Source organism: Streptomyces sp. NPDC056296, assembly GCF_042268605.1.
GTDB lineage: Bacteria > Actinomycetota > Actinomycetes > Streptomycetales > Streptomycetaceae > Streptomyces.
The window spans coordinates 58,759-115,298 of the sequence record NZ_JBHJRX010000027.1 but is presented as its reverse complement, the minus strand read 5'-3'; the positions used below and the strand labels follow the sequence as shown (position 1 = coordinate 115,298).

The following is a 56,540-nucleotide window of genomic DNA, read 5'->3' as shown; positions in this document are numbered from 1 at the left end:
CAACGTGGAACTGAGCGGTGCCCGTGTCCTTGTGGCTGGTGCCACTGGAGTGCTGGGTGGTGCGATCACCGCCGAACTGGCCGACCGTGGTGCCCGGGTGGCCCTCGCCGGACGCGACCCGAGCCGCCTGGCGCACGCCGCACGGCCGTATCCGGGCGCCCCGACCGCTCGCTTCGACGCCTACGATCCAGAGTCGTGCGCTCGGGCCGTGCGCGACACGTCGGCTGTCCTCGAAGGGCTGGACGCCGTCGTCATCGCATTCGGATCGGTGGCCTTCGGCGCGGCGCAGGAGGTCGGTGACGAAGTCGCGGAGCACCTGATGGCGGTCAACTGCCTCGCTCCCGCGGCGTTCTTCCGCGCCGCGCTCGGCATCTTGCGACCCGGTTCCGCGATCGCCGCCGTAACCGGCGTGGTGGCCGAGCGACCGCAACCCCGGATGGCCGACTACAGCGCATCCAAAGCCGCGTTGAGCGCCTGGCTGGACGCCGTACGCCGTGAAGCGAGAAGCGCCGGTATCGGGGTACTGGACGTCCGGCCGGGACATCTCGACACCGGCTTCGCCCAACGTCCGGTGGCGGGCACGGCGCCGCCGCTGCCCGGGGGCGGAGACCCGCGTCAGGTGGCCGGTGCCGTCGCGGACGCGCTGGCGGCGGACGCCGAGCTGCTGCGCACGCGCCCGGACGGAACGCCCGTCGTCGAACGGCGAGCACGATGACCCCCCGCTCCGCCGAAGCGTCCGACATCGTCGTCGTCGGCGGTGGCGCCGCCGGCCTCAGCCTCGCGCACCGGCTGACGGAGACCGGCGCCGCCACCGTGACCGTGATCGAGCCGCCGGACGGTCCACCGCGCCCCGCGGAACGGACCTGGTGTTACTGGGACGCGGGCGTCGACGATCTCGAAGAGGCCGTCAGCGCGTCCTGGCCCCTGCTGCGTGTGCACGGCGCCGACGGCCGCCCGGTCACCGTCGAACCGGCCCCGTTCACCTACCGCATGGTGCGCTCCACCGACTTGGAACGCATGGTCCATGGCCGTCTGGCCCGTTCGGACGGCGGACGTGTTCTGCGTGCGACGGTGGAATCGGTGCGCGACGTGCCCCAGGGAGCGGAGGTCCGGTGCACGCTGCCGGGGGGCTGGTCCCTGACACTGCGCGCCCGGCGTGTGTTCGACTCGCGGCCGCTGCCCGCCCTGCCGCCGGCGCGCACGCGGTTGCTGCAGCACTTCCGCGGCTGGTTCGTGCGCACCGACACCGACCGATTCGATCCCGCCGTCGCGGACCTGATGGACTTCCGGGTCCCCCAGCCGGCACACGGGCTCGCCTTCGGCTACGTCCTGCCGCTGGCCCGGGACCGGGCGCTCGTGGAGTACACCGAGTTCTCCGGCAGCGCGCTGACCACCGAGGCGTACGAGTCGGCACTCGGTGACTACTGCCGCGACATCCTCGGGCTCGGCGCGCTCACGGTGGAGCGGACGGAGCAAGGGATCATCCCCATGACCGACGCCCGCTTCGCGCGACGGGCCGGGTCCGCCGTGTTCCGTATCGGGACCGCGGGCGGCGCCACTCGCCCGGCCACCGGATACACCTTCGCCGCGGTGCAACGACAGAGCAGAGCCATCGCCGCCGCCCTGCGTGACGGGCACGGGACCGTCCCGCCCGCACCCCACGGACGGCGGGCGCTGGCCATGGACGCGATACTGCTGCGTGCTCTGGACACCGGGCGGATCGACGGCTCGGCCTTCTTCACCGACCTGTTCCGCCGTGTCCCGACCGAGCGCCTGCTGCGCTTCCTCGACGGCGCGACCTCGGTCCGGGAGGAGTGGAGCATCGGGCTGCGCACCCCCGTCCGGCCGATGCTCGCCACAGCGGTCGAACTTCCTTTCCTGCCCCGCCGCTCCCGCCCCACAGCGAGAATCGGAGAGAACCACCGATGAGCCTCCTGCGCGACCACGACCTGGCCCGCGCCTTCGACCACGCCTCCCACACCTACGACAACCTCATCGCCCTCAATCCCGGCTACCGCACCGACCTCCTGCGCTCGGCCCGCCGTCTAGGGCTCCCCGACGACGGTGCCGGACTGCACCTTCTCGACCTCGGATGCGGCACCGGCGTCTCCACCCGGGCCCTGCTCAAGGCCGCCCCCCGCGCCCGGATCACGGCCGTGGACGCGTCGGCGGGCATGCTGCGCCGCGCACTGGCCAAGCCGTGGCCCGCACGCGTGCGCTTCCTCCACCTGACCGCCGAGGAGCTCGTGACGGCCGGTGAAGGCCCCTTCGACGCGGTCTTCGCCGCTTACTTGTTCCGGAACGTCACCGACCCGGACGCGGTCCTGGAGACCGTTCGGACTCTGCTGCGGCCGGACGGGCGTTTCGCCGCCCACGAGTACAGCCTCAGCGGCTCGCGGGTGCACCGGGCGCTGTGGACGGCTGTGTGCCACGGGCTCGTCATTCCCGCCGGCACGTTCACCGGCGACCGTGTCCTGTACCGCCATCTCTGGCACAGTGTCATCGCCTTCGACACCGCCCCCGCGTTCGCCGCCCGGCTGGCGCGAGCCGGCCTGACCTCGGTACGGGTCGCACCCGTCGCCGGATGGCAGACGGGCATCGTGCACACCTTCCTCGCGCGCAACGGCGGCTCGCTCACGACCAGGGAGCCCGCACGGTGACCGCCCACCGCACTCCCACAGCCCGACGGGGCCGCGACCGCAGGGCCGAGACCCTGCTCCCCGCAGCCGGCGCGGAGCGCTTCCGGCGCGGCGACGAGCCGTCCGTCGCGGTGATCGGCGGCGGAATCGCCGGCCTGGCCGCGGCCACCCTGCTGGCCGAACGCGGCGCCCGCGTGACCCTGTACGAGAAGGAAGGCTCCCTGGGCGGTCGGCTGGCCGGCCGGCGCACCACGCTGGTGGACGGTTCTCCGGTGACCATGACCCGCGGGTTCCACGCCTTCTTCCGCCAGTACTACAACCTTCGCGGCCTGCTCCGTCGCACCGACCCCGCCCTGGAGCGGCTCACTCCACTGCCCGACTACCCCCTGCGGCACAGTGGCGGCCTGACCGACAGCTTCGCCCGCGTCCCGCGGACCCCACCCTTCAGCGCCCTCGGATTCGTCGCCCTCAGCCCCACCTTCGGCTGGCGGGACCTGGCCGCCATGGACGCCCGGGCCGCGCTCCCGCTCCTCGACGTGCGCGTGCCCGAGGTGTACGAACGCTTCGACGACGTCACCGCCACCGCCTTCCTGGACAGCGTGCGCTTCCCGGAAGCCGCCCACCACCTGGCCTTCGAGGTGTTCTCGCGCAGCTTCTTCGCAGACCCGCGCGAACTGTCCGCCGCCGAACTCCTGCTGATGTTCCACATCTACTTCCTCGGATCGGCCGAGGGCCTGCTCTTCGACGTACCGAGCGAGCCCTTCCCCCAGGCGCTGTGGGATCCGCTCGGCGACTACCTACAGCGCCTCGGGGCGGACGTGCGCACCGACACCTCCGTGCACGCCGTCCGCCCCCACCACGGCGGAGGAGCGGACGTGCACACCGACGCCGGCACCGACCGCCACCAGGCCGTGGTGCTCGCTCTCGACACCGGGGGACTGCGACAGACCGTCGTCGCGTCATCCGGCCTGGGCACCTCCGGCTGGCGTGACCGCATCGCCGCACTGCGCACCGCGCCGCCGTTCCTCGTCTCCCGGCTCTGGCTCGACCGTCCGGTCCGCGCCGACCGGCCCGGATTCCTCGGCACCAGCGGCTACGGCGGGCTGGACAACATCAGCACCCTGGAGCGGTACGAAGGCGAGGCCGCCCGCTGGGCCGCGCGAACCGGGGGCTCGGTCGTGGAACTGCACGCCTACGCCGTCGATCCCGCGGCGGAACCGAAAAAGGTGCAGGACATGCTCGTCGACCGGCTGCACCAGGTGTACCCGGAGACCCGCGACGCCCGCGTCGTCGACGCCCGGCACGAGTGGCGCTCGGACTGCCCGTTCTTCGAGGTCGGTTCCCACCACCTGCGTCCGACTGTGCGCACCCCCCACTCGTGGCTGACCCTGGCCGGTGACGCGATCCGCTGCGACCTGCCCGTCGCCCTCATGGAACGAGCCGCCACCACCGGCTTCCTGGCCGCGAACGCCCTGCTCGCCGACTGGGGTGTACGGGGACAAGTGCTGTGGACAGTCCCTCGGTCGGGCCGTTCACCGTTGCTGAGGGCGCTCGGGGCAGTCGCGGGACGCCGCCCGTCCCGCTGACCGGTGGCCTCCCGCGCGCCGGGCGGGGAGGCCACCGGAGCCCGGTCAACCGGGGAACCGCCCGGTGCTGCGCAGCGTCCAGCGCCGTTCGGCGTAGGCCAGGTCGTCGCGCCACAGGCGCCCGGCCGTACGCCGCATCAGCGGGCGCAGCACGGGGGCGGCCGCCCGGACGAGGGCGAATCCGGGCCGGTCCGACGCGGCGACGATCGCCTCGACCACGGCGGTGCGCGGACGATCGTGGTTCAGCCCGGTCAGCGGCGTCGCGTGTGTCTCCACCACAGAGGTGGCGCCCTCACCGTCGGTGATGCGCATGACGACCGTGCGCGGCTCCGGCGCGGTGAACTCGGCCCGCACCGGGACCACCAGGCGCCCGGCCACCCGGAAGGAGACGTCGACGACGAAGGCGTCGTCCTCGTCGCCCTGCGGCTCCCGCACGACCGACAGGTCGACGAAGGAGTACGGGTGGAACCACGAGCCGTGCCACGGATCGAGGCGGTTGGCCACCACGTCCTGCGGTTCGCACCCTCCCACCGCCGTGAAGACCGCGTCCACCCCGCTGCCCGCCGTGGGCCGCACGGGCACCACAGGTCGCTCAGTGGGCTCCTCGTCACCCACCTGGTCCAGCCGTACCCAGACCAGCACGCCGTCGTCGTGCACGGGGAACGGCTGCCAGCCGGCGGACGGAGAACCGTCCAGGGCGAGGCCGTGCCAATGGCACACCAGCGTGCCGCACACCACCCGGCTGTCGCGCAGCGGAGCGCCGAGGTGCGGACAGACGCCGGGCCCCGCACGCAGCTCACCACCGTCCGAGCGCCAGAGCACGACTTCCACACCACCGACCGTCCTTCCACAGGGGCGGTCGCCCGCGCGCACGTCCCGGGAAGCCCCGACCACGAACCAGTTGCCGGACGGTCGGGCGGACGCCCGCCCCAGCGCGTCGGCGATGAGTGCCGCCCGGGCCTGACGCCAGGTCGGTGTCTGCGCCGCCCAGTCCGGGCCGGAATCCCGACGCCGCAACGGTGGCGACCAGCGCTTCCCGCCCATTCGCCCACTCATCGCACAGGTCCCTCCCACTCGACTGCCGAACCGCCCGCCGCAGCCGCTGGGAGCGGGGGACGAGCGCGCCACCGGGCACCGGCCACCCGCAGCACACCGGCCGCGGCGGTGGCCGCACGACGCCGACGTGACACCACCGCACGACGATGCAGCACGGTGTAGTCCTGCTCCGCGATCGCGTCGAGAATCCCGCCGTAGAGGGTGAACGCGGCGCGGATACAGGGACGCACCCGCGGATCGAGCATGGCGATGCCCGGCTCCGCCGTCCGATAGACGTCCCGCGTCATGGCCTCCGCTGCGACGAGAGCGGCACGGATCCGCGCGTCGCGACGCCCGGTGCGCCGGCTCCACTCCAGGAGCGGCCTGTCCACACCGTGGGCGGCCAGCAGGTCACCGGGCAGGTAGACACGGCCCCGGTCGAGATCCTCGCCCACGTCCCGCAGGAAGTTGGTGAGTTGGAACGCCACCCCGAGCGCTGCCGCGTGCGGGGCCGCCTCCTGGCGGGGCGTAACCGTACCGAGGACCGGCAGCATCTGCAGGCCGATCACCGCGGCGGAACCATGCACGTACGCCTGAAGGTCGGCATAGGTCGGGTAGTCGGTGACGGTCAGGTCGGCGCGCATCGAGGACAGGAAGTCGGCGAAGAGCACATGCCCGATGTCGTACCGGTCGGCGGTGTCGGCGACGGCTCGGACCACCGGTTCGTCGCCGGCCCCCGTGCGCAGCCCGCTCGCGAGGTCGCTCTCCAGGAGGCGCAGCAGCCGGTCGCGCTCCTCGGGCGTCTGGTGCCGGTCGAGGTCGTCCACGATGTCGTCGGCCCAGCGGGCGAAGCCGTACAGGGCGTGCACGGCCGAGCGGCGTTCGACCGGCAGCAGACGGGTGGCCAGGAAATAGGTCTTGCCGTGGCGGGCGTTGAGCCGTCGGCACTGGGTGTAGGCGGCGCGCAGCGCGGGATCGGTGATCCCGGCCGCGTCCAGTTCACGACGGCTCATCAGCACCTGCCGGGGCCGGTACGGGAGAGGGGTCGGCTGCGGTCAGGGGCGGGCGCGCCCGTGCGGGCCGGGGGCCGGTGCCGCCGGTGACGCGCGCGGCGGCGAGTTTGCCGCTGATCAGGACGGTCGGTACGCCGACGCCCGGCGTCGTCCCGCACCCCGCGAGTACGACGTTGTCCAGTCCCCGTACGAGGTTGCGCGGGCGGAACGGTCCGGTCTGCGCGAACGTGTGGGAGACGGAGAAGGGGCTGCCGGCGGCATGGCCCTGCGCCGCCCAGTCGAGGGGGGTCACCAGGAGCTCTTCCTGGACGCTGTCCGCGAACCCGTCCATCCCTCTGCGTTCGAGTTCGCCGACCAGACGGTCGCGGTAGCGCGGGCCGAGCTCTCGCCACGTGGCGGCTGCGGGACCGACGGCGGTGTTGGGACAGGGGGCGAGGACGTAGTGGAGGTGGCGTCCCGGTGGCGCCAGGGCGGGATCGTGTGCGGTGGGGCGGGTGATCAGCAGCGAGGGGTCGCTCATCAGCTCGCCCGTACGGGTCAGCTCGTCGAACGTGCGCTCCCACGCGGCGCCGAAGGAGATCGTGTGGTGCGCGAGGTGCGGCCAGGTGCGGTCGGTCCCCGCGTGCAGGATCACTGCGGACGGTGAGTGGCGCAGCCGTGCCGGCCGCCGCGGCCGGCGTCCCAGCAGCTCGTAGGCAGCGGGCAGCTCGCATGTCAGCACCACCGCGTCGCAGGGGATGCGCTCGCCGGAGGCCAGGCGAACGGCACGGACGCGGCCTGCCGAGCGCTCCAGTGCGCTCACTTCGGCGGTCCAGCGCAGATCGGCACCGGCTTCCGCCGCCGCGTCGGCCATGGCACGGGGGAGTGCGTGCATGCCGCCCTTCGGGAACCAGACGCCGGCCACGGTGTCCATGTACGCGATCACCGCATAGGCCGCGAGCGCGCGGGCCGGTGCGACGCCGGCGTACAACGCCTGGAAGGAGAACACGCGGCGCAAACGGTCGTCGGCGATGAAGCGGCCGATGCGGCCGTCCAGCCGTCCGAACCCGCCCAGCGCCGCCAGCCTCGCCAGATCCGGGTGCAGGAGCTGGAAGGGGGAGTCGAAGTTCGTGTCGATGAAGCGGCGCATCTGCGCCCGGTACAGGCGCTCCAGCCACTGCCGCAGCTCGCGGTAGCCGGCCGCCGCCGCCGGTCCGGCGAAGCGCCGTACTTCCGCCTCCATCGCCTCGCCGTCGGTGTGTACGTCGAGCGAGGACCCGTCCGCGAAGCATGCCCGGTAGGCCGGATCCAGAGCCGTCAGCTCGACGCGGCGGTGGAGGCTGTCCCCGACGGCGGCGAACGCCTCGTCGGCCAGATGCGGCATGGTCAGCACCGTGGGACCGGTGTCCATCTCGTAGCCGCCCAGGCGCACGCGGCCGGCCCGGCCGCCGGGACCGGTGTCCCGTTCGACCACGGTGACCCGTCGGCCCGCGCCCAGCAGGTGCAGGGCACAGGCCAGTCCGGACAGCCCGGCACCCACCACGACGACATGGTCGGTCGGCCCCGACACCCTCTTCACGCGACCTCCTCCGTCCGGTGCGGGGCCACGCCCGTCGCACGCGAGACCAGCACGGCGAACTCGTGCCGTACGGCCGGATGCGCGCCGGCGCGCTCGAAGTGCCCCAGGCTCAGGTCCGTCAGCTCCGCGATCTTCTCCTCCACCAGATCCCGGGCGCCGGTGCGCTCCAAGGCCGCCCGCACCCGCTGCACGGCGTACTCGGACCCCGGGTCCGCGTCCGGAGCCAGCGCCTCGGCGGCCTGGTGATCGTCGGCGGCGTCGGCGAGTTGGAGGGCGACGGCGAGCAGGTAGGTGAGTTTGCGGGACCGCAGGTCGTCGCCTGCCGGCTTGCCGGTCAGTGCCGGGTCGCCGAAGGCGCCGAGGAGGTCGTCACGGAGCTGGAAGGCCAGCCCGGCACATCGGCCGGCAGCGCGCAGCGCCTCCAGCACCCGCTCGTCGGCTCCGGCCAGCGACGCGCCCAGCGCGAGGGGCCGGGCGACGGTGTACAGGGCACTCTTCAGGGTGGCGATGGCCAGCGCTTCGTCGACGGCGGACGACCGAGCGGCCTGGGCGTGCAGGTCGCGGTATTGTCCGGCGACCATCTCGGTCCGCATCGCCCGCCACTCCTCGTGCAGGCGCGCGCCGTGCGGCGTACCGAGTGCCGTCTCCGTCAGCAGGTCGTCCGCCCAGGCCAGCGCCAGGTCGCCGGCGAGCACGGCGGCCGATGTCCCGAACGCTTCCGAGGAGCCGTGCATGCCCGCGGCCCAGTGCCTGCGGGCGAGTTGTACATGCAGGGCGGGGGCGCCTCTGCGCTGCAGTGAATCGTCCATCACGTCGTCGTGTACGAGGGCGCACGCCTGGAGCAGTTCGAGGGCGGCCCCTGTCCGCAGCACCGCGGTGGTGTCGCCCGACCCGCCCGCGGCGCGCCAGCCGCAGTGCGTGAACGCCGTGCGCAGCCGTTTGCCGCCCCGCTCGACCAGGGCGGCCAGGCGGTCGGCCAGCTCCCGGGCGAAGACGGGGTCGACGGTACGGGAGTGACGTAGTCGCTCGTCGAGCACGTGCTCGAGAACGGTGCCGACAGCGTCCGTCGCGTCGGGCGCGGTGAGGGGATCGCCGACGAGTTCGGCCGGTGGGGCCACCATCGATGGCAGTCCAGGCATACGCAACCTCTTCTCACTCTCGGTCAACCGCACGTCAATGCTTCCGCCGAGTGCCCTGATACGGATGCGCCAATTCCTGCCCGGTGCGGCGCCGGTGCCGGGCGGACTCACCTCAGTGGCCCATCGGCGCGGAGTTCATGGCGGTGTGTCACCCCGCGCGTGCTCCTGCTCGCGCACCTCCGTGAGGTCGCTGAGCCGGTCGAGTTGCCGCAACGGCTGGGCGACGCGCTGGTTGCGGGCCAGCCGCTTCCGGTGCCGGTCGAGGAAGGCCCAGTAGCCGGCGGTGTACGGGCACGCAAGCTCGCCGGTCCGGTCGCCCGGCCGGTAGGCGCAGGGGCCGCACAGGTCGCTCATGCGGCTCACGTAGGCGCCGCCCGACGTGTAGGGCTTGGTCGTCATCCGGCCGCCGTCGGCGTACTGGGACATGCCGACGACGTTGGGGAGCATCACCCAGTCGTAGCCGTCCACGAAGCAGCGGTGGAACCAGTCCGTGACCGCGGCGGGATCCCAGCCGCGCTGAAGGGCGTGACTTCCGAGGATCATCAGCCGGGGGATGTGGTGCGTCCACCCCGTGTCGCGTACCTGCGCCAGAACGGTGTGCAGGCAGTTCGCCCGGACGGCGTCCGCGTCCAGGTCGTTCCACCAGCCGGGAAGCGGGGCGGTGTGCCGAAGCTCGTTGGAGCGCCGGTAGTCCTCACCGAAGTACCAGTACAGCTGCCAGACGTACTCGCGCCAGCCCGCGATCTGCCGCACGAAGCCCTCCACGCTGTTCAGCGGCGCCCGGCCCGCACGCCACGCCTTCTCGGCCTGCTCGACGCACTCGGCGGGGTCGAGCAGGCCGAGGTTCAGGGAGGAGGAGAGCAGGCTGTGGCTCATGACCGGGTCGGCGGCGAGCATGGCGTCCTCGTACGGTCCGAACGTGGCGAGCCGGTGCTCGACGAAGCGTCGCAGCGCCCGTCGCGCCTCCGCGCGGGTCGCGGGGAACAGGCGCGGCCCGTCCCGTCCGACGAAGGAGACGTCCCCGTCGCGCTCCCAGCGGTCGAGGTCGTGGCGGACCTCTTCGTCGATGTCGTCCTCGCGGGGCCGGTAAGGGCGGCCGACCTGGAGGGAGGTGCTGTCGCGGGGCGGGGGCTCGCGGTTGTCGTGGTCGAGGTTCCACCGGCCTGCCGCGGGCTGATCGCCGTCCATGAGCAGGTCGTGTCCGCGACGGACCCAGTGGTAGAAGTCCTCCTGCCGCAGGCGCTTCCCCCCGTGCCCGTCCGCCCAGGTGGCGAAGTCGGCCTTCGGTACGAGGAACCCGCGCGCGGGGCCCACCGTCACCTGGGGGAGGGCCCGCACCAGGCGGAGGGCCGCGTGCGAGGTGGGGTGGTGGACGCCGACCGGGCGCCCACGTGTCGCTCGGTCCAGTCCCTGCCGATAGGTGTCGGCGCGTACGTACGTGAGGCGGTCGCCGAGTTCGGCCGCGCGGTGGCGCATCGCGGACAGTACGAGGTGGGCCTTGGCACGGTGGAACCGGCGCCGCCGGAAGACGGAGCGTGCCTCGATCATGAGGAGGGGCGTGTCGCTCCCGGGTCCCTCTTCGCCCGGGGTGAGGAAGTGGGGACCGAGTTGGTCGCCGAAGAGCCAGTGCACGACGGGTGTCTCCTCAGTCGCGGCCGCGGGCGTGCTTGAAACGTGCGAGCCCGTCGGCGAGGTCGATGAGTGGGGCCGGGTAGTCGAGTCCCTTGCGCTGTTCCGCCGGAAGCCGCCAGGGTTCGTGCACCCTGTTGCCGTCCACATCCGTGAGCTCGGGGACCCAGCGGCGTACGTAGGTGCCGTCCGGGTCGAACCGCTTGGCCTGGATGAGCGGGTTGAGGACGCGGTGGGGGCGTGTATCGGTGCCGGTGCCGGCGACCCACTGCCAGTTGAGCTGGTTGTTGACGATGTCGCCGTCCACGAGGAGGTCCAGGAAGTGCCGGGCGCCGATCCGCCAGTCGACGTACAGCGTCTTGGTCAGGAAGCTCGCCACCAGCAGCCGCGCGCGGTTGTGCATCCAGCCCTCGTGGCGCAGCTGACGCATGGCCGCGTCGACGATCGGATATCCCGTCCGCCCGTCCCGCCATGCGGCGATGTCCTCGGCGGCGTCATCCTCGTCACGCCACTGGTCGTGTCGGGTGCGGTAGTCCTTCGCGGATGCCTCGGGCCGTGCCGCCAGCACCTGGTGGTGGAAGTCCCGCCAGCACACCTGGCGTACGAACGCGTCCGCGCCGGGCCCGCCGTGCCCCCGAGCCCGGTGGACGAGCTCCACCGGGGAGAGCGCACCGAAGTGGAGATAGGGCGACAGCCTGGACGTGGCGTCACCCGCGAGGTCGTCGTGGCGGTCCTCGTACCGGGACAGTCCGGACCGCGACCACCGCGAGAACCGGTCACGGCCGGCTGTCTCCCCTCCGGACGGAAGACCGGGCGAGGTGCCGGGGACCTCCGCGCGGTCGGGCAGCGGCTCGCCACGTACTTCGTCGGGTACGCGCACTGTACGCGGGGCAGGGAGGGGCTTCCGCTGTGACTCCTGGGACCAGCGGCGGAAGTAGGGGGTGAAAACGGCGAAGTGGTCGGAGCCGGAAGGCGTCACCGCTCCCGGAGCGAGGGCCGTGACCACCGTCTCGTGCACGCGCAGTGCCACACCACTGTCGCCGAGTCCGTCGCGCAGCCGCTCCTCACGGCGGTGGGCGTACGCGGTGACGCCCGCGGCCATGTGCACCTCGGTGGCCCCGCACTCGGCGGCGACCGCGCAGACCTCCCGGACCACCGGTCCCGCGCGGACCACGAGCCGGCCACCGCGGCGGCGCAGCGAGGCGTCGAGGTCGCCCAGGCAGTCGGCGAGGAAGGCCCGCCGGTTGGGCGCGTCGAAGCCCGTCGCGTGAATCCCGGTGTCCAGCACGAACAGCGGCACCACCTCGTCCGCCGCCTTCAGCGCCGCGTGCAGCGGCGGATGGTCGTGCAGACGCAGGTCCGAGGTGAACAGGACGACCGCGACGGTCATGGCGTCACTCCTGGCGCAGTGGTGCGTGAACGGGTGCCTAGTGGTCCACACTTCGTCGGGGACGGCGGCGCCGGATGCGCGGGAAGCGCTGATCACTCCTGCGAGCGCTCAGACCCTTGGCGGCGGCCTGCGTGATGTTGCGGGCCATGCCGCCGAAGACGATGGCGTGGAAGGGGGAGACGGACCACCAGTAGGCGTGGCCGAGCAGCCCTCGCGGATGGAACAGAGCGCGCTGCCGATAGCGGGTACGGCCTCCCTCGTCCGTCTCGACGTACATCTCCAGCCATGCCAGTCCCGGCAGCCGCATCTCCGCCCGCAGCCGCAGCAGTCGCACCGGCTCGATCTCCTCCACGCGCCAGAAATCGAGTGAGTCGCCGACCCGCAGGCGCTGCGCGTCGCGTCGCCCTCGGCGCAGGCCGACACCACCGACGAACCGGTCAAGCCAGCCGCGGACGGCCCAGGCCAATGGGAAGGAGTACCAGCCGTTGTCACCGCCGATTCCCTCCACCACCTTCCACAGCGCCTGCGCAGACGCGTCGACGGGCAGCTGCCGCTCGTCCTGGTACAGACTGCCGCCGGCCCAGTCGGGGTCGGTGGGCAGGGGATCGCTGGGAGCTCCCGGTACGGAGGCCGACGACCAGCGAGTGGCGACCTGTGCCTCTCGGACCCGCCGCAAGGCCAGGGCCAGAGCTTCGTCGAACGGTAGGGGACGGCCCGGAGGATCGGAGACGTACTGCGCGATGTCGTGCTCCTGGCAGACGACCTCGTGACGCAACGACTCCGTCAGGGGCCGCGCGATGGAGGCAGGGACGGGCGTCACAAGGCCGACCCAGTGGCTGGACAACCGTGGGGTGAGCACCGGTACCGGGACGATGAGCCGCCGGCGGAGTCCGCTGACGGTCGCGTAGCGGCGCATCATCTCGCGGTAGGTGAGCACGTCGGGCCCGCCGATGTCGAAGGCCCGGTTCACCTCGTCCGGCATGGTGGCGGAGCCGACCAGGTAGCGCAGCACGTCGCGGACCCCGATGGGCTGTGTGCGGGTGTGCACCCAACTGGGGGTCACCATGACGGGCAGCCGCTCGGTCAGATAGCGCAACATCTCGAACGACGCCGAGCCCGAGCCGATGACGACCGCGGCCCGCAGCACGGTGGCGGGTACCGGGGAGTCGAGGAAGACGCGGCCGACCTCCGCGCGTGAACGCAGGTGTGGGGAGAGTGTCCGTTCCGGGATGCCCGGCGGAGTGAGACCACCGAGGTAGACGATCCGTCGGATGCCTGCCGCGTGCGCCTGCTGGGCGAAGACGCGTGCCGCGCGGCGGTCGGTGTCCTCGAAGTCCGCGCCCGACCCGAGGGCGTGCACCAGGTAGTAGGCGACGTCGACACCACGCATGGCCTCGGCGACGGAATCCGGGTCGGTGACGTCTCCCTGGACGCTCTCGACATCGGCCGCCCACGGCTGGTCACGGAGTTTGGCCGGTGTGCGGACCAGACACCGCACTCGATGACCGGCCTCCAGCAGCTCCGGCACCAGGCGTCCGCCGATGTACCCGGACGCGCCGGTCACCAGACAGTGCAGCCGCTCAACGTCCCGCCGCCCGTTCGTCGTCACGGTCCCTTCCTCCCGACTCGTTCCACAGAAGCGTGCCCTCTCGACCGATCATGGGCCCCACAGTGTGACCGCGCCTGTCGCGGCGAGACGGCCCACGACAGCGACGAGGAACCGGGAACCGCCCGGATCCGCCCTGGCCTCGACGAGGGCACCGCGTGATGGCACCGGTGCACGCACGTCCGTCCGCAGCCAGAGCACCGCGGCCGCCGTCATGCCGCTGCTCAGCAAGACCGCCCGCCGTCCGGCCTGCAGGACCGCCGAGAGGGTGCATACACGCCGGTCGGCCTGCCAGGGGCACCGGATGCCCGGGGTGGCCGGGGCGGCGCGGGGTGGCCGGGGTGGCGCGGGGCAACCACCAGCCGTCCTCGCGGCGCTCGCGCCGGCATCATGTCGCTGTCGGCGGCGGTGCCGACCACCGCGGCCGACGGATGGAGCAGGCCCGCCCCGTTCCGTCGGTTCCACGGGAAGTGCCGCCGTACCCGCCGAGCGGGTGAGCCGGATGGTGAGCGACCCGAAAAGCTCGCCCCCGCGCAGGTTCTGCGCCGTGACGCGGTGCGCGGTCGGCGGACGCGGTCACGAGGTCGCTCACGCTCACCCGTACGGACACGTCGGTGGCGCTGCCGCGTTTCACGGGCCGCGCCCGCAGACGCAGACCCGAACTCACCGAGACGCGCCTGTGTCCCCGGGCTCCCGTGCTCGCCGGACGTCCTTGCCATGATCGTGTCGCCGGCCGCACGCGTCGAACGTCTGATCGGTCGCCGCATCGTGCATGAGCGTCTCCTGTCGGAAGACGGTGCGGTTGCGGGCCGCCCGTACCTGGTTGTCACCGACCACTTCACGCTCTCCACGTGCGGCGGATGCACAACCAACGGGAGTCGACCCTCAGTAGGCCGGATCATCGGTGCCGGCTCCCTGGTCGGCGCGACCGCCGGCGCCGAGCAGCCCCGTCGCCGAGAACGGCTCCGCAGCGGTGAGCCGTGGCAGTTCACGCCGCGACAGCCAGGTGACGACGGGCGGCATCGCGGCGCGCACCAGCTGGGTCGAGCGGAGCCAACGGGGCACATACACGGACGCGCGGCGACGCTCGACGGCCGATACCAGGCGCTCCGCCACGTAGGCGGCCGGGAACACCTTGCGCGCCGGTGACGGCATGTGCCCGCGCAGCTCCCGGAGTACCGCGTGCTCGTCCGCGTCGCGCACCATGTCGGTGTCCGTCCAGTTGATGTAGGCGATCCCCACGCCCACCCGCCGGTGGGCGACCTCGGCCCGCAGCGCGTGCGCGAACGACTCCGCTCCCGCCTTCGACGCGCAGTAGGCGCTCATCATCGGTGCCGCACCGATGGACGCGAGTGAGGCCACCTGCAGGAAGTACCCGCGCGTGTCGAACAGGTCGGGCAGGAACGTGCGCGCGGTGACCGCGCTGCCAATGAGGTTCACCTCGATCACGCGGCGCCAGACGGCGGGATCCGACTCGGCGAACGGACCGCCCTCCGCCACTCCGGCGTTGGCGATCACCACCGACGGAGAACCGAGCCGGGCACGGATTTCGGCGCCGACCCGGCTCATGGCGCGGTCGTCGGTGACATCGGCTTCCCAGCATGCGGCGCTCCCCGCCGGCAGCGAATCCTTCACCCGGGCCAGCGTGGTCTCCTCGCGACCCAGCAGCGCCACCGTCGCGCCTCGCTCGACCAGGACCCGTGTCATCGCGGCCCCGAGACCGCGAGCGGCTCCCGTCACGACCGCGACGCGACCACGCAGAGGTTTCCGGGCGACCGGCATGGAAGGTTCCTTTCCGCGGTGGCGCCTGTCCGGCCCACGCTAGACGTCTCCCGGTCGGCGGGCACGCCGGCCGCAGCCCGGCGGTCAGCCGCGCTTCGGCACCGACCGGCACGCAACACGCGAAAACCCGTGCGCATCCATTCCGGGCGCACAGGTCGAAAGGTGGGCATGAAGCTAAGAGACGAACTTCCCGTCGATCATCACCTGGCCACTGTCTACCGCTACGGTGCCGGCTTCTGCGGTCTCGTCCTGCTGGTCTTCGCAGGACTCGGCTTCGCCGACGCGCTGAGCCCGTTCGACACGGCGGGCGACACGATCGCCGGCATGACCACCAACGTCGCGCTCAGCACCATCTCCACCGTCGTCGGTCTGGCGCTGCTCGCCGGAGCGGTGATCGGCGGCAACTTCGCCTCCGTTCTCAACATGACGGTTGGCGCCCTCTTCGTCCTGAGCGGCTTCGCCCACATCTTCGTCCTCGACCGTCCCGCCAACGTCCTCGACTTCGGCATGACCAACGTGATCTTCAGTTTCGTCATGGGACTGATCATCGCCACATTCGGCATGTACGGCCGCGTCTCCAGCAGGCTCTCCCACGACAATCCCTACTGGCAGCGCAGGCATGCCGAGCAGGTGGCGCGGGAGCGTGAGTCGGCCACCGCCCTGCCGGGTGCGGGGCATCAGGCAAAGGCGCTGGCCGCCACGCAGAGTACCGAACGTGCCGATGGGCAGCGAGCGCCGAAGCGACGCTCGCACACAACGGGAAGGCGGTGAGCAGCATGACCGAACCACTTCGTCGGCCCACGGAGACCCCTCCGGTGGAGGGCTCGACGGCGGAGGCCCATGAGGAGCGTCCGGACGGCGGCGTCTGGGAGCACCCGTACATCTGGCTCAGCCTGATCGTCGTCGGATCCGTGATCATCGCCGCGTTCTTCCTGCTGCGCTTCGTCAGTCTGTAGACGCCGACGTCGTGAGCGTTCGGGCCGTACTCTTTGGCCGGGAGAAGACCCTGCGTCAGAGCCGGGTCGGTAGGCTGAGCGCAAGACAGTCAAGGCGGTGGTGACGATGGAGTGGCGCGATTACGCCGCTCAGATGGCCGAGCTCGCGCGGCATCTCTTGGCGCAGGGCTCGACGCAGGAGACGCTGGACGCGATTGCCGCGTCGGCGGTGGATGTGATCGAGGGCTGCGACGCGGCGGGGATCCTCGCGGTGCGCAAGGGCCGGGCGGTGACCTTGGCGGCGTGCGGAGACATGGTCGAGGAATCCGACCGGCTGCAGGGTGAACTGGGTGAGGGGCCGTGCTTCGACCTCGCCCGCCAGGGCAACGACGCCCGCACCTACCGGATCACCGACATGACCGAGCCGCAGCCCGGCTGGCCACGGTACGCGAAGGCGGCGCGCGCGCTCGGATTGGGAAGTATGACCGGCGTGCTCCTCTACACCGACAGGGAGGACTTCGGTGCCCTCAACCTGTACTCCACCCGCCCGAACACCTTCACCGAGGACATGGAGACCGCCGGCTGGTTCCTGGCCTCGCACGCCGCCGTCGCCCTGTCCAGCGCCCGTACCATCGACCAGCTCGAGCACGCGATGGAGACCCGCCACGCCATCGGTGAGGCCATGGGCATCCTCCGGGAACGCCACCAACTCACCGAGGACGACGCCTTCAACGTCCTGCGCAGACTCTCGCAGCACCACAATGTGAAACTGCGCGATGTCGCGCGGCAGATTCGCTCCACACGCCCCGGCGCGAACTGAACGGTTCTCTCATTGGGGTCGCAAAGGGCCTTGAGATCGCATCAGTTGGAAGTGACAGACACTCCCGAGGCCCAGATGCGGCGGATGTTCCGTGTCGCTCGAATGTCCGCGAGTGGGTCGCCGTCGACCAGGATCGCGTCGGCACGCAGCCCTGGGGTCAGGGCGCCACGGTCGGTCAGATTGAACTGCTGGGCTACCAGGTCCGTGGCTGACCGCAACGCGGCAGCCTCGCTGAGCCCGGCTTCGACCAGTAGTTCGAGCTCGCGGTGGATGCTGGAGCCATGGCTGACAGGATTCGGAAGGGGAGCAGGGCCCGAGAACGCGTCGGTGCCGGCCAGGATCGGCACGCCGGCGGCGTGGAGTGCGGTGACGCTGTCCCTGCTGAAGGCGTAGTCCTGTCCGGCTGGAGCAAGGCCCTTGATCACAGCCTCCATCATGGCCAGTGTGGGAACCACGACCTGCTGCTGCTGGACCATCTGCGCGACGATGTCCGTGTCGAGCACGCCGTCGCGTGGTGCATGGGTGATCACGTCGGCGTTGGCCTGGACCGCTCTGCGGTAGGCGTCGACGGAGGACGCGTGTGCCACGGTGAGTCTGCCGCGCGCCTTTCCCGCGGTGACCACGGCGTCGATGGTGGCCTGGCTGAGAAGATCACCCTCGATGACCACCTTGATGTAGTCGGCTCCCTCTGCCACACGCTGGGCGACGAAGTGCTCGGCCTGGCCCGGATTCGACAGGATCGCGTCGTGCGGCATGCCCGGCATGCGGGCATGGTTGCCACCCCCACCGATGGCCGGGGTGCCGGCGCTGCGGATGTCCGGCGTATGTCCGCGGAAGGAGTCGACGCGCTCGGGCGGCCAGCAGGCCATGTCCAGGGCGGTGGTGACGCCGTGGGCGGCGAGCTTGACCAGATCGTCGGGGAAGAGCAGGTGGACGTGTGCGTCGAAGAGCCCCGGGAGCAGGGTGGCGCCGCCACAATCGACGGTCTCCGTGCCGGGCAGGGCGTCGGGAGGAACGATGACGCCACCGTTGAACGCGATGCTCGTGGGCTCAGTCAGCTGGGAGCCGTCGAAGATCCGGACGTTGGTCAGAACGATGTTGCTGGACGGCATGTGCGCTCCGATCTGAGGGGCTGGAAGAAGCGGTGAAAGCGGCGGGCGCTTGGCCGACCGGGTCAGTAGGCGACATCGTCGAGCCCTTTCAGCCCGAGCAGGGTGCGGGCCTCGTCGGGAGTGGCGATCTCGCGCCCGAGTTCGGTGAGGAGCTTCGCCGCCTTGGCGACCTGCTGCGCGTTCGACGTGGCAAGCTCGCCACGGCCTATGTAGAGGCTGTCCTCGAGTCCGACGCGGACGTGGCCGCCGAGCAGAGCGGACTGGGTGGCGAAGGGTATCTGGTGACGTCCCGCGGCGAAGGCGGACAGGTAGTAGTCGTCGCCGAAGAGCCGGTCGGCGACGGTGACCATGTGCTGAAGGTTGTCCGGGTCGGCGCCGATGCCGCCCAGGACGCCGAAGATGCACTGGATCAGAAACGGGGGCTTGGCGAGTCCGCGTTCCGCCATGTGGGCGAGGTTGTACAGGTGTCCGACGTCATAGCACTCGTACTCGAAACGCGTGCCCGCGCCCTCACCCAGTTCCTCCAGCGTGGTGGCTATCTGGGCGAAGGTGTTGGCGAAGATCGCCGATTCGGAGGACCGCAGGTACGGCTGCTCCCAGTCGTGCTTCCAGTCACGGTCCACATCAGCGGCAGGGTGGAGGCCGAAGTTCATCGAACCCATGTTCAGCGAAGCCAGCTCCGGCCGGGCGAGGCGGGCCGCGGCGAGTCGCTCGTCGATCGACATACCGACGCTGCCGCCGGTGGTGATGTTCACGACCGCGTTCGTCTCCGCCTTGATGCGCGGCAGGAACTGCAGGAACACGTTGGGATCCGCCGTGGGCCGGCCCGTGGCCGGGTTACGGGCGTGCAGGTGCACGATTGCCGCGCCGGCGTGTACGGCGGCCACGCTCTGCTCGGCGATCTCCTCGGGGGTGACGGGGAGGTGGGGCGACATACTCGGAGTGTGGGCCGAACCTGTGACGGCGCAGCTGATGATGGCTTTCGCTGATCGCTTCATCGGGTGTCCTCGTATCGGTGACGTACTGCGGGAATGCTGTGGATCGCGGTCGTACGGCATGAGTAGTGCCGCCGGATGTGTGACTAGATACTGAGGCGGGTCAACAGTGCGGCGGCATTACGGGTGGTGAGGGCACGCCAGGTTTCACCGCCCGGTTGGGCGGCGGCGTCGACCGAGGCGATCTGTGCGGCAGCGGCCTCTGCCGGGGTCCAGCAGTAGTCGCTTCCGTAGAGCAGTCTGTCGGTGCCGAACGCCGCGCTCAGCGCGGGTACCTGGTGGGGGAAGGGAGTCCCCGCCATGTCGAACCACAGAGCGCGCAGCTGTTCGGGAACGGTGGGCGTGTCGGGAGCGGAGTCGTGGAAGGCGGCACGGAAGAGTTCCATGCGGTCGGCCAGCAGGGGCAGCGTGCCTCCTCCATGGGTGAACACCCACTGGATGTCCGGGTGGCGGGTGAGGACTCCGTTGAAGACCAGATCGCTGACGGTGCGGGTCGAGTCGAAGATGAATTCCAGCATGGGCCGGGGCCGGTTGACGGATACGGCCTCGTGGCAGCGAGGTGACGTCGGGTGCACGAACACCACTGCCCGGCGTCGGTTCAGCTCCTGCCACAGGGGCTCGAAACGTGCGTCACCGAGGTAACTGCCGTGCGCGTTGCTTTCGATGGTGACGCCGTCACTGTCCAGGACGTCCAGGGCGTAGGCGATTTCGTCCAGCGACGCGTCGACGTCGGGCAGGGGGAGAGAGGCGAAGTGCCCGAATCGTCGCGGGTGTTCGCGAACGACATCGGCGGCGTACTCGTTCACCTCGCGTGACAGGGCGCGCGCCGCCTGGTCGTCGCCGAAGTGGGTGCCGGGTGAGGAGATGGACAGCAACGAGGTGCGGATGCCGGTTCTGTCCATCAAGTCGAGGTGTTCGGTGGCCGACCACTGGGGGTATCCGGGCATGCCGTCGGGATGCGTGTGTCCTGCCGCGGTGGCCGCCTTGACGTAGGACGGCGTGACGAAGTGGGCGTGAACGTCGATGAGTTGCTCGTCGACGGGAATCATGGGCGGTACTCGTTTCTGCGGAGACAGATGGGTCTGCGGAGACAGATGGGCTGGACCCGGTCGGCTCAGCCGCGGAGCCACTTGGCCGCCGAGTCCTCCAGCGCGCGGACGGCATCGGGCCGGTCGTCGCCGTAGAGGTCCTGGGCGACGGTGTAGCCGCGCCGGCCGAGAACGTGGGCGAGCATGCGGTAGGGCGGTCGAAGGTCGGCGATCTCTGCCGGGGCCACGTGCAGAGGGGTGCCGGGGAGACTGGGGGTGAGCGTGTCGCGTTCGTAGACGGGGTCGAGTGCGGTGATCCGCCAGCCGTCGTGCCGGCGCTCGGCGCGGTACAGCAGACGGGTGTAGGAGACGAGGTCGACCTCGACGCCGTCGAGTGCGGTGCGTACCTCGATGCCGGCGGCCATCACAGCCAGGGCCCGGTCGTCGTTGACGTCGACGACGGGCGGGGCGAGGCGGTGGGTGGAGGCGTCGCCGCGTCGGGCCATCTGCTGAGAGGCGGTGACGAAGTCGGGTCCGCTGCCCTGGAACCAGCTGAGGCGGACCGTGCTGTCGTCGGCGAAGCAGCGGCGCATGGCGTCCCACCAGCCGCGGTCCCGAGCCTGGCGTTCGTGCAGGACGAGCTGTGCCACCGCGGTGACGTCCGCGGCAGTCGCCGTCGTTTCGGGCTGAAGGTTCGCGTCAGTCATGGTGGTGTTTCTCCGGGGCGCCGGTGCGGGGAGAGGACATGATCGCAAGCATCCGGGTGGGCCGACCGCTTCCCGATTGCCGGGGGTGCGGCGTGTCGCTCGGCGACAGGTCCGCGGGTGGCGGGTCAGATGTCCCACCAGTCGAAGCGCTGGGTGGGAACATGCCGGTCACGCGTACCGTCCAGACGTGTCAGCCGGCCACGGTGGAACACCAGCGGGCCGTTATGGCCAGGAGCAGCGGCGAGGCGGTTGACGCGGCCCACGACCGCTAGGTGGTCGCCGGCCGGGAAGCTGTCCTCGACGCCGCACTCGATCCAGGCGACCGCCCCGTCCAGACGCGGGGCGCCATTGACGGCCGGATGCCAGGTGCAGCAGGCGAAGCGGTCGGCCGTGCGGCCGGCGAAGCTCGCACACACCGCTTCCTGATGCTCGGACAGCACGTTCACGCAGAAGGCTCCCGCACTCACGAGGGCGGCGGCGCTGGCGGAGTGCAGTCCGCAGTAGAAGACGACGAGAGGCGGATCGAGGGAGACGGACGTGAAGCTGCCGACCGTGACGCCGACCGGACCCTGCGGGGTCGCGGCGGTGACCACACTCACCGCCGTGGGCACCTGGCCCAGCACGGTACGGAAGGTGGCGGTGTCGGGGACCGAGGACTGCGTCGGTGGGGCGGCGGTGGTTGCGGGCACAGCGACCTCCTGATGTGACGGTCCGGAACAACTCGTGGCCGTGGCTCACGAGCCGGGATCGAGGCGGGTTTCCCTCAAGTGAATCCGGTGTGACGGGCCGATGGCATGGGCTGGGCGGCCAAGCGCTCACGGGCTGTTTGCGCCGCGAGCCCAAGCGGCGGCGTGCTTGGGCCGAGGGCGCAATCCGGGGCGGCAACTTTGCGGTCCCGGCGTCAAGACCGCGGCGTGATGGTGGCGTGGAATTCCGGCACGGACGCTTCCTCGTGGAAGAGGCTGCGTCACTCGAGCCGCTGAGTTCCGGAGGTTTCCATGACGACGACCCCAGTGCTTTCCCCTGCCGCCGGCCGGGAAGGTGGAACACCGACCGAGCGGGCCGCCGCCCTGGTGCCTTTGCTGCGTGACAACGCGGGCCGTACGGAAGAGGGCCGCAGGGTGGTGGAGGAGAACATCGAGGCGCTGGCCGACGCCGGCCTCTTCCGGCTCACGGTTCCCCGGCGCTTCGGCGGCCACGAGGCGAACCTCCGTACCTTCCTTCAGGTCGGCTCCGAGCTGGCCCGCGGCTGTGGATCGACCGCCTGGGTGACCACGCTGATCAACGTGAGCAACTGGGTGGTGGGGCTGTTCCCCGAGCAGGCGCAGCAGGAGGTCTGGGGCAGCAACCCCGACGCGCGAACGTGCGGTGTGCTGGCCCCGAGTGCCACCAGCAGGGCTGTGGACGGCGGCCAAGTGGTCACCGGCCGCTGGGGCTTCGCCTCGGGCAGCCTGCACAGTCAGTGGGCGTCACTGGGCATTCCCATCGTCGACGCCTCCGGGCGGCAGATCGACCAGGGGGTGGCGCTCATCCCCACGGACGACCTGACCATCGAGGACACCTGGTACGTCGCGGGCATGCGCGGGACCGGTAGCAACACACTGGTCGCCGACGAGGTCTTCGTGCCCGAGCATCGCATCATGTCGGTGACCCGTGCCGTCCAGGGCGTCTACCCCACCGAGCACAAGGACGAGGCGCTGTACCGGTCGGCCCTGGTACCGGTGCTCGCCCTGGTGCTGGCCGGTCCCCAGGTGGGGCTGGCCAAGGCCGGAATGGAAGTGGTCACCGGATCGCTGGCCAAGGGCAAGGGCATCTCCTACACGTTCTACGAGCGGGCCAGTGAGGCGCCCTCCACGCAGATCCAGCTCGCCGAGGCGGCCCAGCTGATCGACACCGCGGAACTGCACATGCTGCGGGCCGCCGACGACATCGACGCCTGGGCGGCGAAGGGCGAGTGCATGCCGCTCATCGACCGGGCTCGCTCCCGCATGGACACCGGTTATGTGGCGCGGCGTTCGCGTGAGGCTCTCGACATCCTGCTCAGCGTCCAGGGGGCGGGCAGCTTCGCCGAGGGCGGCCCGCTGCAGCGCATCTGGCGGGACCAGGAGACCGGCAGCCGCCACGCGGTGATCAACCCCGCGATCTCGACCGAGCTGTACGGGCGGGCACTGCTGGGCATCGAGGAGCAGGTCACTCCGCTGATCTGACCGGTTCAAGAAGGACGGGAGGCCGAACCATGAGGACCGTCGTGGGCGGGCTTCAGCACGGCGGCGCCCAGGACATGGGCGGCCTCCAGTGCCGCGAAGACCTCGGGGAGCCGGGTGGCGACGTCGTGACCGATCAGTTCCTGGGCCCGCTTGACGCGGTAGGTGACCGTGTTGCGGGCCACGTGCAGCTGCGCTCCGGAGGCGGCCAGGCTGCGCTCGCTGCGCAGGTAGTGGCGCAGGGTCTCCCGCAGCTGCTCCGCGTGCGCGGTGTTCACCGCCAGTCCTGCCAGTTCGTCGTGCACGAAGCGCCGGACAGCGGGCAGGTCGGCGGAGAGCAGACACGCCACGGCGACATCGGCGTAGTACAGGACCGGCTGTGTGCGGGGGTTGAGCCGCATGATCCGGGCGGTTTCCTCGGCCTCCTGGTGGGACTGGCGAAAGCCGGACAGCCCGCTGCGTTCCGATCCGCAGGCGATGCGGATCCCGGGGTATTCATGCGGCTCGACCCGCGCGTCGTCCGGGTCGGCGGGGGAGAGGGCGCCCCAGGCCCAGAGGCTGGTGCGGCCGGTGGGGACGAGGAGCGTGGCCTGGCAGTGGCGAAGGCGCAGAAGGTGTGCGGCGGCCTGCTGCAGGTCGGTGGTGGGGGTGGTGACCTCGGTGTCGTTCCAGAGGATGAGCGCGACGTGCCTGCCGCGCAGGGGGTAGCCGAGGGCGCTGCCGGCGGTTTCCTCCTGTGGCGGCTCACCGCCGAGGATCTGGCGGACGGTCTCCTCGCGGGCGGCTGCTCCGCTGGCGACCCAGCGGTCGTGCTCGGCCAGGTACTCGGTGGTCATGCGGGTGGAGAAGTCCTCCGTGTAGCCGTGCAGGATCTCCGAGACGCGGCGGAACTGCCGGGCGTGCTCGGCGGGCGGGGCGAGTTCCTGGCAGGCGGACATCAGGACGCGGGCCAGTTCCCCGTGGGAGAGCCGGATGCCGCGCAGCACCTTGTCCAGTCCGACGCGGCGGCGGGCGAACTCGCGGTCGCCCAGCAGAGCCTCCTCGGTGGCGCCGGCCTTCGCCGGGGCGTCGGCCAGCAGCAGCAACGCCTGCAGGACGACGGACTCCGTTCCCATCTGCAGGGTGCGGAACTGATCCGCCCCCTCGCCCAGTTCCGGCAGCTCGCTGGTGATGAGCTCGGCCAGTCGGCGGCCGACCTCGACCGCCCAGGCCACGGGCTGCGGACCCAGTTCGTCCGTCGCCTCGGCGATGGTGGGTTCCGAGCTGGCCGGTGGGTGCCCCGGAGGGGGGCCGGCCGGGGTGAGCCGGTAGAGCCAGCCGCCAGGGCTGGTGTCGCGGTGAGCTGTCATGACGCCGTCCTTGCCGTCGTGCCGTCAGCTGGTGCTGTATTCCCGCTCCGTCGTGCCTGCCACCGTCGACAGGTGTTCCGGCGCGGCGTCCGAGTGAACCGCCGGTGTGGCCTACCTGGCGGATACGTCGCCGCCGGCGAGCACGACGCGCAGGGCCTGGGAGGTACGGTCGATGTGCTGGGCCAGTATCCGCGCCGCCGCTTCGCCGTCCTTGGCGAGGACGGCGTCGACCAGGCGCTGATGTTCCCCGGCCACATCGCGGTCGACGTCGTGCCCGATGGGCCACGACCACCGGCGGTACAGCGTGGCGGCGTCCCGCAGCGTGAGCGCGGCGGACAGCAGGCGGCCGTTGTCGCAGGCCTCGAGCAGGGTCTGGTGGAATCGCTCGTGGACGGTGAACCACTCGCCGTTCATCGTGCCGTCCGGCAGCAGAGGCGGAGTGCCGGCCAGGTGGTGGTGGGCGGCGACCACGGCCGCCTCCCACTGAATGCCACCGCGCGACATCGCACGCCGCAGCACCATCGTCTCGATCTCGATCCTGGCCTCGGTGAGTTCGTCGAGGTCGTCCAGGGACACGGTGACGACACTGAACCCCTGCTGGGGCGCGGCGACCACGAGGCCCTGTTCCGACAGACGCGTCAGCGCTTCACGGATGACCGACTGACTCACCGAGAACCGCTGCGCCAGCTCCACCGTCCGCAGCCGCCGTCCGGGTCCGAGCGCCCCTTGGAAGATCTCCTCGCGGATCTGTGCGTAGACCACGCCGGCCCGCGTCGGCTTCTCTCCACTCATGGCCAGGCACCTTAACAGGAAAACGACAGTACCAAAAAATATCGATAATTTATTCCCCTCACGACAATGCCGGGTGGAAACAGCGTCAGGAACACCTGGCACGACCCAATAGGAGACGACCATGCGTGTGGCCAACATCAACGGACGACTGGCACTCAGGGGCACCGACGGCTTCATCGACGTCGCGGCCGCCAGCGAGGGCCGCTTCGGCCCCGACCCCCAGCAGGCCTTCGAGCACTGGGACGACCTCGTCGCCTGGGCCCGGCAGACACTGGCCCGGCCGCAGGAGATCCCGGACGCGGCGCGCATCGGAACGACCGATGGCGCCGTATGGGGACCGCCGGTTCCGCGTCCCGCCCAGGTGTTCGCGGTCGGCCTGAACTACCGCGACCACGTCATCGAGTCAGGGCTGGAGATCCCCCAGGAGCCGGCCGTCTTCACCAAATTCGCCACGTCCCTGACCGGGCACGAGCGCCCGGTCGAACTGCCCGAAGGGCTCGTGGACTGGGAGACGGAGCTCGTCGCCGTCATCGGCCGCCGCTGTCACCGGGCGACCCGGGAGACGGCCTGGTCATACGTGGCCGCACTGACTGTCGGGCAGGACCTCTCGGAGCGCCGACTGCAACTGACCGGACCCGCACCGCAGTTCTCCCTCGGCAAGTCCTACCCCGGTTTCGCCCCGCTCGGCCCGGAACTGGTCAGCACCGACGAGTTCACCGACCCCGACGACCTGGAACTGGGCTGCATGCTCGAAGGCGGCGAGGTCCTCCAGAAGAGCCGTACCTCCGACATGATCTTCGATGTGCCCGAGCTGGTGACCCGCCTGTCGGCGGTGTGTCCGCTGCTGCCCGGGGACCTGATCTTCACCGGCACCCCGGCCGGCGTCGGTGGTGCGCGCAACCCGCAGAAGTTCCTCGCACCCGGTGACGTCCTGGTCACCTGGATCGAGGGCATCGGCACGCTGCGCAACCCGATGCTCGCCTCCTGACGACCCGCACGGAATCACGCCGAACGAAAAGAGCCGCAATCGTGTCACTGCACCGTCTGACCCAGATCGTCATGGGCGTGCCGAACGTCGAACAGACCGCCGCCTACTACATCGACTTCGGTCTCACTCCCGGCGTCGCGCGGCCCTCCGCCGCCACGGAGGCGGCACAGCCGTCGTACGTCCTGTCGACCGTGGACGGCGGTGAGCAACTGCGCGTCGTGTACTCGCCGTTCCGCCGGCTGCTGGAACTCGGCGTGGGCGCGGACCACCCCGACGACCTCGACCGGACCGCCGCAGCCCTGGCGAAGCTGGACGTGCCCGTCGACCGCACTCCCACCACCGTGTCCGCCCTCGACCCCGGCACGCAGGTGCTGGTCCGCGTCGAGCTCGCCCCCCGCCTCGAGCAGACGCCCGCGCCGGCCGCCGTCCACAACGCCCCGGGCGCCGACGCCCGCAGGGAGCAGCGCGCCGCCGGGATCCTGCGCGAGGGGCCGGTCCGTCCGCGCAAGCTGGGGCATGTGGTCCTGGGCTCCACCGACCAGGAAGCCTCGCAGCGGTTCTTCCAGCAGGGCATCGGCTTCAAGGTCAGCGACACCGTCAGGGGCCTGGCCGCGTTCATGCGCTGCTCCACCGACCACCACAACGTTCTCGTCCAGCAGGCACCCGTCGCCTTCCTGCACCACAGCTCCTGGCAGGTCGACGACGTCGACGAGATCGGCCGAGGCGCCACCGCCATGCTGGAAGCCGACCCAGGCCGGCACACCTGGGGCCTGGGCCGCCACCACATCGGCTCCAACTTCTTCTGGTACCTGAAGGATCCGGCCGGGAACTTCTCCGAGTACTACTCCGACCTCGACTGCATCGTCGACGACGCCCTGTGGAAGCCCAGCGTCTTCGAGGAGGACGCCAAGGCCCTCTACGCCTGGGGCCCGCCCCCGCCCCCGTCCTTCCTCGCCCCCGAGGACCTGGCCGCCCTGATGTCCGGCGCCCATGCCCCGGCGCAGTAGGGACCGCCATGCACCCGCGTTCATAGGCATCCCCGCATGACATCCGCCTCGTAGTCGGCCCGGCCGGCTCGCTGCGTGACCCGGCCGGGCCGCGCAGCGAGCCGGGGCTCGACCACCGCCCGCCCCGGGAGCGAGTTCTGGACGACGTCCCCGTGCAGGGGTATTGATATTATAAATTCTAAAACCTAGGTTGGGTCCTGTCTTCACTGAGTCCGCTCGAACACATGCGCCGACTGTTTCCCAGGCGGAGGCACCGGCGTACGGCTGACGAGAACGAGGCAACCATGGACATCGCCCACACCACCCCGGGCGCGCGTCTGCGTCGACTGCTGGACGGCAACGGACTGATCACCGCTCCCGGCGTCTACGACGGACTCGGTGCGCACATGGCCGCTCGCTGCGGCTTCCCCGCCGCGTACCTGACCGGCGCTGGAGTGGCCGTCGGCGGTTTCGGCCTCCCTGACGTCGGGCTCCTCACCGCGGACGAGATGGTCGGCCGTGTCCGCATCGTCGCCGGAGCCCTGGGCGCGGTACCGCTCATCGCCGATGCCGACACCGGCTACGGCGGGCCCCTGCAGGTGGTCCGCACCATGAGGGCGTACGAGCAGGCGGGGGTCGCCGCCATTCAACTGGAAGACCAGGCGTTCCCGAAGAAGTGTGGCCACCTGCCAGGCAAAGAGGTCGTCCCGGCCGCGGAGTTCGAGGCCAAGCTTCGTGCCGCGCTCGACGCCCGCTGCGACCCCGACACCGTGGTGATCGCCCGCACCGACGCACGCGGGCCGGTCGGCCTGGCCGAGGCGGTCGAGCGTGCCAACCGTTACGCCGCTGCCGGAGCCGACGTCGTCTTCGTCGAGGCCCCGCAGAGCCCGGAGGAGATCGAGGAGATCGCCGTCCGCGTCGAGGCCCCGCTGCTGATCAACATGGTTCAGGGCGGCCTGACGCCGGACACCGCCTCGGACAGGCTGGCGGAGCTCGGCTACCGGATCGCCATCCACCCCGGCGTCCTGCTCGGATCCTTCGTACTCGCCGGATTGCAGTCACTTCAGCGCCTCGGCGGCACTCCTCCCACCGACCTCGCGCCCGGTCCTCAGGGCCTGTTCGAGTTGGTTGGTCTGCGGGAGTGGGCAGCGCTGGGCGAGCGTTACCGCACCGGCGCTGAGAGCCCGGCGGTCGAGGAGGACGCCTGATGGGTATGACGATGATCGAGAAGATCCTGGCCCGCAAGGCCGGCCGGTCGCAGGTGACGCCTGGTGAGACCGTGGTCTGTGACGTCGACATGACGGTGATGATCGATCTGCAGTTCGCCTCCGCGTGGGTGCAGCCGCTGCGCATCAACGACCCCGAGAAGGTCGCGGTCATCATGGATCACGCCGTGCCCGCGCCGAACGTCCACGACGCGCTGGGCGGCACCCGCGCCCGGGCGTTCGCCCGCGACTTCGGGATCGGCAAGTTCTACGACGTCGGCCGGCACGGCATCTGCCACCAGGTGATCGCCGAGAACGCCCTCGCCCGCCCCGGTGAGATGCTGGCCTGCACCGACTCGCACACCTGCGCCGCAGGCGCCTTCAACAACGCCGCCCGCGGCCTCGGCCCCGCCGAAGTCTTCGCGATCCTGTGCACCGGGCAGACCTGGATCCAGGTCTGCCCAACCATCCGCTACGAGTTCACCGGCAGCAAGCCCGCCGCCGTCTTTGGCAAGGACGTCTTCCTGCACATCGCCGGCACCTGGGGCGACGCCACCAACCACGGTCTCGAGTTCGGCGGCCCCGGTCTCGCCTCCCTCCCGATGAGCGACCGGCGCACCATCGCCACTCAGGGGGCGGAGGTCTCCGCCGACTACTCCACCTTCCCCGTCGACGACCTGGTCCGCGGATTCCTCGCCGAGCGCGGTGTCACCCCGGACTCGTATCAGGCAGCCGATCCCGATCCGGACGCCGCCTATGCCGCGGTACGCACCGTCGACTTGTCGCGACTGGAGCCGTACGTCGCCCGGCCGGGGACGGTGAGCGACAACGCCGTTCCGATATCGGCGATCGAGCGGCGTCCGGTGGACCAGTGCTTCATCGGCTCCTGCGCGAACGGGCAACTGGAGGACCTCGAAGTCGCCGCCTCGATCGTCCGGGGCCGCAGGGTCGCTCCCGGCGTCCGGCTCCTGGTCACCCCCGCCTCACAGTCCGTGTACCAGGAAGCGATGCGGGCCGGCTACCTCCAGGATCTGGCCGACGCCGGAGCGGTGGTGACCAACTCCACCTGCGGTGCCTGCTTCGGATACCACATGGGGCTGCTTGCCCCCGGCGAGGTCTGCCTGACCTCGTCGACCCGGAACTTCCCCGGCCGTATGGGCAGTCCGGAGGCCGAGATCTGCATGGCTTCCCCGGCCACCGTCGCCGCCTCCGCGGTGGCCGGCCATGTCACCGATCCGCGAGGAGCGCTCACCTGATGGTCACACGGATCAGCGGGCGAGCCTGGGTGGTGGGTGACTCCGTCACCACCGACGCCTTGTACCCGGCGTTCGCCATGAAGTTGCCCGTTGCGGAAGCGGCCCGGCACGTCCTCTACGAGCTGCGCCCCGGTTGGACCGAGCAGGTCGAGCCCGGCGACATCCTGATCGCCGGACGCAATTTCGGGCTGGGCTCCTCACGGCCCGTCGCCGTGCTCCTGCGCGAGCTCGGCATTGCCGCGCTCGCGGCGGACGAGTTCAACTCCCTGTTCCTGCGCAACTGCGTCAACCACGGCCTGCCTGCCCTGACCGTCCCCGGAGTCAGAGGCGCGTTCGCCGATGGTGATATCGCCCGGCTCGATGTCGAGGCGAGCTGGATCGAGAACGCCACCACCGGCGATCGTCTGACTGCGGGAGCCCTTCCGCCGCTGGTTCTGGACATCCTCGAGGCCGGCGGCATCCTTCCCAAGCTCGTCCGCGAGGGGTATCTCCCCAACGATGTCTGAACGGCCGGCCCGTGCATTCACGGTGTGTCCACCACCCTCTGCGACGACGCGTGCCTCGTCGGGGTCGACGGCCGCTCTGCGCTTGTCGGCCTCGGGTCGGGTCAACGCGTGCCGCGTCGTCGCGTGCACCGCCGCAGAACCTGGCCGCAGGCTTCACGTCGAGCACAGCGCCGCTAGTGCCGGGCGGCTCGTCGCTTCCCGTACGCGCGAACGGGGCCGCAGTCGTGCGCACGTGTCTGTCCCAGCACTCGCTGACTGTCGTCGGTGTCCCGTTCCCGCCGGCCGCAGGATGCCCCTGAACCCGTGACTCCGGAGGATCCGAACCATGGCTCATCCCGATCAGCAAGCGATCCGCTGCGTGCTGATGCGCGCCGGTACCAGCAAGGGACTGTTCTTCGTCGAGAGCGACCTGCCCTCCCCGGGCCCGGAACGGGACCGGGTACTCAAACGCCTCATGGGCACCCCGGACGTGCTTCAGGTCGACGGCTTGGGCGGCTCTCGGCCCATCACGTCCAAAGTCGCGATCATCGCCCGCTCCGACCGTCCCGGCGCGGACATCGACTACACCTTCGCCCAGGTCGGCATCGAAACCGACGAAGTCAGCTACAACGGCAACTGCGGCAACATCTCCAGCGGAGTAGGTCCCTTCGCGATCGACGAGGGCTTGGTGCCCGCCGTCGAGGGAGTCACGAAAGTGCGCATTCACAACACCAACACCGGTAAGCGCATCATCGCCCACGTCCCCGTCCGCGCCGGCAAGGCGCTGGCCACCGGCGACTTCGTTCTGCCGGGTGTGCCGGGCAGCGGCGCGGAGATCGTCATGGACTGGTCCTCCACCGTCGGCGCGAAGACCGGTCGGCTGTTGCCCACCGGCACGCCTGTGGACACCGTAGTACTGGAGGACGGCCGACGACTCACAGTCACCCTGTGCGACGCGGGTAACCCCGTGGTCTGGGTCCGAGCCTCCGATCTCGGACTTACCGGAAGTGAGACGGCTGAGGCGATCGGCGCCACGACCGTGCAGGAGGAACTGCGTGAAATCCGCGGCAAAGCCACTGCCCTCCTGCTGCCCGGCTACGACTGGCGCGGCGTCGACGACCCAGGCGGACGCGGGCTCCCACTGATCGGCCTGGTCTCGCCCGCGGGCGACTACCGCACCCTGAGCGGTGCCACCGTCGAAGGGGCGGAAATGGACCTGCGCGTTCACCTGGTCTTCATGGGCCGCCTCCACGAAAGTATCGCCGGCACTGCCTCCGTCTCTCTGGCGGCGGCCTCTCGCATCACGGGCAGCCTCGTCGCCGAGGTCGCCGGCCATCTCGTCCCGGACACGCTGCTCATCGGCCACCCGTCGGGAATCACCCCGGTCCGGGTCAAGGCCCGCCCTGCGAACGAAAGGCTCCACGTCCACTTCGATCTGCTCGGTTTCAGCCGCACCGCCCGCCGTCTGATGGAGGGCGCCGCCTACTACCCTTCCGGCGGCTGATACTTCTCTGAGCCCTGCGCATCCGGGCTTCCGCCCAAGGGAGCGGGAGATCGGATCAGTCGAGGGAACGGCGCTGATGGCCGGCGATGCGCAGGTGCTGCAGAGCCCACCAGACAGCGACCATGTCGTCGACGCGGTCGAGCCTGAGAGCGCTGGTCTCCTCGAACCGTCTGATCCTGTACCGCATGGTGTTCGGGTGCAGATGCAGGGCATCTGCGGCGGCCTTGGCGTTCATGTCATGTGTGAGGTATGCGGCGAGTGTCTGCTGATAGAGCGGTCGGTGCTGGTCGGAGAACGCCCCGAAACACCGCTCGGTCACGAAAGCGCCCATTTCCCTTTCTGCCATGACGGCCGCCTGGACAGGCACATCGGTGATGGAGACGAGGCCCGTCAGCTCGAAAGCCTGCGCGACGGTGAAAGCGGTCGTGGCCTGGGTGAAGGACACGGGGGCGGCGGACAGCGGCAGCATCGTTCCTATGGCGATCAAGTCGCCGACGTGTACCTGCGGGGGACGCGCCTGCAGTCCCGCCAGACCGCCTTCGTAGCTCTCTACGAAGCCTGTCTGGGCAAGCCGGCGGCGGCTACCGGAATCGTTGGCCGCTGTCCGGAAGGCGAAATAGGTCCCCTGGGGGTCGAGCCCGTGCTCGGCGGCGGCGGCTTGAAGGTCCCCCGCCCCGATGGTTCCGGAAAAGAGGCCGTGGAGAAATGCGGCCCGTTTCTCCTGCCGGTCGTGGATCAGCTCCAGCTCGGTCTTTCGGTGTTCTTCGCTTGCGATGCTCAAAGCGTCGATCACCCAGGCCCACTGCCGTGACAACAGCTCGTACATGGTCTCGGCCCCGATGCGGTGCCGGTCGGCCAGCATCCGGGAGCGTTCCATCACGAGGACGGCGATTCGGCGGAACCCGTACACCATGGCGTGCAGGGGCACGCCCTGCCGTGCCCTCAGTGCTCCCAGGTCCGCGAGGACCCTGCGCTCCTCGGTGTCGATGTCGCGCCTTTCGCGGAGGGCGGCGAATGCGGCACCGACCGCTGCGCGGGTCAGGTCGCCCATCTCGAGGTCGGCGAATTCCGTCTTTTCGGCAACGACCGCGTTCTGGCCTTCCCTGGCGAGCTGGTCGAGCTCTGCTTCCAGTGCTCGCAGGAAAACACCCACCCGCTTCTGTTCCGCTTCGTCTGCCTGCACAAGAGCACCCTACCTGCCCGCAATGCGATCAACTCTTTTTGTTTCGCGGAACAAAATTCTTTGGTGAGGTGCCCGTAGCTCCGCCGGTGCGGGCAGAGCCACCATGCGGGAGAGGCGTTGACTCGCCGGTAACACCAGCGATTGGGAGCCGACATGATGGTCACGGTGGGACTGCCCATAGCCATCGGCATCGTGATGGCGGGTCTCGGGCTGTCCCTGAAGTGGGCGGACTTCACCCGAGTGCTGACGGTCCCTCGGGCTGTGCTGCTGGCTCTCGCGTGCCAGTTCCTTGTCATCCCGTTGGTCGGTCTCGCTCTGATCGCCTTCTTCGACCCCGAGCCGGCGCTGGCGGTCGGCGTCATGTTGCTCGTCGCGACACCCGGCGGACCGATGTCCAATCTTCTGAGCCACCTGGCCGGTGCCGACGTGGCGCTGAACGTCACGATCACCGCCCTCACCTCGGTGATATCCGCCGTCACCTTCCCGCTGATCGCGAACCTGTCCATCCAGCACCTGCTGGAGGACGGCGCGAGGGTCGGCCTTCAGTTCAGCAAGATCGTCTGGGTCGTCGCCGTCGTCCTGGTCCCCATAGTGGTAGGAATGCTGGTCCGCAGGGCCCGGGAGGACTTCGCTCGGCGGATGGAACGTCCGGTGAAGATCTTCTCCACCGCTCTGCTGGCCGTCACCATCGCCGGAGCGATCGTCTCCGAGCGGGAACACATCGGCCCGGCCTTCCGCGGGGTGGGACACATCGTCCTGTTGCTCGTCCTGCTGAGTATCGCGATCGGCTACGGAGTACCGCGCCTGGGCGGTGTCGCGCACCGCCAGGCGGTCGCGGCCTCGCTGGAGATCGGCTTGCACAACACCCCGCTGGCGATCGCGATCGCGCTGAGCCCGGTCCTTCTGAACGATCCCACGATGGCCTTCGCTCCGGCCGCCTACGCGTTGCTGTCGGTGCCGATCGCCTGTCTGTACACCTTCCTGGTGGCGCGCACGCTGCCCAGGACCACGGAAATGAGCCTCCTGGCATGACTTCTTCCTCTCCGCAGATGACTTTGATCGCCTTCCTGCAGGCCCAGAACTGCTCGAACTACGTCGGGTCCTGGCGCCACCCCGCCTCTACTCCCGACTTCCTCACCCCGCGCTACTACCAGCGCATCGCGCGCACCCTGGAGGATGCCCGTTTCGACATGGCGTTCTTCGACGACCGCCTGGCGATGCCGGAGATCTACGGTCATTCGTCCGACCTGGCGGTGGAACACGGCATCCGCGCGGTGAAGATGGACCCCACCGCGGTGTTGATGGCGATGGCCATGGCCACCACGCACCTCGGCCTGGGCGCCACGTATTCGACCACCTACTACGAGCCGTTCCACGTGGCCCGGCTGTTCGCCACCCTGGACCAGATGAGCGGCGGACGTGTCGCGTGGAACATCGTCACCTCCCTCAACGACTCGGAGGCCGCCAACTTCGGCCGTGACCTGCACCTCGGTCACGACGAGCGCTATGACCGGGCGGACGAGTTCCTGGAGATCGTCACCCGCATGTGGACCTCCTGGGAGCCCGACGCGCTGGTGATGGACAAGGAGAGCGGGCGTTTCGCCGACCCGGCCAAGGTCCATCCCACCCGCTATCGCGGCAAGTACCTGCAGGCGGAGGGCACGTTCACGGTACCGCGCACGCCGCAGGGTCAACCGGTGCTGCTGCAGGCCGGCATGAGCGGGCGCGGCAAGGCGTTCGCCGGCCGCTGGGCCGACGTGGTGTTCACCGCCTTCAAGAACCGAGACGCCGGCATCGCCAACTACCGTTCAGTCAAGCAGGCCGTGGCCGACGCCGGCCGCGACCCGGACCAGGTCAAGGTCACCCCGGCCGTCGGTGTGATCGTCGCCGAGACGCCCGAGCAGGTGCGCCTCAAGGAGGCCCTGCTGCGCGGCCTCGCCCGCGAGGAGGACGGCCTGGCGCTGCTGTGCGAGGGTCTGAACGTCGACTTCTCCGACCGGGACCTGGACGAGCCGTTCTCCGACGAGGACCTGGCCCGCATGTCGTGGCAGGGCCTGCGCGACGGCGTCCTCAAGGCCAGTGGCAAGTCCCACCCCACGGTGCGCGACTTCGTCCACTACTCCCGGCGCGGGACCCTGGACGAGGCCGGCATGTTCATCGGCACCCCCGAGCAGGTCGCCGACCAGATGGAGGACTGGTTCGGCACCTGCTGCGACGGGTTCGTCCTCGCCGCGGGCAGCCTTCCCGGCTCCTACGAGGACTTCGCCCGCCTCGTCGTACCCGAACTCCAGCGCCGCGGCCTGGCCAGGACCGACTACGCCGACACCACCCTGCGCGGCAACCTAGGCCTTCCGCCCGTCACCCTCGCCGCGCAGACCACCGAGGCAGGCGGCGCGTGAACACCACACAGCCCCCGCTCACGCGGATCCTCACCCCCACCGGAATGCTCGGCTACGGCTATCCCGAGCAGGACTTCTGGGACTGCGTCGGGCAAGGGGTGGACGCCATCGTCGTCGACTCCGGATCCACCGACCCCGGCCCCTACCTGCTCGCCCTCGGCTCCACCCTCGTCTCCGACTCCTCCTACCTGCGCGACCTGCGCCCTCTGCTCCAGGCCGTCCACCGCCACGGCATCCCGCTGTTCATCGGCTCCGCCGGCGGCGCCGGCACCCGCGACCAGGTCGACCACCTCATGGCACTGGTCAGCCGGATCGCCGCTGAAGAAGACATCACCCTGCGCGTCGCCACCGTCTACGCCGACATCGACCCCGCCATCGCGGTGCAGCGCCTCGCCGAAGGCAGGATCTCGCCGAACGTCCGCGGCGAGCTGCCCACCCCGGCCGACATCGACGCAACCGCCCACCTGGTGGGACAGATGGGCGCCGCCCCCTTCACCGACCTCATCGAGGGCGACGAGCCCTTCGACGTAGTCATCGCCGGACGCGCCTATGACCCCGCTCCGCACGCCGCCTGGGCGATGAGCCGCGGCGTGCAGCCGGGCATCGCCTGGCACGCCGGCAAGATCCTCGAATGCGGCGGTGCCTGCGCCGAACCCAAGGGCGGCGGTGTTCTCGCCACCTACTGGCCCGACGCCTTCGAGCTCACCCCGATGAGCCCGGGCCAGCGCTGCACCCCCCTGTCGGTGGCCGCCCACACGCTGTACGAGAAGGCCCGCCCCGACCTGCTGCCCGGCCCCGACGGCGTCCTCGACGTCACCGGCTGCACCTACGTCGCCGTGAGCGAGCGCACCGTCCGCGTTACCGGCAGCGTCCACCGTGACCAACCGCCGACGGTCAAACTCGAAGGAGCCGCCGTAACGGGTCACCGCGCCGCGTTCATCGGCGGCGTCCGCGACCCTCTGCTGATCGGGCAACTCGACCACCTGCTCGAACTGGTGCACAAGTACACGGCCGGTCTGCACCCGCAGCTGGCCGACGGCACCGCACGTCTCGACTTCCATGTCTACGGCCGCGACGCCGTCATGGGCCACCTCGAACCCGCCCGCCAGCTACCCCACGAGGTCGGCATTCTCGGCACCGCCACGGCCCCCACCCCCGAGCTGGCCAAGGCGGTCGCCACCACCGCCCGCGTCGCCGTCCTCCACGCCCCCTACCCCGGCCAGCTCGCCACCGCGGGCAACCTCGCCCTGCCTCTGAACCCCATGGACAACCCGATCGGCCCGGTCTCCGCGTTCACCGTCTATCACGTCATGGACGCCACCGGGCTGAAAGACCTGTTCCCCGTGACCCGGAAGACGGCAGGCCCCGCATGAGCGACACGACCCCGCTGAGGGAACTGGCCTCGGTGATCCGCAGCAAGAACGCCGGCCCCTACGAGATCACCTTCGACGTGATGTTCACCGATCCCGCCCCCTACGCCCGCGTCCGGGACAGCGACGTCCTGACCCGGGAAGCGATCGCGGCCCTGTATCGCGTCCCTGACACGGACATCACCTACTGCTCGTTCTTCGCACCCGCCCTCGCCTTCAAGTTCACCCTTGTCCGCCGTGGCGACCAGGGCGGAGTAGGCGAACGCGACACCTTCGGTGCCCAGCAGCACGCCCCCCTCCTCGACCTCGCCGTACCCGACGCCTGACGGCCCCCGGCGCGCTTCCCCCGCTCCGTGGCTCACCTGATGAGGAAGACATGAACCTCGACACGACCAACCTCGACCCCGGCGAACTGCGAGCCGCCTTCGCATGCGTGCCCCAGGGCGTCACCGCCGTCTGCGCCCGCGACAACACCGGAACCCCGCAGGGTATCGCCGCCAGTACCTTCACCCCCGTCTCGCTCGACCCGCCGCTGATCTCCCTGTGCGTGGCCAACACCTCCACCACCTGGCCCAAGCTGCGGACCCTGCCCCGCATCGGCGTCAGCGTCCTGGCCCACACCCAGAACGACATCTGCCGTGCTCTGGCCGCCCGCACCGACGACCGATTCGTCGGCATCGAGCACCACACCACCGACGAGGGCGCCGTCCTGCTGCACGGAGCCGTCCTGTGGATGGACTGCACCCTCGAAGCCGAAATGCCCGCCGGCGACCACCAGATCGCCCTGCTCCGCATCCAGGCCATCACCGCCGAACCCGCCCGCGACCCCCTCGTCTTCCACGGCAGCCGCTTCCGGCACCTCGCCCCGGCCGGGTACTGACCGCCCTCACCCGCACCCCGACCGCTCTGTCACCGTCCCTCAACTTCCGCAGGAGAGCCGACTCCACATGCGCACCGACACCACCACCGCATCGCTCGCGCAGCAACTCGCCGCCGCAGTGACCGAAATGACCTGGGAAGACGTGCCCCAGCCCGTTCGGGAGACCGCCAAGGCGCACATACTCGACGCCCTGGGCCTGGCCCTGGCCGCCACCGGAATGGACTTCGGACACGCCGTCCACCGGGCCGGCACCGGCCTCGGCACGGGTGAACAGGCCCACGCCCTGGGTTTCGGCACATCCCTGCCCACCACCTCCGCCGCCCTGATCAACGGCACTCTCATCCACGGTCTGGACTTCGACGACACCCACATCGGCGCGATCTACCACGCCACCGCACCAGCCCTGGCCGCCGCCCTCGCCGTCGGCGAGGAACAGCACGCCTCCGGGGCAGAGGTACTGCTCGCCTACGTGATCGGATGTGAGGTCGGCTGCCGGCTCGCCGCCGCCGGCGCGGGCAAGTTCCACATGCGCGGCTTCCACCCCACCGGGATCATCGGCACCTTCGCCGCCGCCTGCGTCGCCGCAAGACTCCGCGGCCTCGACACCGACACGCTCACCAGTGCCCTCGGTCTGTGCGGCAGCCAGGCCGCCGGCATCCTCGAACTGCACGGCTCCTGGCTCAAGCGCATGCACCCCGGCTGGGCCGCCCAGGCCGGCATCACCGCCGTCACCCTCGCCGAAGCAGGCTTCCGCGGCCCGGCCACCGTCTTCGAAGGCCGCGGCGGTCTGTACGCCAGCCACCTCGGTGAAACGGTCACCGCCGACAGCCTCGGCCTGCACGACCTCGGGAAGCGGTGGATGACCACGGACATCGCCCTCAAGCCCTACCCCTGCTGCCACTTCACCCACGCCTTCGCCGACGCCGCCCGCGCCCTGCTCACCGACCTCGGCACCGACCACCTCACCGCCCAGCAGGTCGACCGCATCGAATGCCCCACAGCCACCCATCTCATGGACCTCGTCGCCGAACCCGCCGACCGCAAGCGAGCTCCCCAGACGATCTACGACGCCCTCTTCAGCATCCAGTACGTCGTCGCCACCACCCTCGCCGGCCGCCCCGCCGACCTCGCCACCTTCTACGACCACCCGCTCGACGACCCCGCCACCCTCGCCCTCGCCGCCCTCACCACCTGCACGCCCGACCCGGACACCGACTTCCCCGCCCGCTTCCCGGGCGAGGTACGTCTGCACCTCGCCGACGGCCGCACCCTGCGCCGTAAAGTCGCCGCCAGCCACGGCACGCCCGACGACCCGATGACCGACGGCGAGATCCACGCCAAGTACCTTGCCAACGCCACCCGGGCCATCCCTGAAGACCAGGCCCACCACCTCGCCGCCCTGGCGGCCGAACTGGACGGCGCCCCGGACATCACGGCACTCGTCCAGGCCGCTGCCGCAGCCCCCGAGCAGCTGCGGAAGCAGCCGACACCCTCCTGAGCACCCGCCGGGCCCACCCTTGCAGCCGTTCGCGCGCTGCTCGCTGCCGACAAGTCGTCGGTGCGCCCCCGACGCCGGGTGATCACGAATCCGGCGCAGTCGTCGCCGGCACGTCGGGAACCGGCCCGTGCTCTGCCACACAGCGCGGGCCGTCACCCCGCTATGCGATGCCCGGGCGTTCGGAGGGCGCTCCGCGGGCCGGGGGTGCGGCCGTGTCCAGTCATCGCGAAAGCCCTCGCCGGTCGCCCGGCACCGAGTCCACGGGCGACCGCAGCCGTCCCGTCTCCAGGAGCAACCGTGAGTCCGGCTCAGTACCCGGCGCCACCGCAGCAACACTCGTTCTTCCACGTCTCTCAGTACGGCAGTTCTCTGCCGCAACCGCTCGGAGCGGAGCGGAGACTGCGCCGGAGCTTCCTGCGCGTCAACGTCACCGCATGCGTGCTGATCGCCTGTCTCTCGCTCGGCGCGGCCACCTGGCCGGCCAGAGCCGTGATGGGGGAGTTGCCCCTGGGCATGCTGCTGTTCGCCCTGCAAGGTGCGGTCCTTCTTGCCACAGCGTGGCGCTTCGAACGCCACAGCCGCAGAGCAGGGGCGGGCGATCACCAGAGACGGGCCGAAGCCCACGGCGCCGGGAGCGACCGGTGACCCCTCCGGCATCTGTTCCCCTGGGCGCCGGCACGTTCGCCGACGCCGCACCGCTGACAGCGTTCCTCCTGGTCATCTCGCTGACACTGCTGCTGTGCCTGCTGCTCGGCGCCAACTCCCACGGCATTGAGGACATGTACGCCTCTGGTCATTCCGTGCGGCCCTGGACCAATGCGCTCGCCCTGACCGGCGACTCCATCTCCGTCATCACTCTGCTCAGTACCACCGGCCTGGTCGCCCTCGCCGCGTACGACGGAACGATCCTCGCCGCCGCCACGGCGGGCGCACTCGGCTTCCTGCTCGTACTGGCCCGTCCGCTCCGCGACGCCGGCCGTTTCACCCTCGGCGACACCCTTGACGCCAGGTTCGCCGACAGAGGCATCCGCGTCGCGGCGACCGCGGCGACGCTCTGCGTGTGTCTGCCGCTCGCCGTCGTCCAGTTGACGGCAGCGGGCAGGGCCACGGCTGCCCTCGTCGGCATGGAGGGAACGGCTTGGGCGCAGTGGTGCACGATCTTCATCGGTGCGATGACCGTCTGCGCCGCCACCCTGACCGGAATGCGCGGCAACACCGTGCTGCAGGCTGTCAAAACCGCGGTGCTGTTCCTGTGCATGGGTCTGCTCGTGGTCGTACTCATGGCGTGGACCGGCTGGAGCCCCGATCGCCTTCTCGCCGACGCCGCGGAGCACAGCCCCGTTCCAGGCGGCTACTACGCACCGGGCGTGGCCTACGGGACCGATCTCGCCGGACGGCTGGACCTGGTGTCCCTGCAGCTCACCGTTCTGCTCGGCGCGGCTGTGGTACCTCACATGATCATGCGTGTGAAGACGGCGGACAGTGGCGCCTCGGCACGCCGGTCGGTCGTCCACGCCATCGGTATGGTCGGGGTGTTCTGCGTTCTGGCGGTGATTCTCGGGCTGGGTGCGTCCGCGTTCGGAGACGGGCAACGGCACGGCAGATTCGATCCGCAGTCGGCCGCATCACTGCTGCAGCTCGTGAAAACCCTCGGCGCGCACTGGGGCGGCGGGCTTCTCGTCGCGGCGACCGTCTCCGCAGTGTTCCTCACCAGCCTGACGGTTGTCGCCGCCCTCACACTCAGCGCCGGTGCCGCCCTGGTCAACGACATCTATGCGCAGCGCTCCCGCAGCGGACGCGTTGCCAAGGGCAGGGAGGTCAGGGCCATGCGCTGGGCGATCCCGGCTGTCGGGGTCGGGGCCGTTGCGCTGTCGATCGGAGCCCAGAACTGGAACATCGACTTCCTCGCACAGTTCGCGGTGAGCGCCGCCGCGTCCGCCATCGCGCCGGCTCTGGTCTTCGCGCTGTTCTGGTCCCGGTGCACCCGTGCGGGCATCGTGTGGAGCATCTACACCGGTCTGGGCACCACGGCGGTGCTGCAGTTCTTCGGCACGGCCGTTTCCGGAGCCCCGGGGACGCTCTTTCCCTCGGCGGACTTCAACTGGTTCCCGCTCGGCACCACCGGGCTGGTGTCCATACCGGCGGGTTTCACGGCGGGCTGGGTGGCGAGCAGGCTGACCTCGGCTGCGCCGACGCAGGGGAGAGGCGCACCTGCTCAGTGGTAGCGGGTCTGCTTGCCGAAGGCCGGACGGTCCGCGGCGCAGCCATGGCCCCTATCACGAGCTCTTTGGCGGTACCGCGCTGTTCGTGCACGGACGTCATTCGTTCTGTCAGGCGCTCCGAGACACAGAGCGCGATCCGTGAACACAAGTCTTCGGCCTGGCGGCAGGGCCTGCAATCGGAGTTGCACATACTCGAACCAAGGGGCGTGCATGGAGAAGAACAACGGAAACGCGGACGGGCCGGTGCGGGCCCTGCACGTGCTGGAGTCTCTGGCCGCGATGCGGCAGCCGGCCGGGCTGCTGGCCATCGCCGCCGCCACCGGACTCTCCAAGTCGAAGGCGTACCGGGCACTGCGGGCTCTGCAGAACGACGGGTTCGTCGACCGTGCCGGGCGGGACGGCTACCGGATCGGGATCCGGGGAATCGGCCTGGCATCGCTGATCGGACCGCGCCCCGCCTTGCTTCAGCGAGCTCGCCCTGTCATCAACCGGCTCGCCGCCCTGTCGTCCGAGACCGTGACGCTGCACCTGCGCAGCGGTGCACACCGGGTGCTGGTACTCGGGTCGGACACGACTGACTGGGAACGACGGCAGGCAGTGCGGATCGGTGAGCGGGCACCGCTGACGACCGGATGCAGCGGAACGGTGATTCTCGCCTGGCTTCCCGACGACGAGGCGCGGAAGGTGATCGACGGACGCCCGGTCCACCAGCAGCGCCCCACCGCGGTGGGCCTCGCCCGGATACGCGCCGACGGCTTCGCGATCTCCCGCAGCGCCAACCACCGTGGCATCAATGGCGTCGCCGCTCCGCTGATAGACCCCGCCGACGGTGCTCCGCTCGGCTCGGTGGTGATCGCCGGCCCCGAGCACCGGCTGCCCGACCACACCCTCTACAGGCTGGCCCGCCCGCTGATGGCGGCCTGCGGCGAACTCGCGCCCGCCCTGGCCGCGGTGCTCGGGCCCAACTCCTCGGTCCGGGAAGAGACGCTCAACGTCGCCGTCCAGGACTTCGCGGCCCCCTGACCCGGCGCGGACCACAGAAATATTCGGGGGCACCAACCCCTTGACCGCAATTATTCGAATTTATAATCTCGCCGCACTTCCTGAGAGTGAGCGGATCGCCGCTCGTTCCTGGTCCCGACGAAGGGATGCCGTGAACATGATTCGTTCCGGCCGGGGGCGCGCCGCCCCTGTCATGATGCTGGCCTTGCTGCCCCTGACCGCGACAGCGTGCAGCAGCTCGTCCGAACGCTCGACCAAGGACGCCGAAGGCGTGGACCACATCCAGGTCGCGGTGTCGAACTACACCAGCGTTCCCTACGGACTTCCCTACCTCGTTGCCGACAAGCAGGGGATGTTCAAGAAGAACCGTATAGCCGTGGACAAGGTCGTCAGCAGCACCGGCGGCGGCACGACCATCAGGCTCCTGATGTCGGGAGACCTGGCCTTCGCCGACGCCTCCGTCAACGCCTCCCTCCAGGCCGTCCAGCAGGGGTCGGACGTGAAGATCGTCGGCGGTGGCACCCAGAGTGTCCGCGACGGCTGCACGCTCGTCCGCAAGGACGCACCGTTCAAGAGCTTCGAGGAACTGGCCGGCCGCACCATCGGCTACACCAACCCGGGGTCCGCGAGCGAGGGGATCACCCGGCTGTACGTCGCGCGGTCCGGGCTCGGCCAGGACGATTTCACCCTCAAGGCGACCGGTGGAATGCGGGAAGGACTGGCACTCCTGCAGAAGGGTGCGGTCGACCTGGTGCCGGGGGTGGGACCGCTGTGCTCCGACCCTCGCTTCAAGGTCCTCGACACCACCGAACTCGTTCCCCGCTTCCAGGTGACCACGACCATCACCAGTGCGAAGTTCGCCCGCGAACAACCCGACCTGGTCAAGCGTTTCCTCGCCTCCCTGCATGAGGCCAACCTCTGGGTCCGCAAGAACCCGGAGGCGGCCGGAGACATGCTCGCCGCACATCTGCAGCAACCGGCCGAGCCGGTCCGCTCGCTGGTGAGCGAGCTTGTCAAGGACCCTGCGCACTGGGACGTCGGGCTGGATCCCGAACCGGTCAACGCCGCACTGGCCGGGGCCCGGCTGTCCGGGATCACCGAGGCGGACACGCAGCCGCTGGAGAACATCCTCGACCAGAGCCATCTGCCACAGGGGGTCTCCAAGGTCGATCCCTCCCAGCTCTCCTCGGAGCCGGGCCGATGACCGACGACGTTCTCCTCGACGTGCGCCATGTCCGGCAGGTGTACTCCTCCCAGGCGGGCCCGGTGACCGCGCTCGACGACATCGATCTGACCGTGCGGCGCGGCGAGTTCGTCGCGGTGTGCGGGCCCTCCGGGTGTGGCAAGACCACGCTCCTGGAGATTCTTTCCGGGCTGCGGACGCCGACGCAGGGCGAGGTGCGGCTGGGCGGTGAACGGGTCATCGGCCCGAGTCGTGAGATAGGGATCGTGTTCCAGGAGGATTCGACGTTCCCGTGGCGCACGGTCGAAAGCAACGTCGGCTTCGGCCTGGAGGTGATGGGTGAACCCCGTCGCGTCCGCGACGAAAGGGTGGCGGAGCTGATCCGCACGGTCGGGTTGCAGGGCTTCGAGTCCGCCTACCCGGCCCAGCTGTCGGGCGGGATGCGCCAGCGGGTGTCCATCGCCCGCGGGCTGGCGCCCCGACCGAGCATCATGGTGATGGACGAGCCGTTCGGCGCACTGGACGAGCAGACCCGGCTCCTGCTGGGAGGCGAACTGCTGCGGATCGTGGACGAGACGCAGGCGACGGTCGTACTGGTCACGCACTCCATACAGGAGGCCGCGCTGCTCGCGGACAGGATCGTCGTGCTCTCGGCCCGCCCGGCCCGGGTGCACACCGTCATACGGAATCCGCTGCCCCGCCCCCGCACCCCGTCACTCCTGGCGACCGCGGAGTTCGCCGAAGTGTCCCGGGAGATCTGGGCGAGCCTGGAGGAACAGGCCCAGCTCGCCTACGACCTCGGTTCCGGTGCCGCATGAGCGGCGGCGGAACCGCACGGCGGGAAACGACCGCGCGACTCGGTATCGTCGTCGCGCTGGTGGCCGGCTATGAGCTGGCCGCACGATCCGGAGTACTGGACCGGCAGGTCTTCCGGCCGATCAGCCTGGCACTGGCCGACGCCGGAGGTCTGCTCGCCCAGAAGAATTTCTGGGACGAGCACCTCCTGACCACCCTGCTGGAGATCGTCGCCGCGCTGGTGCTCGGCACCCTGGCCGGCTTCGCGGCGGGCGTCGGGCTCTGGCGGTCCCGGCTGGTCGACGAGGCCGTGCAGCCCTGGCTGCTGCTGGTCTACTCCGTGCCGATCTTCGCGCTCTATCCGATCTTCATCGCGGTGCTCGGAGGGGGCACCGCTCCGGTTGTCGCGGTCGGCGTGCTGGCCTCCGCGCCCGCCGTGGCGATCAATACGGCGATCGGGTTCCGCACCACACGTCCGGTGCTGGTCTCCGTCGCACGTGCTTACGGCCTGGGCACCGCCGGACTCATCCGGCAGGTCTACCTGCCGTCCGCCTGGCCACACGTGTTCAGCGGCATGCGGCTCGCCTCGTCCTACTCGATCGTCGCGGTGGTCGGAACCGAGTTCCTGCTGTCCACGAACGGCCTCGGCCACGAGATCGCCTACTCCTACAACAACTTCGAGACCACCCGGATGTACGCGGTGATAGCGATCGTCCTGGTGATCGCCATCGGCGTGGTGCTCGGGCTCGGCGCCGTCGAGAAGCGACTGCACCGGAAGGACGCATGAGTACGCAAACAGTTGGTGTCAAAGCGACGGAACGGCGTGCGGGGCGTCCCGGCATCGCCGACCGACGGCTGTGGCGTTACGGGGGGCGATGGCTGGTTCCGGTGGCGATCCTGCTGCTGTGGCAGGCGCTCCACATGATCCTGGGAGCGGCCGACGTCGCCGCACCGGGCAGAACGGGCGTCGTCCTCGCCGATTACCTCGGCGAGTGGTGGCCGGACCTGATCGTGACCGTCCGATCCCTGGCGATCTCCTTCGCGGTCGCTGCGGGGATCGGGGTCGTCGGCGGGTTCCTCCTCGGCCTGTCGGAATTCTGGTACCGGGTCGTCTCGCCCCTGCTCGTCGTCGCCTACGCGGTACCGAAAATCGTCCTGTACCCGGTGATCCTGATGGCACTGGGTCTCAGCGAGGAAGCCCGTATCGTGTTCTCGCTGATACACGGCGTCTTCCCGATCATGCTCCTGACCGCGACCGCTACGACGACCATCCCGCAGATCCGACTGCGCGTCGCGGACTCCTACCGGCTGAGCCTCGCCCAACGACTGCGGCTGGTGGTGCTGCCGTCGATCGCGCCGACGGTCGTGGCCTCGCTGCGGATCGGCTTCGGAGCGTGCTTCCTGGGCCTGATCCTGGCCGAGATGTTCGCGGCCTACAACGGACTCGGCTTCCTGATCACCGGCTATGCCGTCGACAGCACCACCGAACGGCTGCTCGCGCTGGTGCTGTTGATCACCCTGCTGGCCTTCCTGGTCACCTACACGATCCGTCTGTGGGAGGAGGGCCGGGCGCGCCGGCTGGGTCTCACGAACGTGATCGCCGGATGACGGGGCGCCGGCGGGGGCTCAGGCACCGTTCTGGAGCAGGTGATGGAAAACCACCTGCCCACCCGCTCGGTGCCCGACCAGCAACCGGATCGCCAGATCGTGGTCGCCGGACTCGAGTGCCTCGACCACCTGCACATGCTCCTGGTGGATCCGGTCGGAGTCCGTCCCGGCGCCCTCGGACAGGGCTTTGCGGTAGGCGACGGCACGGTGCGGATCCAGCGAGTCCCAGGTCTGGCGCACGTATCGGATCAGCAGCGGATTGTCGCACCGTTCGAACAGCACGAAATGGAAGCGCCGATTGGTGCGGATCACTTTCACCACGTCGCGCTCGGCGGCGGCCAGGCGCTGTTCCTCCAGCGCCTTCCGCATCTCTGCGATCCCGTCGGGGCCGATCCGCCGCACGGCGATACGCTCGGCCTCACCTTCCAGCAGTTCTCTGACCCGGAAGATCCCGTCCACACCGTCGGCGTGCAGTTCGGCGACCGCGTAACCGCGCTGCGGACGGTAGGTGACGACGCCTTCGTTCGCGAGGGTCTTCAGCGCCTCGCGTACCGGGATGACACTGAGTCCGAGTTCCCGGGCGGTCTCCTCCTGCCGGATCGGTTCGCCAGGCTCGAGGTCCCCGCGAACGATGGCCTCACGCAACTCGGCGACTGCCATTTCGTCGGCGGTACGGGGCGAGGTCGTTCGTCGGAGGGCCACGTGCACAGCATAAGCCTCCGACCGGTACTTATTCTAAATTCTAAGAAAGACCGGGTCACCGACATGACCATCAGGTTGCATCATGTGCAAGCGAGGTAGGCATCCGCCTGGACTCTCCTGTTGTGTGCGCGGCACAGCACCTGGACGCGGGACACAAGGAGTATCTCGATGATGATGATGGAACAGGCGTGTACAGCGGCTAGGAACCGGCCGGACCTCGGTGTTGCGGGGGGTTCGTCGTGGACCTGGTGAGCACCGCGCTTCCCCTGGCGCTCGGCATCGTGATGCTCGGCCTGGGGCTGAGTCTCACGGTCGACGACTTCAAGCGCATCGCCCAGCGGCCGCGTGCCGTCCTGGCGGCTCTGGCGACCCAGCTCGTCGTGCTGCCTCTGGTCTGCGTCGGGTTGATCTATCTGTTCGACCTTCCCCCGATCCTGGCCGTGGGCATGATGCTCCTCGCGGCGTCACCGGGCGGCCCGGTGGCCAACCTCTACAGCCATCTGTTCGGGGGCGACGTCGCTCTCAACGTCAGCTTGACGGCCATCAACTCGGTGCTGGCGATCGTGGCCATGCCGGTGATCTACAACCTGGCCGCCGCCCACTTCGTGGCCGGCGACGAGTCCCTCGGCCTGCAGTTCGGTAAGGCCGTCGAGGTCTTCGCCATCGTTCTGATCCCGGTCGCCGTCGGCATGTTCGTTCGCCGATGGCGGCAGCAACTGGCCGAACGTCTGGACCGGCCCGTCCGCATCGTGTCCTTGGTGCTGCTCGCCGTCCTCATCGTCGGATCCGTCGTGCAGAACCGAGAGATCCTCCGCGACGGCTTCGCAGACCTCGCCGGCATCACCGCTGCGTTCGGCCTGGTGAACCTGGGGCTCGGCTATCTCCTGCCACGTCTGCTCCGCGTGACCCATGCGCAGTCGGTGGCGTGTTCCTTCGAGATCGGGTTGCACAACGCGGTGATGGCGATCGTCATCGCGCGCAGCGTGATCGGCAGCGAGGAGATGTCGCTTCCCCCTGCCATCTACACCGTGATTCAGATGCCGCTCGCGCTCGCCTTCGGAGCCATGCTCGCCAGGACTGTTCGGTCACGGGAGGCCGCTCGGCAACCCGAGTTCGTCTGACGAGCAGGCACCACCGTGCAAGCCCGCAGGTGGCTCGTCCTCTCGGGTGGACAGTGTTCCATGCGGAGGTCCCTGGGGGACGCGGCCCGGCGACGGACGCGTCCCCCAGGACGTGTCCCTGCCGCACAACACGGTCCGAGGGCGGGTCCGGCGTCGAGAGCCCGAGTGCCGCTGCCGTGGCCACCGACCGGTCCGGCGGGCGTCGACGTTTCGGCGGTGCTTGGTCCGACTGTCGGTGCGGACCTGGAGGCGAACGTGGCTTCGTGGTCGGTTCACCTGGTCTCACCCCTGTGCGAGTGCGACGGAACGCGCCGTCGGTTCAGCAGCCACCATGCGGTGACGAGGTCCTCCGTGCGCCGCAGGTCCAGGCCGGTGAGGTGCTGGAAGCGGTTGACCCGGTAGCGCACGGTGTTCGGGTGGACGGCGAGCCTCCGCGCGGCCTCCGGGGCCTGCTGGTCGCACTCGAGGTACACCTGTGCGGTCTGCTCGATCTCGCTGTTCGAACGCCCCGCCTCGTCCAGCGCCGTCATGTGCCGTGCGTCCAGGCCGGCAGCGGTGTGTGCCCCGGCCAGTACGAGAGGCCGCGGCCCGAGGTCCGGCAGTCCCACGACGCCCGACATGCCGAACTGACCGGCGGTCTCCAGCACCAGGACCGCCTCGTCGAACCCGTCACCGAGCCGGTCGAGCGGAAGGGCGGGGCCGACCGCGACGAGGTGATCGGGGGTGCTGTGGGGCGCCTTGGGCGTGATGCAGCCCAGGATCGTTCCGACCTGCGCGATCAGCAGGCGGTCCGCGGGCAGGCGCACGGCGGAGGCGATGATGCGGCGGACCGCGTCGGCGTCGGCGGCTGTCGCGGCCCTCGCCGCCAGGGCGACGTAGTGCGCCTGGGGATCGAGTCCGAAAACGGCCGCGTCGCGGTTGAGTCGTTCGGCCGGGTACACCCCGCCGAGTACCCCCGCTGCGAAGGCCGACCGACGCTCGGCGTCGAAGTGCGCTTGCTCCAATGCCATCTCGTGTTTGACCCGGGCGAACACCGAGGACGCCTCGTTGGAGAATTCCCAGGTGCTGTCGTGCACGGCGAGCAGGAGTTCCAGCGGGAGATCCACTTCTGCCGCGACTTCGTCCAGCAGAGCGAGCATCTCCCGGGAGCCCAACTGGTAGCCGATGGCCAGGGCATCGAGCGGAACGCCCCGGGCCACGCGCTCAGCGGCGTACTCACTGAGCACCTCGCGGAGAGCGTCGTCGGGAACGCGCAGGGAGGAGAGTTCCGCCAGGAGGATGTCCATGAACCGGCGGGCAGAAAGCCGGATCTCCTCGTCGGACAGGACCGTGTAGCCCGGAACGTGTTCGCGTACCTGCGTGAGGTACCGGTCCCCGTAGACGTCGCGCAGTGAGCGAAGCCGCTCGGTCGCGATCATCACCTTGGCGCGTGCCGACTCGTCCAGGGTGGCGAGGTCCGGCATCCGCCGGTGCACGGGCCAGGCCATCGGGGTCTCATTCTCCATGGCCGCACCTTAGTCGGCGCTGTTGTTTCCCGGAACAAGGTTCGTGCGTCGACGTTGGCGGTGACTACGTAGCCTGCCCGGTAAATGCGGCCCACACTGTGCCGAAGCTCGTGGCGACCTTGTTCCGGCTGCCATCCCGAGCCCTCTTCAACGGCGAAGGGATCTCTTTCATGGCTCGTTCCCGCCTGAGACGTCCGACCAGTGGGTCTGCGCCACGCTCGTCGGCCGGCTACGTACTGGGGCTGCTGTTCGTCGGCAACCTGCTCAACTACTACGACCGGGCCCTGCCCTCGGTCGTACTGGAGCCCATCAAGGACGAGTACGGTCTCGACGACACCCAGGTCGGCGTCCTCGCCTCCGCGTTCGTCCTCGTCGCCGCCGTCGCGGGTGTCCCCCTCGGGCGTCTCGCCGACCGGATCGCCCGCAGGACGGTCGCGGGCTGGGGGCTGCTCGTGTGGAGCGCGGCCACGGCGGCCGGGGGAGTGCTGACCAGCTTCTGGGGCTTCTTCGCCTCCCGGGTGGGCGTGGGCATCGGCGAGTCCAGCTACGCGCCGGCCACCGGGTCACTGCTGTCGGACCTCTATCCGAGTGAGCGCCGCTCCCGGGCCCATTCCCTGTTCATGCTCGGCTTTCCGATCGGCACGCTCCTGGCGTTCTTCACCGCCGGCGGGCTCGCCGTCGCGTTCGACAGCTGGCGGGCGCCGTTCCTGATCGCGGCCGTGCCGGGCGTCGTGGTCGGATTTCTCGTGCTGCGGATACGGGAGCCGGAGCGCGGCGCCGCCGAGCCGACGCGTGCCAGTGCGAGTGCCACGCGCGGCAACCGCCGCAAGAACCTGCTCTCGCTGCTGAGAGTGCGCTCCATGTACGGGATGCTTCTCGCGTTCGCCGGCTACAACTTCGCGGCCTACGCCATCGGCACCTTCCTCACCCCCGTCCTCCAGCGCTACTACGGCCTCGGCCTCGTCAGTGCCGGCGCCGTGGGCGGCGTCGTCGTAGGCGTCACCGGGCTGATCGGCCTGCTGGTGGGCGGCAGAGCGCTGGACCGGGCGGCCAGGAAGTCGCCCGCGGCACGGGTCCAAGTGGCTGCCGTCAGCCTCGTCGGAGCAGCGGTGTTCTCGTTCGCCGGCCTCGCGGCGGGCCAGGGCGCGCTGTGGCAGCTGCTGGTGTTCCTGAGCCTGGGTTACCTGCTCGGCATCGTCTACCTCGCGGCAGCGGTCCCCGTGGTGTCCGACGTCATCGCGCCCGAGCAGCGCTCCGGCGCGCTGGGCCTGATGTTCGCCATCGGCTATCTCCTCGGAGGAGCGGCCGGCCCGGTCTTCGTCGGCGCCCTGTCCGACTCCCTGGCCGCGGCCTCCGGGTCCGCCGACGAGGCCTCCGCCCACGGACTGCAGACCGCCATGATGATCACCGTCCCCCTCGCCTTCGCCGTCGCGGCGATCGGCGCGCTGCTCACCTCCCGTTTCGTCCAGACCGACCGCGACACGATGCTCGCCCGCGAGACCGCGGCATGACACGAAAGGACATCCAGATGACCGACCCCGCAGGCAAGGATCCTGTGGTCCAGCACGTGCAGGTCCTCGTCGTCGGCGCCGGGTTCTCCGGGATCGGCCTGGGGCACGCTCTGCTGGAGTCGAGGTTCACCGACTTCCTCATCCTTGAGCGCGCGCCCGACGTCGGTGGCGTGTGGCACGCGAACACCTATCCCGGCTGCCGCTGCGACGTGCCGTCCCACCTGTACTCCTTCTCCTTCGCCCCCAACCCGGAGTGGTCCTCGACGTACTCGCCGCAGCCGGAGATCCACGCCTACCTACGACGCTGCGTCGACCGCTTCGGGCTGCGCCCGCACCTGCGCACCGGCATCGAGGTCGAAGCGGCACGCTGGGACGAGACGGACCAGCTCTGGCACGTCACGACGAACGAAGGAACCTGGACGGCTCGGATACTGGTCAGCGCGGTGGGCCCGCTCACCGAACCCAAACTCCCCGACGTCCCCGGCATCGACCGGTTCCGCGGCAAGATCATGCACTCGGCCCGCTGGGACCACGACCACGACCTGACCGGTGAGCGGGTCGCCTCGATCGGCACCGGCGCCTCCGCCATCCAGTACGTCCCCGAGATCGCCGGTCAGACCGGCAAACTCTACGTCTTCCAGCGCAGCGCTCCCTGGATCACCCCCCACGACAACCGGCCGATCACCGACGCCGAGCGAGCACGGTTCCGGGCCCGCCCCGTGCGCCAGCGGATCGAGCGCGCCAAGGTCTACGCCGCCAAGGAGCTGCTGGTGCTCGGCTTCGCCAAGCAGCCGCGGCTCATGCGGCTGCTGGAAGCCGTCGCCCGCAAACACCTGGAGCGGCAGGTGGCCGACCCTGCGCTGCGCAGGGCCCTCACCCCGGACTTCACCCTCGGCTGCAAACGCCTCGTGCCGTCCAACAGGTGGTATCCCGCACTGCAGAAGCCGAACGTCGAGCTCGTCCCCAGGGCCCTGCGCGAGATCCGCGAACACAGCGTGATCGACGCGGACGGTGTCGAACGCGAGGTCGACACCATCGTCTTCGGCACCGGCTTCCACGTCACCGACATCCCCTTCGCCGACAAGGTCCGCGGTCGCGACGGCGAGTTGATGAGCGAAGTGTGGGGCGGTTCCCCGCGCGCCTATCTCGGTGTGTCCGTCCCGGGGTTCCCGAACTTCTTCATGTTCCTCGGTCCCAACTCCGGCCTCGGACACAGCTCGATGGTCTACATGATCGAAGCCCAGGTGGAGCACGTGAAGAACGCCATCCGCGCGCTCGACCTCGCCGGCGCCACGTCCATCGAGGTGGACCGGCAGACGCACGACGCCTACAACGCCCTGCTCGACCGGAAGCTGGCGACCACCGTGTGGGAGACCGGCGGCTGCCGCACCTTCTACCAGGACGCCAACGGCCGCAACGCAACGATCTACCCCGACTGGACCTTCAGCTACCGCCGACAGGCCGTCCGATGGAAACCGAACGCCTACCACCTCACGACGCGGTCGGCTTCCGCGAACCGGCAGCCGGCCACGACCGTGGACGCCTCATGAGGGCCGCAGCCCTCACCCAGGGCCGACTGGAACTCATCGACCTGCCGACGCCCCGACCCGGCGCGGGCCAACTGCTCGTAGAGGTCAAGCGGTGCGGGATCTGCGGCTCGGACCTGCACGCCCGCCACCACGCCGACGAACTGGCGGAGGCGCTTGAGCTGTGCGGCTACCCCCGCTACCTCCGCTCCGACCAAAGAGTGATCCTGGGCCACGAGATCTACGGCGAAGTCGTCGACCACGGACCCTGGGGCGCCAACCGCATCAAGCCCGGAACACCGGTCGTCAGCGTTCCCCTGGTGCGACGCGGCCGGCAGGTCGACGGCGTCGGCCTCTCGGCACACGCCCCGGGCGGCTACGCCGAGCACGTCGTCGTCCAGGAGGCACTGACCCTTCCGGTGCCCAACGGCCTGCCCGCGGACGTCGCCGCCCTCACCGAACCCATGGCGGTGGCCTGGCACGCCGTCACCCGCGGCGAGGTGACCCGAAAGGACGTCGCAGTCGTCCTGGGCTGCGGGCCGGTGGGCCTCGCGGTGATCGCCGTGCTGAAGAGCCGCGGCGTCGCAACCGTGATCGCCAGCGACTACTCCGCGGGCCGCCGGACGCTGGCGACGAAGTGCGGCGCCGACATCGTGGTCGACCCCGCGGTCGACTCCCCGTGGGGGGAGGCGTCCGCCGGGCACGGCTTCATGACCACGATGCCCGACGAGTACAACGCCGGCATCGACGCCATAGAAGGCATGACCAAGCTGCCACTGCCCTGGTGGACCGCCTGGCGTGCGCTGGACAAGATCGGCGCGACCCACCCGAAACGTCCGGTGGTGTTCGAGTGCGTAGGCGTCCCCGGCATGCTCGACGGCATCCTCGCCGAGGCCCCGCTGCACTCGCGCGTCGTCGTCGTGGGCGTCTGCATGGGCGCCGACGCGATCCGTCCCTCGCTCGCCGTCAACAAGGAACTCGACCTCCGTTTCGTCGTCGGGTACACGCCGCTGGAATTCCGCGACACCCTCCACGCCCTGGCCGACGGCACCCTCGACGCCTCCCACCTCATCACCGGCCGGGTAGGACTGGCCGGCGTCGGGGAAGCCTTCACCACCCTGGCCGACCCCGAAGGACACGCCAAGATACTCATCGACCCCCGGCTCGCATCGGACCAAGTCCTGACCTTGTGAGCTCTGCCTCCAGCTCAACATCGGCACCGACCTCCGAACCGCGATGGCCTGCGCCGCTCGGCCTGCGCTCGGCAGGGGTTCTGGTGAGCGTTTCCGGAGGCGGTGCGGGGCGCGCGGTGCGTCTCTGCTGCTGCGGTGTCCGGGGGCATCCGGCTCTCGGCGTGCCGGAGGTAGTAGCTCTTCCCAACCGCTCGCACCAGACCGGTTCATCGGCACCGCCGAACTGAGTGCCCGATCGAACGCTCTACTGCCGGGCCGGGCCCAACGGCATTGGGCCCGGAGGCCAAGGCGAACGGACGATCTTGAGCCTGCGGCCCAATCCGGCGTTCGACTGGTCCGACAGCCCAATCGGCGCGTCGAACACTGAGGTCCCAGACACAGGACAGGGACGTGAACCAGGCGTGGAATCCCGTTAGCGGCCCTTCACGACGTGGGGTGCGCCAATTGAGCCGCCAACGCGGAGGACCCCATGACGACGATCACAGCCACCTCGCGGGCACCCGCCGCGTCCGCCAGAGTACTGAAGGAGGGCACGGAAGCACTGGCGCCTCTCCTGCGTGCGAACGCCGCCGGCACCGAAGCGGACCGCAAGGTGGCGGAGGAGGACATCGCTGCTTGGTCCGATGCCGGGCTGTTCCGCTTGAGGAGGCCGCGGCGCCTCGGTGGTCACGAGGCGTACCCCGGGCGGGCCCAGCGGGAGCTCCGGGGCGAGAATCCCGATGCGCGGGGCGGGCTGGTCGTCACCGGCCGCGAGGACGCCTCGTGTTTGGCCGGCGTACGGGGCACGGGCAGCAACACCCTCACCGCCGACGAGGTCACCGTGCCCGAGCACCGCGTACCCGTCCCGAGGCCCGCGATCACCACAGGAGGCGAGCGGTGAGCATGTCACAGACGTCCACCACCGACGAACCGATCTGGCTGCCCGATCCAGCCGAAGCAGCCGGTACGCGCATCGCGCGGTTCGCCGACCTCGTCGCCCGGCGCACCGGCATCGTCCACGCCGACTACCAGTCCCTGTGGACCTGGTCGGTCCAGGATCTGCCCGGTTTCTGGACGGCCGTCGGTGAGTTCTTCGACGTACGGACCAGTGAGCGATGGGAATGTGTCCTTGACGACGCCCCGATGCCGACCACCCGTTGGTTCCCCGGCGCCCGGCTGAACTACGCCGAGCACGCGCTGCGTGCCGGTGATCCCGTCGGCACCGCAGTGGTCTCGGTCGGCGAGGACGGCACCACCTCGTACACGACCTGGAACGAGCTGCGCGACCAAGTGGGCGCGCTGGCCGCCTGGTTGCGTAGGCGGGGAGTCACGGCCGGTGACCGTGTGGTGGGCTACCTGCCCAACACCTCGCACGCCGTGACCGCGTTCCTGGCCACGGCCAGCATCGGTGCCGTCTGGTCGGCCTGCGGCCAGGACTACGGCGCCGACGGCGCCGCCAACCGTTTCGCCCAGCTCGAACCGGTCGTCCTCTTCGCAGCCGACGGCTACCGGTGGAACGGCCAACAGCACGATCGCCGGGCGGAAACCGACGCGCTGCGCACCGAGCTGCCCTCCGTCCGCGTCACCGTGCAGATACCGAACCTGGGCCTGCCCGCATCCACGGACGCGGACACGGTGCGTTGGGAGGACGCCCTGGCGGAGCCGGCGCAGTGCGTCTTCCAGCAGGTGGCCTTCGACGCACCGCTGTGGGTGCTGTTCTCCTCGGGAACCACCGGCACCCCCAAAGGCATCGTGCACGGGCACGGCGGAGTCCTGCTCGAGCATTCCAAACTCCTCGGCCTGCACCTCGACCTCAAACCCGGGGACCGCTTCCTGTGGTACACGACGACCAACTGGATGATGTGGAACCTCGTCGTCTCCGGTCTTCTGGTCGGCGCGACGATCGTGCTCTACGACGGAAGCCCCACCCACCCGGGCCCGGAACGCCTGTGGGAACTGGCTGCCGAACACCGCACCTCGGTCCTCGGCGTCAGCCCCGGCTACCTCCAGGCTTCCGCCAAGGCCGGCCTCGAACCCGGACGCGCCCTGGACCTGTCCGCACTGCGCATCCTCGGCTCCACTGGTGCGCCCCTGCCCGCCCAGTCCTACCACTGGGTCCGCGACCACGTCGGCACCCGCGTTCAGGTCGCCTCCACCAGCGGCGGCACCGACATCGTCAGCGGCTTCGCCGGAAGCGCCCCCACCACCCCCGTATGGCCCGGTGAGATCTCCGCCCCGCTCCTGGGCGTGGCGCTCCAGGCGTTCGACACCGAGGGCCGACCGGTCACCGGCAAAGTCGGCGAGCTCGTGGTCACCAGGCCCATGCCCTCCATGCCGCTGTACTTCTGGAACGATCCCGATGGCACCCGGTACCACCAGGCGTACTTCGGTGCCTACCCCGGCGTGTGGCGACACGGCGACTGGATGACCCGCACCGCACACGGCAGCCTCGTCGTCTCCGGCCGGTCCGACTCCACCCTCAACCGGCACGGAGTACGGCTGGGCAGTGCCGACATCTACGCCGTCGTGGACGAGCTGCCCGGCATCCGCGAAAGCCTCGTCATCGGCGCGGAGCTCGCCGACGGCGCCTACTGGATGCCCCTGTTCGTCGTCCTGGAACCCGACCACGAACTGAACGAGGCCCTGCGCGACCTCATCAAGACCGCGATCCGCACCCACGCCTCACCACGACACGTACCCGACGCGATCATCCAGGTGCCCGCCCTGCCGCACACCCGGACCGGCAAGAAACTCGAGGTCCCCGTCAAGCGCCTGCTGCAAGGCACCGACATCGACCAGGTCGCCGGCCGCGAGGCTGTCGACGACATCGCTGCGCTGGAGTACTTCACCCGGTTCGTACGACCATCCGCGAACACTGGACCGACGGCACACTCCACAACGACCGGCGTACCCCGCTAGACACCGGGCCCACAGGTGCGGCACGCAGGGCGAGTCACGCAGAACCGCACACTCTGCGGGTCGAGCACTCGAGGGTGTGCCCGACCGACTCGCCACAGCCGCCATCCCCGGCCCGGCCGGGGTGGGGGGGGGGGAGAGAGGAGGAAAAAAAAAAAACCACCCCACCCCCCCCCACCCACCCCCCCCACCCCAAAGACCGCC

Annotated in this window: 51 protein-coding genes; 33 read left to right on the top strand and 18 right to left on the bottom strand. The window is 70.1% G+C overall.

Annotated features, from left to right (window positions below):
- Nucleotides 1-4: 4 nt before the first annotated feature.
- From ACFCZF_RS21185 to ACFCZF_RS21170, 4 genes are read left to right on the top strand one after another with little or no spacing between them, the layout of a single operon-like run.
- Complete coding sequence (locus ACFCZF_RS21185; RefSeq protein WP_376672957.1) at nucleotides 5-715, top strand: SDR family NAD(P)-dependent oxidoreductase; 711 nt, start codon at nucleotides 5-7, stop codon at nucleotides 713-715.
- The gene (locus tag ACFCZF_RS21180; RefSeq protein WP_376672956.1) at nucleotides 712-1,929 is read left to right on the top strand and encodes a lycopene cyclase family protein; all 1,218 of its coding nucleotides are present in this window, start codon (nucleotides 712-714) and stop codon (nucleotides 1,927-1,929) included. The genes ACFCZF_RS21185 and ACFCZF_RS21180 overlap by 4 nt, the downstream gene beginning before the upstream one ends.
- Nucleotides 1,926-2,660: a methyltransferase domain-containing protein gene (locus ACFCZF_RS21175; protein WP_375915697.1), complete on the top strand. Its 735-nt coding sequence runs from the start codon at nucleotides 1,926-1,928 to the stop codon at nucleotides 2,658-2,660. Before ACFCZF_RS21180 ends, ACFCZF_RS21175 begins: the two co-directional genes overlap by 4 nt.
- Nucleotides 2,657-4,225 (top strand): FAD-dependent oxidoreductase, encoded by a 1,569-nt coding sequence (locus ACFCZF_RS21170; RefSeq protein WP_376672955.1) that lies wholly within the window; start codon nucleotides 2,657-2,659, stop codon nucleotides 4,223-4,225. The genes ACFCZF_RS21175 and ACFCZF_RS21170 overlap by 4 nt, the downstream gene beginning before the upstream one ends.
- 45 nt (nucleotides 4,226-4,270) lie before the next feature.
- Here ACFCZF_RS21170 and ACFCZF_RS21165 read toward each other — a convergent pair whose 3' ends face one another.
- From ACFCZF_RS21165 to ACFCZF_RS21130, 8 genes are all read right to left on the bottom strand, one after another.
- Entirely contained in the window at nucleotides 4,271-5,281 is a 1,011-nt protein-coding gene (locus ACFCZF_RS21165) for a DUF5914 domain-containing protein (protein WP_376672954.1), read from the bottom strand.
- Nucleotides 5,278-6,273, bottom strand: a complete 996-nt coding sequence (locus ACFCZF_RS21160) for a phytoene/squalene synthase family protein (protein WP_375915688.1) — start codon at nucleotides 6,271-6,273, stop codon at nucleotides 5,278-5,280. The genes ACFCZF_RS21165 and ACFCZF_RS21160 overlap by 4 nt, the downstream gene beginning before the upstream one ends.
- The gene (locus tag ACFCZF_RS21155; protein WP_376672953.1) at nucleotides 6,260-7,831 is read right to left on the bottom strand and encodes a phytoene desaturase; all 1,572 of its coding nucleotides are present in this window, start codon (nucleotides 7,829-7,831) and stop codon (nucleotides 6,260-6,262) included. Before ACFCZF_RS21155 ends, ACFCZF_RS21160 begins: the two co-directional genes overlap by 14 nt.
- Nucleotides 7,828-8,970, bottom strand: a complete 1,143-nt coding sequence (locus tag ACFCZF_RS21150; protein WP_376672952.1) for a polyprenyl synthetase family protein — start codon at nucleotides 8,968-8,970, stop codon at nucleotides 7,828-7,830. Before ACFCZF_RS21150 ends, ACFCZF_RS21155 begins: the two co-directional genes overlap by 4 nt.
- Nucleotides 8,971-9,105: 135 nt before the next feature.
- Complete coding sequence (locus ACFCZF_RS21145) at nucleotides 9,106-10,602, bottom strand: cryptochrome/photolyase family protein (protein WP_375915681.1); 1,497 nt, start codon at nucleotides 10,600-10,602, stop codon at nucleotides 9,106-9,108.
- 13 nt (nucleotides 10,603-10,615) lie between these two features.
- Complete coding sequence (locus ACFCZF_RS21140; RefSeq protein ID WP_376672951.1) at nucleotides 10,616-11,989, bottom strand: cryptochrome/photolyase family protein; 1,374 nt, start codon at nucleotides 11,987-11,989, stop codon at nucleotides 10,616-10,618.
- A 37-nt stretch (nucleotides 11,990-12,026) separates the two neighbouring features.
- Nucleotides 12,027-13,598 (bottom strand): SDR family oxidoreductase, encoded by a 1,572-nt coding sequence (locus ACFCZF_RS21135; protein ID WP_375915675.1) that lies wholly within the window; start codon nucleotides 13,596-13,598, stop codon nucleotides 12,027-12,029.
- Between the two features lie 882 nt (nucleotides 13,599-14,480).
- The gene (locus tag ACFCZF_RS21130; protein WP_376672950.1) at nucleotides 14,481-15,377 is read right to left on the bottom strand and encodes an SDR family oxidoreductase; all 897 of its coding nucleotides are present in this window, start codon (nucleotides 15,375-15,377) and stop codon (nucleotides 14,481-14,483) included.
- Nucleotides 15,378-15,545: 168 nt separating this feature from the next.
- On the opposite strand from ACFCZF_RS21130, the gene ACFCZF_RS21125 reads away from it, so the two are divergent.
- The 3 genes from ACFCZF_RS21125 to ACFCZF_RS21115 all read left to right on the top strand — a co-directional run bounded on the left by ACFCZF_RS21125 (nucleotide 15,546) and on the right by ACFCZF_RS21115 (nucleotide 17,132).
- A complete protein-coding gene (locus ACFCZF_RS21125) occupies nucleotides 15,546-16,148 on the top strand; it encodes a DUF4383 domain-containing protein (protein WP_375915669.1) in 603 nt (200 codons plus the stop codon).
- Between the two features lie 5 nt (nucleotides 16,149-16,153).
- Nucleotides 16,154-16,333, top strand: a complete 180-nt coding sequence (locus ACFCZF_RS21120) for a DUF6480 family protein (protein WP_376672949.1) — start codon at nucleotides 16,154-16,156, stop codon at nucleotides 16,331-16,333.
- 106 nt (nucleotides 16,334-16,439) lie between these two features.
- Nucleotides 16,440-17,132, top strand: coding sequence for a GAF and ANTAR domain-containing protein (locus tag ACFCZF_RS21115; RefSeq protein ID WP_376672964.1), 693 nt, complete (start codon nucleotides 16,440-16,442; stop codon nucleotides 17,130-17,132).
- A gap of 41 nt (nucleotides 17,133-17,173) precedes the next feature.
- On the opposite strand, the gene ACFCZF_RS21110 is transcribed toward ACFCZF_RS21115, so the two are convergent.
- The 5 genes from ACFCZF_RS21110 to ACFCZF_RS21090 form a co-directional block, all read right to left on the bottom strand.
- Nucleotides 17,174-18,244: an amidohydrolase family protein gene (locus tag ACFCZF_RS21110; protein WP_376672948.1), complete on the bottom strand. Its 1,071-nt coding sequence runs from the start codon at nucleotides 18,242-18,244 to the stop codon at nucleotides 17,174-17,176.
- Between the two features lie 62 nt (nucleotides 18,245-18,306).
- Entirely contained in the window at nucleotides 18,307-19,242 is a 936-nt protein-coding gene (locus tag ACFCZF_RS21105; RefSeq protein ID WP_375915660.1) for a 3-keto-5-aminohexanoate cleavage protein, read from the bottom strand.
- An 83-nt stretch (nucleotides 19,243-19,325) separates the two neighbouring features.
- Nucleotides 19,326-20,288, bottom strand: coding sequence for an amidohydrolase family protein (locus ACFCZF_RS21100; protein ID WP_376672947.1), 963 nt, complete (start codon nucleotides 20,286-20,288; stop codon nucleotides 19,326-19,328).
- A gap of 65 nt (nucleotides 20,289-20,353) precedes the next feature.
- Nucleotides 20,354-20,974, bottom strand: coding sequence for a nuclear transport factor 2 family protein (locus ACFCZF_RS21095; RefSeq protein WP_375915654.1), 621 nt, complete (start codon nucleotides 20,972-20,974; stop codon nucleotides 20,354-20,356).
- Nucleotides 20,975-21,099: 125 nt separating this feature from the next.
- Nucleotides 21,100-21,663, bottom strand: a complete 564-nt coding sequence (locus tag ACFCZF_RS21090; protein ID WP_376672946.1) for a flavin reductase family protein — start codon at nucleotides 21,661-21,663, stop codon at nucleotides 21,100-21,102.
- A 309-nt stretch (nucleotides 21,664-21,972) separates the two neighbouring features.
- Here ACFCZF_RS21090 and ACFCZF_RS21085 point away from each other — a divergent pair, with 309 nt between their 5' ends.
- On the top strand, nucleotides 21,973-23,181 hold the full coding sequence (locus tag ACFCZF_RS21085; protein WP_375915648.1) for an acyl-CoA dehydrogenase family protein: 1,209 nt from the start codon (nucleotides 21,973-21,975) through the stop codon (nucleotides 23,179-23,181).
- Between the two features lie 5 nt (nucleotides 23,182-23,186).
- Here the strand turns inward: ACFCZF_RS21085 and ACFCZF_RS21080 are convergent, their stop codons facing one another.
- Together ACFCZF_RS21080 and ACFCZF_RS21075 are read right to left on the bottom strand one after the other, a co-directional pair.
- Nucleotides 23,187-24,527: a PucR family transcriptional regulator gene (locus ACFCZF_RS21080; protein ID WP_376672945.1), complete on the bottom strand. Its 1,341-nt coding sequence runs from the start codon at nucleotides 24,525-24,527 to the stop codon at nucleotides 23,187-23,189.
- A gap of 111 nt (nucleotides 24,528-24,638) precedes the next feature.
- Nucleotides 24,639-25,319, bottom strand: coding sequence for a GntR family transcriptional regulator (locus ACFCZF_RS21075; protein ID WP_376672944.1), 681 nt, complete (start codon nucleotides 25,317-25,319; stop codon nucleotides 24,639-24,641).
- Nucleotides 25,320-25,440: 121 nt separating this feature from the next.
- Between ACFCZF_RS21075 and ACFCZF_RS21070 the strand changes: the two genes are divergently transcribed.
- From ACFCZF_RS21070 to ACFCZF_RS21045, 6 genes are all read left to right on the top strand, one after another.
- On the top strand, nucleotides 25,441-26,307 hold the full coding sequence (locus ACFCZF_RS21070) for a fumarylacetoacetate hydrolase family protein (RefSeq protein WP_376672943.1): 867 nt from the start codon (nucleotides 25,441-25,443) through the stop codon (nucleotides 26,305-26,307).
- Nucleotides 26,308-26,348: 41 nt separating this feature from the next.
- Complete coding sequence (locus ACFCZF_RS21065; RefSeq protein WP_376672942.1) at nucleotides 26,349-27,314, top strand: VOC family protein; 966 nt, start codon at nucleotides 26,349-26,351, stop codon at nucleotides 27,312-27,314.
- 284 nt (nucleotides 27,315-27,598) lie between these two features.
- On the top strand, nucleotides 27,599-28,501 hold the full coding sequence (locus tag ACFCZF_RS21060) for an oxaloacetate decarboxylase (protein WP_376672941.1): 903 nt from the start codon (nucleotides 27,599-27,601) through the stop codon (nucleotides 28,499-28,501).
- Nucleotides 28,501-29,754 (top strand): aconitase/3-isopropylmalate dehydratase large subunit family protein, encoded by a 1,254-nt coding sequence (locus ACFCZF_RS21055; RefSeq protein ID WP_376672940.1) that lies wholly within the window; start codon nucleotides 28,501-28,503, stop codon nucleotides 29,752-29,754. Before ACFCZF_RS21060 ends, ACFCZF_RS21055 begins: the two co-directional genes overlap by 1 nt.
- Nucleotides 29,754-30,260 (top strand): 3-isopropylmalate dehydratase, encoded by a 507-nt coding sequence (locus tag ACFCZF_RS21050; RefSeq protein ID WP_376672939.1) that lies wholly within the window; start codon nucleotides 29,754-29,756, stop codon nucleotides 30,258-30,260. The genes ACFCZF_RS21055 and ACFCZF_RS21050 overlap by 1 nt, the downstream gene beginning before the upstream one ends.
- Nucleotides 30,261-30,585: 325 nt before the next feature.
- Nucleotides 30,586-31,743: a 2-methylaconitate cis-trans isomerase PrpF family protein gene (locus ACFCZF_RS21045; protein ID WP_376672938.1), complete on the top strand. Its 1,158-nt coding sequence runs from the start codon at nucleotides 30,586-30,588 to the stop codon at nucleotides 31,741-31,743.
- Nucleotides 31,744-31,798: 55 nt separating this feature from the next.
- Here the strand turns inward: ACFCZF_RS21045 and ACFCZF_RS21040 are convergent, their stop codons facing one another.
- On the bottom strand, nucleotides 31,799-32,926 hold the full coding sequence (locus ACFCZF_RS21040) for a PucR family transcriptional regulator (RefSeq protein ID WP_376672937.1): 1,128 nt from the start codon (nucleotides 32,924-32,926) through the stop codon (nucleotides 31,799-31,801).
- 153 nt (nucleotides 32,927-33,079) lie between these two features.
- On the opposite strand from ACFCZF_RS21040, the gene ACFCZF_RS21035 reads away from it, so the two are divergent.
- The 13 genes from ACFCZF_RS21035 to ACFCZF_RS20975 all read left to right on the top strand — a co-directional run bounded on the left by ACFCZF_RS21035 (nucleotide 33,080) and on the right by ACFCZF_RS20975 (nucleotide 45,883).
- Nucleotides 33,080-33,958 (top strand): bile acid:sodium symporter family protein, encoded by an 879-nt coding sequence (locus ACFCZF_RS21035; protein WP_375915615.1) that lies wholly within the window; start codon nucleotides 33,080-33,082, stop codon nucleotides 33,956-33,958.
- Nucleotides 33,955-35,325: an LLM class flavin-dependent oxidoreductase gene (locus ACFCZF_RS21030; RefSeq protein ID WP_376672936.1), complete on the top strand. Its 1,371-nt coding sequence runs from the start codon at nucleotides 33,955-33,957 to the stop codon at nucleotides 35,323-35,325. Before ACFCZF_RS21035 ends, ACFCZF_RS21030 begins: the two co-directional genes overlap by 4 nt.
- Nucleotides 35,322-36,698, top strand: coding sequence for an acyclic terpene utilization AtuA family protein (locus tag ACFCZF_RS21025; RefSeq protein WP_376672935.1), 1,377 nt, complete (start codon nucleotides 35,322-35,324; stop codon nucleotides 36,696-36,698). The genes ACFCZF_RS21030 and ACFCZF_RS21025 overlap by 4 nt, the downstream gene beginning before the upstream one ends.
- Nucleotides 36,695-37,021, top strand: coding sequence for a DUF4387 domain-containing protein (locus tag ACFCZF_RS21020; RefSeq protein WP_375915607.1), 327 nt, complete (start codon nucleotides 36,695-36,697; stop codon nucleotides 37,019-37,021). The genes ACFCZF_RS21025 and ACFCZF_RS21020 overlap by 4 nt, the downstream gene beginning before the upstream one ends.
- Nucleotides 37,022-37,071: 50 nt before the next feature.
- Nucleotides 37,072-37,575, top strand: a complete 504-nt coding sequence (locus ACFCZF_RS21015; protein WP_375915604.1) for a flavin reductase family protein — start codon at nucleotides 37,072-37,074, stop codon at nucleotides 37,573-37,575.
- 67 nt (nucleotides 37,576-37,642) lie between these two features.
- A complete protein-coding gene (locus ACFCZF_RS21010; RefSeq protein WP_376672934.1) occupies nucleotides 37,643-39,073 on the top strand; it encodes an MmgE/PrpD family protein in 1,431 nt (476 codons plus the stop codon).
- 297 nt (nucleotides 39,074-39,370) lie between these two features.
- Complete coding sequence (locus ACFCZF_RS21005; RefSeq protein WP_376672933.1) at nucleotides 39,371-39,718, top strand: hypothetical protein; 348 nt, start codon at nucleotides 39,371-39,373, stop codon at nucleotides 39,716-39,718.
- Nucleotides 39,715-41,298 carry a cation acetate symporter gene (locus ACFCZF_RS21000; protein WP_376672932.1) on the top strand — a complete coding sequence of 528 codons (1,584 nt, stop codon included), beginning with the start codon at nucleotides 39,715-39,717 and terminating at the stop codon, nucleotides 41,296-41,298. The genes ACFCZF_RS21005 and ACFCZF_RS21000 overlap by 4 nt, the downstream gene beginning before the upstream one ends.
- Before the next feature lie 207 nt (nucleotides 41,299-41,505).
- Complete coding sequence (locus ACFCZF_RS20995) at nucleotides 41,506-42,318, top strand: IclR family transcriptional regulator (protein ID WP_376672931.1); 813 nt, start codon at nucleotides 41,506-41,508, stop codon at nucleotides 42,316-42,318.
- A 136-nt stretch (nucleotides 42,319-42,454) separates the two neighbouring features.
- Complete coding sequence (locus ACFCZF_RS20990; protein ID WP_375915592.1) at nucleotides 42,455-43,501, top strand: ABC transporter substrate-binding protein; 1,047 nt, start codon at nucleotides 42,455-42,457, stop codon at nucleotides 43,499-43,501.
- Nucleotides 43,498-44,298: an ABC transporter ATP-binding protein gene (locus tag ACFCZF_RS20985; protein ID WP_376672930.1), complete on the top strand. Its 801-nt coding sequence runs from the start codon at nucleotides 43,498-43,500 to the stop codon at nucleotides 44,296-44,298. Before ACFCZF_RS20990 ends, ACFCZF_RS20985 begins: the two co-directional genes overlap by 4 nt.
- Nucleotides 44,295-45,062: an ABC transporter permease gene (locus tag ACFCZF_RS20980; RefSeq protein ID WP_376672929.1), complete on the top strand. Its 768-nt coding sequence runs from the start codon at nucleotides 44,295-44,297 to the stop codon at nucleotides 45,060-45,062. Before ACFCZF_RS20985 ends, ACFCZF_RS20980 begins: the two co-directional genes overlap by 4 nt.
- Nucleotides 45,059-45,883, top strand: a complete 825-nt coding sequence (locus ACFCZF_RS20975; RefSeq protein WP_376672928.1) for an ABC transporter permease — start codon at nucleotides 45,059-45,061, stop codon at nucleotides 45,881-45,883. The genes ACFCZF_RS20980 and ACFCZF_RS20975 overlap by 4 nt, the downstream gene beginning before the upstream one ends.
- A gap of 18 nt (nucleotides 45,884-45,901) precedes the next feature.
- On the opposite strand, the gene ACFCZF_RS20970 is transcribed toward ACFCZF_RS20975, so the two are convergent.
- Entirely contained in the window at nucleotides 45,902-46,543 is a 642-nt protein-coding gene (locus tag ACFCZF_RS20970) for a GntR family transcriptional regulator (protein WP_376672927.1), read from the bottom strand.
- Between the two features lie 281 nt (nucleotides 46,544-46,824).
- Between ACFCZF_RS20970 and ACFCZF_RS20965 the strand changes: the two genes are divergently transcribed.
- A complete protein-coding gene (locus ACFCZF_RS20965; RefSeq protein ID WP_376672926.1) occupies nucleotides 46,825-47,706 on the top strand; it encodes a bile acid:sodium symporter family protein in 882 nt (293 codons plus the stop codon).
- A gap of 272 nt (nucleotides 47,707-47,978) precedes the next feature.
- Here the strand turns inward: ACFCZF_RS20965 and ACFCZF_RS20960 are convergent, their stop codons facing one another.
- On the bottom strand, nucleotides 47,979-49,211 hold the full coding sequence (locus ACFCZF_RS20960; RefSeq protein WP_376672925.1) for a PucR family transcriptional regulator: 1,233 nt from the start codon (nucleotides 49,209-49,211) through the stop codon (nucleotides 47,979-47,981).
- Nucleotides 49,212-49,381: 170 nt separating this feature from the next.
- Between ACFCZF_RS20960 and ACFCZF_RS20955 the strand changes: the two genes are divergently transcribed.
- The 5 genes from ACFCZF_RS20955 to ACFCZF_RS20935 all read left to right on the top strand — a co-directional run bounded on the left by ACFCZF_RS20955 (nucleotide 49,382) and on the right by ACFCZF_RS20935 (nucleotide 56,339).
- Nucleotides 49,382-50,722: a spinster family MFS transporter gene (locus ACFCZF_RS20955; protein WP_376672924.1), complete on the top strand. Its 1,341-nt coding sequence runs from the start codon at nucleotides 49,382-49,384 to the stop codon at nucleotides 50,720-50,722.
- Nucleotides 50,723-50,739: 17 nt separating this feature from the next.
- Nucleotides 50,740-52,272 (top strand): flavin-containing monooxygenase, encoded by a 1,533-nt coding sequence (locus ACFCZF_RS20950; protein ID WP_376672923.1) that lies wholly within the window; start codon nucleotides 50,740-50,742, stop codon nucleotides 52,270-52,272.
- Nucleotides 52,269-53,441 carry a zinc-binding dehydrogenase gene (locus ACFCZF_RS20945; RefSeq protein ID WP_376672922.1) on the top strand — a complete coding sequence of 391 codons (1,173 nt, stop codon included), beginning with the start codon at nucleotides 52,269-52,271 and terminating at the stop codon, nucleotides 53,439-53,441. The genes ACFCZF_RS20950 and ACFCZF_RS20945 overlap by 4 nt, the downstream gene beginning before the upstream one ends.
- Before the next feature lie 469 nt (nucleotides 53,442-53,910).
- Nucleotides 53,911-54,321: a hypothetical protein gene (locus tag ACFCZF_RS20940; protein WP_376672921.1), complete on the top strand. Its 411-nt coding sequence runs from the start codon at nucleotides 53,911-53,913 to the stop codon at nucleotides 54,319-54,321.
- Between the two features lie 2 nt (nucleotides 54,322-54,323).
- Nucleotides 54,324-56,339, top strand: a complete 2,016-nt coding sequence (locus tag ACFCZF_RS20935; RefSeq protein WP_376672963.1) for an acetoacetate--CoA ligase — start codon at nucleotides 54,324-54,326, stop codon at nucleotides 56,337-56,339.
- The last annotated feature ends 201 nt before the right edge of the window (nucleotides 56,340-56,540 follow it).

Bases quoted from the DNA above. Each gene is read 5' to 3' on its own strand.
- ACFCZF_RS21180 (WP_376672956.1), top strand. From the start codon at position 712: ATGACCCCCCGCTCCGCCGAAGCGTCCGACATCGTCGTCGTCGGCGGT.
- ACFCZF_RS21175 (WP_375915697.1), top strand. From the start codon at position 1,926: ATGAGCCTCCTGCGCGACCACGACCTGGCCCGCGCCTTCGACCACGCC.
- ACFCZF_RS21165 (WP_376672954.1), bottom strand. From the start codon at position 5,281: ATGAGTGGGCGAATGGGCGGGAAGCGCTGGTCGCCACCGTTGCGGCGT.
- ACFCZF_RS21160 (WP_375915688.1), bottom strand. From the start codon at position 6,273: ATGAGCCGTCGTGAACTGGACGCGGCCGGGATCACCGATCCCGCGCTG.
- ACFCZF_RS21150 (WP_376672952.1), bottom strand. From the start codon at position 8,970: ATGCCTGGACTGCCATCGATGGTGGCCCCACCGGCCGAACTCGTCGGC.
- ACFCZF_RS21140 (WP_376672951.1), bottom strand. From the start codon at position 11,989: ATGACCGTCGCGGTCGTCCTGTTCACCTCGGACCTGCGTCTGCACGAC.
- ACFCZF_RS21130 (WP_376672950.1), bottom strand. From the start codon at position 15,377: ATGCCGGTCGCCCGGAAACCTCTGCGTGGTCGCGTCGCGGTCGTGACG.
- ACFCZF_RS21125 (WP_375915669.1), top strand. From the start codon at position 15,546: ATGAAGCTAAGAGACGAACTTCCCGTCGATCATCACCTGGCCACTGTC.
- ACFCZF_RS21120 (WP_376672949.1), top strand. From the start codon at position 16,154: ATGACCGAACCACTTCGTCGGCCCACGGAGACCCCTCCGGTGGAGGGC.
- ACFCZF_RS21115 (WP_376672964.1), top strand. From the start codon at position 16,440: ATGGAGTGGCGCGATTACGCCGCTCAGATGGCCGAGCTCGCGCGGCAT.
- ACFCZF_RS21110 (WP_376672948.1), bottom strand. From the start codon at position 18,244: ATGCCGTCCAGCAACATCGTTCTGACCAACGTCCGGATCTTCGACGGC.
- ACFCZF_RS21105 (WP_375915660.1), bottom strand. From the start codon at position 19,242: ATGAAGCGATCAGCGAAAGCCATCATCAGCTGCGCCGTCACAGGTTCG.
- ACFCZF_RS21100 (WP_376672947.1), bottom strand. From the start codon at position 20,288: ATGATTCCCGTCGACGAGCAACTCATCGACGTTCACGCCCACTTCGTC.
- ACFCZF_RS21095 (WP_375915654.1), bottom strand. From the start codon at position 20,974: ATGACTGACGCGAACCTTCAGCCCGAAACGACGGCGACTGCCGCGGAC.
- ACFCZF_RS21085 (WP_375915648.1), top strand. From the start codon at position 21,973: ATGACGACGACCCCAGTGCTTTCCCCTGCCGCCGGCCGGGAAGGTGGA.
- ACFCZF_RS21080 (WP_376672945.1), bottom strand. From the start codon at position 24,527: ATGACAGCTCACCGCGACACCAGCCCTGGCGGCTGGCTCTACCGGCTC.
- ACFCZF_RS21075 (WP_376672944.1), bottom strand. From the start codon at position 25,319: ATGAGTGGAGAGAAGCCGACGCGGGCCGGCGTGGTCTACGCACAGATC.
- ACFCZF_RS21070 (WP_376672943.1), top strand. From the start codon at position 25,441: ATGCGTGTGGCCAACATCAACGGACGACTGGCACTCAGGGGCACCGAC.
- ACFCZF_RS21060 (WP_376672941.1), top strand. From the start codon at position 27,599: ATGGACATCGCCCACACCACCCCGGGCGCGCGTCTGCGTCGACTGCTG.
- ACFCZF_RS21055 (WP_376672940.1), top strand. From the start codon at position 28,501: ATGGGTATGACGATGATCGAGAAGATCCTGGCCCGCAAGGCCGGCCGG.
- ACFCZF_RS21050 (WP_376672939.1), top strand. From the start codon at position 29,754: ATGGTCACACGGATCAGCGGGCGAGCCTGGGTGGTGGGTGACTCCGTC.
- ACFCZF_RS21045 (WP_376672938.1), top strand. From the start codon at position 30,586: ATGGCTCATCCCGATCAGCAAGCGATCCGCTGCGTGCTGATGCGCGCC.
- ACFCZF_RS21035 (WP_375915615.1), top strand. From the start codon at position 33,080: ATGATGGTCACGGTGGGACTGCCCATAGCCATCGGCATCGTGATGGCG.
- ACFCZF_RS21030 (WP_376672936.1), top strand. From the start codon at position 33,955: ATGACTTCTTCCTCTCCGCAGATGACTTTGATCGCCTTCCTGCAGGCC.
- ACFCZF_RS21020 (WP_375915607.1), top strand. From the start codon at position 36,695: ATGAGCGACACGACCCCGCTGAGGGAACTGGCCTCGGTGATCCGCAGC.
- ACFCZF_RS21015 (WP_375915604.1), top strand. From the start codon at position 37,072: ATGAACCTCGACACGACCAACCTCGACCCCGGCGAACTGCGAGCCGCC.
- ACFCZF_RS21010 (WP_376672934.1), top strand. From the start codon at position 37,643: ATGCGCACCGACACCACCACCGCATCGCTCGCGCAGCAACTCGCCGCC.
- ACFCZF_RS20995 (WP_376672931.1), top strand. From the start codon at position 41,506: ATGGAGAAGAACAACGGAAACGCGGACGGGCCGGTGCGGGCCCTGCAC.
- ACFCZF_RS20990 (WP_375915592.1), top strand. From the start codon at position 42,455: ATGATTCGTTCCGGCCGGGGGCGCGCCGCCCCTGTCATGATGCTGGCC.
- ACFCZF_RS20985 (WP_376672930.1), top strand. From the start codon at position 43,498: ATGACCGACGACGTTCTCCTCGACGTGCGCCATGTCCGGCAGGTGTAC.
- ACFCZF_RS20980 (WP_376672929.1), top strand. From the start codon at position 44,295: ATGAGCGGCGGCGGAACCGCACGGCGGGAAACGACCGCGCGACTCGGT.
- ACFCZF_RS20975 (WP_376672928.1), top strand. From the start codon at position 45,059: ATGAGTACGCAAACAGTTGGTGTCAAAGCGACGGAACGGCGTGCGGGG.
- ACFCZF_RS20970 (WP_376672927.1), bottom strand. From the start codon at position 46,543: ATGGCAGTCGCCGAGTTGCGTGAGGCCATCGTTCGCGGGGACCTCGAG.
- ACFCZF_RS20960 (WP_376672925.1), bottom strand. From the start codon at position 49,211: ATGGAGAATGAGACCCCGATGGCCTGGCCCGTGCACCGGCGGATGCCG.
- ACFCZF_RS20955 (WP_376672924.1), top strand. From the start codon at position 49,382: ATGGCTCGTTCCCGCCTGAGACGTCCGACCAGTGGGTCTGCGCCACGC.
- ACFCZF_RS20950 (WP_376672923.1), top strand. From the start codon at position 50,740: ATGACCGACCCCGCAGGCAAGGATCCTGTGGTCCAGCACGTGCAGGTC.
- ACFCZF_RS20945 (WP_376672922.1), top strand. From the start codon at position 52,269: ATGAGGGCCGCAGCCCTCACCCAGGGCCGACTGGAACTCATCGACCTG.
- ACFCZF_RS20940 (WP_376672921.1), top strand. From the start codon at position 53,911: ATGACGACGATCACAGCCACCTCGCGGGCACCCGCCGCGTCCGCCAGA.
- ACFCZF_RS20935 (WP_376672963.1), top strand. From the start codon at position 54,324: ATGTCACAGACGTCCACCACCGACGAACCGATCTGGCTGCCCGATCCA.